55 protein-coding genes (1 of these 55 only partly in view) are annotated in these 55,617 nt (G+C 69.7%); 19 read left to right on the top strand and 36 right to left on the bottom strand.

Translation table 11 applies throughout. The features are described 5' to 3' along the window. Positions 1–818: potassium channel family protein (locus VIP82_RS09420; RefSeq protein ID WP_331907908.1), on the bottom strand; the 818-nt coding region annotated here is incomplete at its 3' end. A gap of 113 nt (positions 819–931) precedes the next feature. After that, positions 932–1,687: a DUF1684 domain-containing protein gene (locus VIP82_RS09425; protein ID WP_331907910.1), complete on the bottom strand. Its 756-nt coding sequence runs from the start codon at positions 1,685–1,687 to the stop codon at positions 932–934. A gap of 176 nt (positions 1,688–1,863) precedes the next feature. On the opposite strand from VIP82_RS09425, the gene VIP82_RS09430 reads away from it, so the two are divergent. Next, entirely contained in the window at positions 1,864–2,238 is a 375-nt protein-coding gene (locus VIP82_RS09430; RefSeq protein ID WP_331907912.1) for a PadR family transcriptional regulator, read from the top strand. Between the two features lies 1 nt (position 2,239). Continuing rightward, a complete protein-coding gene (locus VIP82_RS09435; protein ID WP_331907914.1) occupies positions 2,240–3,619 on the top strand; it encodes a permease prefix domain 1-containing protein in 1,380 nt (459 codons plus the stop codon). Positions 3,620–4,604: 985 nt separating this feature from the next. On the opposite strand, the gene VIP82_RS09445 is transcribed toward VIP82_RS09435, so the two are convergent. The 8 genes from VIP82_RS09445 to VIP82_RS09480 all read right to left on the bottom strand — a co-directional run bounded on the left by VIP82_RS09445 (position 4,605) and on the right by VIP82_RS09480 (position 12,684). Next, a complete protein-coding gene (locus tag VIP82_RS09445) occupies positions 4,605–4,955 on the bottom strand; it encodes a sugar ABC transporter ATPase (RefSeq protein ID WP_331907916.1) in 351 nt (116 codons plus the stop codon). Between the two features lie 26 nt (positions 4,956–4,981). After that, positions 4,982–5,455, bottom strand: a complete 474-nt coding sequence (locus VIP82_RS09450; protein ID WP_331907918.1) for an SRPBCC family protein — start codon at positions 5,453–5,455, stop codon at positions 4,982–4,984. A 122-nt stretch (positions 5,456–5,577) separates the two neighbouring features. Further along, complete coding sequence (locus tag VIP82_RS09455; protein ID WP_331907920.1) at positions 5,578–6,039, bottom strand: DUF3237 domain-containing protein; 462 nt, start codon at positions 6,037–6,039, stop codon at positions 5,578–5,580. Continuing rightward, complete coding sequence (locus tag VIP82_RS09460; protein WP_331907922.1) at positions 6,036–7,469, bottom strand: amidase; 1,434 nt, start codon at positions 7,467–7,469, stop codon at positions 6,036–6,038. Before VIP82_RS09460 ends, VIP82_RS09455 begins: the two co-directional genes overlap by 4 nt. After that, complete coding sequence (nikE, locus tag VIP82_RS09465; RefSeq protein ID WP_331907924.1) at positions 7,466–9,178, bottom strand: nickel ABC transporter ATP-binding protein NikE; 1,713 nt, start codon at positions 9,176–9,178, stop codon at positions 7,466–7,468. The genes VIP82_RS09460 and nikE overlap by 4 nt, the downstream gene beginning before the upstream one ends. After that, a complete protein-coding gene (locus VIP82_RS09470) occupies positions 9,175–10,038 on the bottom strand; it encodes an ABC transporter permease (protein ID WP_331907926.1) in 864 nt (287 codons plus the stop codon). Before VIP82_RS09470 ends, nikE begins: the two co-directional genes overlap by 4 nt. After that, complete coding sequence (locus VIP82_RS09475) at positions 10,035–10,994, bottom strand: ABC transporter permease (protein WP_331907928.1); 960 nt, start codon at positions 10,992–10,994, stop codon at positions 10,035–10,037. Before VIP82_RS09475 ends, VIP82_RS09470 begins: the two co-directional genes overlap by 4 nt. A gap of 34 nt (positions 10,995–11,028) precedes the next feature. Further along, the gene (locus VIP82_RS09480; protein ID WP_331907930.1) at positions 11,029–12,684 is read right to left on the bottom strand and encodes an ABC transporter substrate-binding protein; all 1,656 of its coding nucleotides are present in this window, start codon (positions 12,682–12,684) and stop codon (positions 11,029–11,031) included. A 132-nt stretch (positions 12,685–12,816) separates the two neighbouring features. Between VIP82_RS09480 and VIP82_RS09485 the strand changes: the two genes are divergently transcribed. Then, on the top strand, positions 12,817–13,410 hold the full coding sequence (locus VIP82_RS09485) for a TetR/AcrR family transcriptional regulator (protein WP_331907932.1): 594 nt from the start codon (positions 12,817–12,819) through the stop codon (positions 13,408–13,410). Here VIP82_RS09485 and VIP82_RS09490 read toward each other — a convergent pair. Continuing rightward, complete coding sequence (locus tag VIP82_RS09490; protein ID WP_331907934.1) at positions 13,395–13,850, bottom strand: DUF3237 domain-containing protein; 456 nt, start codon at positions 13,848–13,850, stop codon at positions 13,395–13,397. The two genes, VIP82_RS09485 and VIP82_RS09490, sit on opposite strands and share 16 nt — an antisense overlap. Beyond that, entirely contained in the window at positions 13,847–15,529 is a 1,683-nt protein-coding gene (locus tag VIP82_RS09495) for a CocE/NonD family hydrolase (RefSeq protein WP_331907936.1), read from the bottom strand. The genes VIP82_RS09490 and VIP82_RS09495 overlap by 4 nt, the downstream gene beginning before the upstream one ends. A gap of 116 nt (positions 15,530–15,645) precedes the next feature. Here VIP82_RS09495 and VIP82_RS09500 point away from each other — a divergent pair, with 116 nt between their 5' ends. The 3 genes from VIP82_RS09500 (at position 15,646) to VIP82_RS09510 (ending at position 18,387) form a co-directional block, all read left to right on the top strand. Next, the gene (locus VIP82_RS09500; protein WP_331907938.1) at positions 15,646–16,218 is read left to right on the top strand and encodes a TetR/AcrR family transcriptional regulator; all 573 of its coding nucleotides are present in this window, start codon (positions 15,646–15,648) and stop codon (positions 16,216–16,218) included. Positions 16,219–16,315: 97 nt separating this feature from the next. Then, the gene (locus VIP82_RS09505) at positions 16,316–17,413 is read left to right on the top strand and encodes a DNA polymerase IV (RefSeq protein ID WP_331907940.1); all 1,098 of its coding nucleotides are present in this window, start codon (positions 16,316–16,318) and stop codon (positions 17,411–17,413) included. A 62-nt stretch (positions 17,414–17,475) separates the two neighbouring features. Next, positions 17,476–18,387: a helix-turn-helix transcriptional regulator gene (locus VIP82_RS09510; RefSeq protein WP_331907942.1), complete on the top strand. Its 912-nt coding sequence runs from the start codon at positions 17,476–17,478 to the stop codon at positions 18,385–18,387. Positions 18,388–18,412: 25 nt separating this feature from the next. Here VIP82_RS09510 and VIP82_RS09515 read toward each other — a convergent pair whose 3' ends face one another. From VIP82_RS09515 to VIP82_RS09535, 5 genes are all read right to left on the bottom strand, one after another. After that, entirely contained in the window at positions 18,413–19,393 is a 981-nt protein-coding gene (locus VIP82_RS09515) for an aldo/keto reductase (protein ID WP_331907944.1), read from the bottom strand. A 157-nt stretch (positions 19,394–19,550) separates the two neighbouring features. Then, the gene (locus VIP82_RS09520) at positions 19,551–22,175 is read right to left on the bottom strand and encodes a S8 family peptidase (protein WP_331907946.1); all 2,625 of its coding nucleotides are present in this window, start codon (positions 22,173–22,175) and stop codon (positions 19,551–19,553) included. Positions 22,176–22,349: 174 nt separating this feature from the next. After that, a complete protein-coding gene (locus VIP82_RS09525) occupies positions 22,350–24,011 on the bottom strand; it encodes an FAD-dependent oxidoreductase (protein ID WP_331907948.1) in 1,662 nt (553 codons plus the stop codon). Further along, entirely contained in the window at positions 24,008–24,355 is a 348-nt protein-coding gene (locus VIP82_RS09530) for a UBP-type zinc finger domain-containing protein (protein WP_331907950.1), read from the bottom strand. Before VIP82_RS09530 ends, VIP82_RS09525 begins: the two co-directional genes overlap by 4 nt. Before the next feature lie 141 nt (positions 24,356–24,496). After that, positions 24,497–25,690, bottom strand: coding sequence for an MFS transporter (locus tag VIP82_RS09535; protein ID WP_331907952.1), 1,194 nt, complete (start codon positions 25,688–25,690; stop codon positions 24,497–24,499). A gap of 84 nt (positions 25,691–25,774) precedes the next feature. Here VIP82_RS09535 and VIP82_RS09540 point away from each other — a divergent pair, with 84 nt between their 5' ends. Then, positions 25,775–26,347, top strand: coding sequence for a TetR/AcrR family transcriptional regulator (locus VIP82_RS09540; RefSeq protein WP_331907954.1), 573 nt, complete (start codon positions 25,775–25,777; stop codon positions 26,345–26,347). A gap of 60 nt (positions 26,348–26,407) precedes the next feature. Here VIP82_RS09540 and VIP82_RS09545 read toward each other — a convergent pair whose 3' ends face one another. Then, the gene (locus VIP82_RS09545; RefSeq protein WP_331907956.1) at positions 26,408–26,956 is read right to left on the bottom strand and encodes a dihydrofolate reductase family protein; all 549 of its coding nucleotides are present in this window, start codon (positions 26,954–26,956) and stop codon (positions 26,408–26,410) included. A 113-nt stretch (positions 26,957–27,069) separates the two neighbouring features. On the opposite strand from VIP82_RS09545, the gene VIP82_RS09550 reads away from it, so the two are divergent. From VIP82_RS09550 to VIP82_RS09560, 3 genes are all read left to right on the top strand, one after another. Next, positions 27,070–27,408: a YciI family protein gene (locus VIP82_RS09550; protein ID WP_331907958.1), complete on the top strand. Its 339-nt coding sequence runs from the start codon at positions 27,070–27,072 to the stop codon at positions 27,406–27,408. Beyond that, the gene (locus VIP82_RS09555) at positions 27,405–28,694 is read left to right on the top strand and encodes an RNA polymerase sigma factor (RefSeq protein ID WP_331907960.1); all 1,290 of its coding nucleotides are present in this window, start codon (positions 27,405–27,407) and stop codon (positions 28,692–28,694) included. Before VIP82_RS09550 ends, VIP82_RS09555 begins: the two co-directional genes overlap by 4 nt. A gap of 90 nt (positions 28,695–28,784) precedes the next feature. Then, entirely contained in the window at positions 28,785–29,780 is a 996-nt protein-coding gene (locus VIP82_RS09560) for an NADP-dependent oxidoreductase (RefSeq protein ID WP_331907962.1), read from the top strand. Between the two features lie 182 nt (positions 29,781–29,962). Here VIP82_RS09560 and VIP82_RS09565 read toward each other — a convergent pair whose 3' ends face one another. Further along, a complete protein-coding gene (locus tag VIP82_RS09565; RefSeq protein ID WP_331907964.1) occupies positions 29,963–31,342 on the bottom strand; it encodes an MFS transporter in 1,380 nt (459 codons plus the stop codon). 207 nt (positions 31,343–31,549) lie between these two features. Then, positions 31,550–32,161 carry a TetR/AcrR family transcriptional regulator gene (locus VIP82_RS09570; RefSeq protein ID WP_331907966.1) on the bottom strand — a complete coding sequence of 204 codons (612 nt, stop codon included), beginning with the start codon at positions 32,159–32,161 and terminating at the stop codon, positions 31,550–31,552. A gap of 157 nt (positions 32,162–32,318) precedes the next feature. Between VIP82_RS09570 and VIP82_RS09575 the strand changes: the two genes are divergently transcribed. Beyond that, the gene (locus VIP82_RS09575) at positions 32,319–32,909 is read left to right on the top strand and encodes a hypothetical protein (protein WP_331907968.1); all 591 of its coding nucleotides are present in this window, start codon (positions 32,319–32,321) and stop codon (positions 32,907–32,909) included. Beyond that, the gene (locus VIP82_RS09580; protein WP_331907970.1) at positions 32,906–33,487 is read left to right on the top strand and encodes a GNAT family N-acetyltransferase; all 582 of its coding nucleotides are present in this window, start codon (positions 32,906–32,908) and stop codon (positions 33,485–33,487) included. The genes VIP82_RS09575 and VIP82_RS09580 overlap by 4 nt, the downstream gene beginning before the upstream one ends. A gap of 33 nt (positions 33,488–33,520) precedes the next feature. On the opposite strand, the gene VIP82_RS09585 is transcribed toward VIP82_RS09580, so the two are convergent. From VIP82_RS09585 to VIP82_RS09605, 5 genes are all read right to left on the bottom strand, one after another. Beyond that, the gene (locus tag VIP82_RS09585; RefSeq protein ID WP_331907972.1) at positions 33,521–34,009 is read right to left on the bottom strand and encodes a CinA family protein; all 489 of its coding nucleotides are present in this window, start codon (positions 34,007–34,009) and stop codon (positions 33,521–33,523) included. A 107-nt stretch (positions 34,010–34,116) separates the two neighbouring features. After that, positions 34,117–35,031: a carbohydrate ABC transporter permease gene (locus VIP82_RS09590; protein ID WP_331907974.1), complete on the bottom strand. Its 915-nt coding sequence runs from the start codon at positions 35,029–35,031 to the stop codon at positions 34,117–34,119. Further along, a complete protein-coding gene (locus VIP82_RS09595) occupies positions 35,028–35,960 on the bottom strand; it encodes a carbohydrate ABC transporter permease (protein WP_331907976.1) in 933 nt (310 codons plus the stop codon). Before VIP82_RS09595 ends, VIP82_RS09590 begins: the two co-directional genes overlap by 4 nt. Then, the gene (locus VIP82_RS09600) at positions 35,957–37,249 is read right to left on the bottom strand and encodes an ABC transporter substrate-binding protein (protein WP_331907978.1); all 1,293 of its coding nucleotides are present in this window, start codon (positions 37,247–37,249) and stop codon (positions 35,957–35,959) included. The genes VIP82_RS09595 and VIP82_RS09600 overlap by 4 nt, the downstream gene beginning before the upstream one ends. A gap of 171 nt (positions 37,250–37,420) precedes the next feature. Beyond that, positions 37,421–39,538: a hypothetical protein gene (locus VIP82_RS09605; protein WP_331907980.1), complete on the bottom strand. Its 2,118-nt coding sequence runs from the start codon at positions 39,536–39,538 to the stop codon at positions 37,421–37,423. 146 nt (positions 39,539–39,684) lie between these two features. Here VIP82_RS09605 and VIP82_RS09610 point away from each other — a divergent pair, with 146 nt between their 5' ends. Beyond that, positions 39,685–40,272 (top strand): TetR/AcrR family transcriptional regulator, encoded by a 588-nt coding sequence (locus VIP82_RS09610; RefSeq protein WP_331907982.1) that lies wholly within the window; start codon positions 39,685–39,687, stop codon positions 40,270–40,272. Positions 40,273–40,316: 44 nt separating this feature from the next. On the opposite strand, the gene VIP82_RS09615 is transcribed toward VIP82_RS09610, so the two are convergent. Next, the gene (locus VIP82_RS09615; RefSeq protein ID WP_331907984.1) at positions 40,317–42,113 is read right to left on the bottom strand and encodes a family 43 glycosylhydrolase; all 1,797 of its coding nucleotides are present in this window, start codon (positions 42,111–42,113) and stop codon (positions 40,317–40,319) included. 190 nt (positions 42,114–42,303) lie between these two features. Between VIP82_RS09615 and VIP82_RS09620 the strand changes: the two genes are divergently transcribed. Beyond that, positions 42,304–42,798: a hypothetical protein gene (locus VIP82_RS09620; RefSeq protein WP_331907986.1), complete on the top strand. Its 495-nt coding sequence runs from the start codon at positions 42,304–42,306 to the stop codon at positions 42,796–42,798. A 52-nt stretch (positions 42,799–42,850) separates the two neighbouring features. Here VIP82_RS09620 and VIP82_RS09625 read toward each other — a convergent pair whose 3' ends face one another. Next, positions 42,851–43,306, bottom strand: coding sequence for a cyclophilin-like fold protein (locus tag VIP82_RS09625; RefSeq protein WP_331907988.1), 456 nt, complete (start codon positions 43,304–43,306; stop codon positions 42,851–42,853). Positions 43,307–43,407: 101 nt separating this feature from the next. On the opposite strand from VIP82_RS09625, the gene VIP82_RS09630 reads away from it, so the two are divergent. Next, complete coding sequence (locus tag VIP82_RS09630) at positions 43,408–44,334, top strand: helix-turn-helix transcriptional regulator (protein ID WP_331907990.1); 927 nt, start codon at positions 43,408–43,410, stop codon at positions 44,332–44,334. A 126-nt stretch (positions 44,335–44,460) separates the two neighbouring features. Continuing rightward, positions 44,461–45,216 carry a class I SAM-dependent DNA methyltransferase gene (locus VIP82_RS09635; protein WP_331907992.1) on the top strand — a complete coding sequence of 252 codons (756 nt, stop codon included), beginning with the start codon at positions 44,461–44,463 and terminating at the stop codon, positions 45,214–45,216. Between the two features lie 11 nt (positions 45,217–45,227). Here the strand turns inward: VIP82_RS09635 and VIP82_RS09640 are convergent, their stop codons facing one another. Then, on the bottom strand, positions 45,228–45,587 hold the full coding sequence (locus VIP82_RS09640) for an MmcQ/YjbR family DNA-binding protein (RefSeq protein WP_331907994.1): 360 nt from the start codon (positions 45,585–45,587) through the stop codon (positions 45,228–45,230). A gap of 127 nt (positions 45,588–45,714) precedes the next feature. Further along, positions 45,715–46,080 carry a winged helix-turn-helix transcriptional regulator gene (locus tag VIP82_RS09645; RefSeq protein WP_331907996.1) on the bottom strand — a complete coding sequence of 122 codons (366 nt, stop codon included), beginning with the start codon at positions 46,078–46,080 and terminating at the stop codon, positions 45,715–45,717. Positions 46,081–46,173: 93 nt separating this feature from the next. Between VIP82_RS09645 and VIP82_RS09650 the strand changes: the two genes are divergently transcribed. Continuing rightward, positions 46,174–47,028, top strand: coding sequence for an SDR family oxidoreductase (locus tag VIP82_RS09650; RefSeq protein ID WP_331907998.1), 855 nt, complete (start codon positions 46,174–46,176; stop codon positions 47,026–47,028). Between the two features lie 78 nt (positions 47,029–47,106). Here the strand turns inward: VIP82_RS09650 and VIP82_RS09655 are convergent, their stop codons facing one another. Next, positions 47,107–48,003, bottom strand: a complete 897-nt coding sequence (locus tag VIP82_RS09655; protein ID WP_331908000.1) for a serine hydrolase — start codon at positions 48,001–48,003, stop codon at positions 47,107–47,109. Beyond that, the gene (locus VIP82_RS09660) at positions 48,000–48,818 is read right to left on the bottom strand and encodes a LysR family transcriptional regulator (RefSeq protein ID WP_331908002.1); all 819 of its coding nucleotides are present in this window, start codon (positions 48,816–48,818) and stop codon (positions 48,000–48,002) included. The genes VIP82_RS09655 and VIP82_RS09660 overlap by 4 nt, the downstream gene beginning before the upstream one ends. Positions 48,819–48,899: 81 nt before the next feature. Between VIP82_RS09660 and VIP82_RS09665 the strand changes: the two genes are divergently transcribed. Then, a complete protein-coding gene (locus tag VIP82_RS09665; protein ID WP_331908004.1) occupies positions 48,900–49,925 on the top strand; it encodes an MBL fold metallo-hydrolase in 1,026 nt (341 codons plus the stop codon). Between the two features lie 153 nt (positions 49,926–50,078). Here VIP82_RS09665 and VIP82_RS09670 read toward each other — a convergent pair whose 3' ends face one another. After that, on the bottom strand, positions 50,079–50,645 hold the full coding sequence (locus tag VIP82_RS09670; protein WP_331908006.1) for a TetR/AcrR family transcriptional regulator: 567 nt from the start codon (positions 50,643–50,645) through the stop codon (positions 50,079–50,081). A gap of 121 nt (positions 50,646–50,766) precedes the next feature. On the opposite strand from VIP82_RS09670, the gene VIP82_RS09675 reads away from it, so the two are divergent. After that, a complete protein-coding gene (locus VIP82_RS09675) occupies positions 50,767–52,038 on the top strand; it encodes an amidohydrolase family protein (protein WP_331908008.1) in 1,272 nt (423 codons plus the stop codon). 339 nt (positions 52,039–52,377) lie between these two features. Here the strand turns inward: VIP82_RS09675 and ppk2 are convergent, their stop codons facing one another. The 4 genes from ppk2 to VIP82_RS09695 all read right to left on the bottom strand — a co-directional run. Then, complete coding sequence (gene ppk2, locus VIP82_RS09680) at positions 52,378–53,208, bottom strand: polyphosphate kinase 2 (RefSeq protein ID WP_331908010.1); 831 nt, start codon at positions 53,206–53,208, stop codon at positions 52,378–52,380. 338 nt (positions 53,209–53,546) lie between these two features. Next, positions 53,547–53,921: a cyclophilin-like fold protein gene (locus VIP82_RS09685; protein WP_331908012.1), complete on the bottom strand. Its 375-nt coding sequence runs from the start codon at positions 53,919–53,921 to the stop codon at positions 53,547–53,549. Positions 53,922–54,094: 173 nt separating this feature from the next. Beyond that, a complete protein-coding gene (locus VIP82_RS09690; RefSeq protein WP_331908014.1) occupies positions 54,095–54,760 on the bottom strand; it encodes an SDR family NAD(P)-dependent oxidoreductase in 666 nt (221 codons plus the stop codon). A gap of 294 nt (positions 54,761–55,054) precedes the next feature. Beyond that, a protein-coding gene (locus tag VIP82_RS09695) for a Type 1 glutamine amidotransferase-like domain-containing protein (RefSeq protein ID WP_331908016.1) crosses the window boundary here: on the bottom strand, positions 55,055–55,617 show its 3' portion. It continues 163 nt past the right edge of the window; only the last 563 of its 726 coding nucleotides appear in the window; its start codon lies off the right edge, out of view; the stop codon is at positions 55,055–55,057.

Below are 55,617 nucleotides of genomic sequence, written 5' to 3' on the forward strand. Positions count from 1 at the left end.
GCGACCGACGGCTGCGCCGTCTCCGCCGCCGGCGCCCCGGCCGTGGCCGCGTCGGGCTGCTCGTCGCTCGGGTCGGCGAGCGCGGCATCCGTCTCCGTCGCCTCGGCGGTACCCTTGCCGGGCCCGAGGAACAGGTTCGCCAGGTAACCGGTGAAGGTGCCGAAGATGCCGACCCCGACCACGATGATGAGCGTGCCGATCAGCCGGCCGGCGTTGGTGACGGGGTACTGGTCGCCGTAGCCGACGGTCGAGATCGTGACGATCGTGTACCAGAGCGCGTCCGAGGCCGTCGTGATGTTCGCGCCGGCCGCGTCCTCCTCCACCGCCAGGATCGAGATGCTGCCGAACTGCAGCACGAGCACGCCCATCAGGAGCAGGGTCATCAACGCACTGTTGGCACGATCGTGGATGAGCGTGGTCCACACCGTCCGCGGGCCCAGTTCGCGCAGGAGGCGGAAGACACGCAGCAGCCGGAAGACGCGAAGTACCTTGAACTGCGGAAACGGCAGGCTGGCGAGCAGATCCGCCCAGCCGAAGCCGGCGAAGAAGTACCGCCCCGCCGACGGTGCCGTCGAGATCCGGTAGATGAAGTCGCCGAGGAAGATGGCGCTGAACAGCGCGTTCATGACCGACAGAACGAGCTCCACTGCGCTGTTGCCCGCGATGGCGTAGACGAGCACCAGGTTGACGATCGACAGGATCGACAGTGCGCCGATGAAGATCTCGTACGCGGTGTTCTTCAGCTCGGATCGCGCTGCGGCGCGCAGCCGGGCGCGCTCACGGGAGCGTTCGCGGATCTCGGAGAGGGAACGGGCCATGTCGGCTCCTCGGATCGGGCCATGCCGGACACCCTCCGGCTGAGGCCCCATTGTCCTCGTACCCATCACCGCGGCGCGACCGGCTCATCGCGGTCGGCCGAGCTCGACCGTGCTCAGTCGAGGACCGTCGCGCGCTCCCCCGCCTCGACCCTGGCGGCGAGACGGTTGCCCGCCGGCGGCAGCGGGCACACGTAGTGGTCGCTGAACGCGCACGGCGGCAGGTAGGCGTCGTTGAAGTCGACGGTGACCGACCCGTCCGCGGCCGGCGGCTCGATCTCGAGGAACCGGAAGCGGTAGGCGTCCACATTGCTCGTGGCATCCGCGATCACGGCGCTCAGCCCGGACGCGGGGTCGCCGGTCACGGTGAGCTCGACGGGCGCGCCGCCCACTTCGAGGGCGATCGTGCCGACCGCGGGCTCCTCCCGCTCGTACCCGTCGACGCTGCGGATGACGTTGATCTGTCCCTCGGGCGCGGGGCGGAACACACCGGCGAGCGCCCACGCGTCGTCGTGCGGGAACGACAGGATGCCGCGCAGCCGCGTCCGGCCGGGAATCTCGGGGTCGAACACACGAAGCGCCGGTGCGCCCTCGCGGCTGATCGCCTTCAGCCGCAGCCGTCCGACGTCCAGGTGCTCTCCGGGCGCCAGCACGACCTCGTCGAGCGGGGCGTCCGGCGTCTGTGCGCGCAGTCCCGTGCCGACCACCCGGTCGTCCACCGCGCGCCAGAGACCCGGAGCGCCGTCGTACGCGCGGGGTTCGGCATCCAGCCAGTGGGTGTTCCGCAGCGCGGCGACGCCGTGCTCGGACGACACAGCGTGCCAGCGAGCGTCGGTGACGGTGGTCTGGGGGGCGCTCGTGGGGAGGGTCATGCGGGTCCTTCGTCCGGGGTAGGGCGGCGATTCGCCCCTCCCATCCCAACACGCCGTGGGCGAACGCATTCCCGCGGCCGGCGAGTGTCGGTCACGCGGCGTCATCGACGCTTACCTTGCAGTTCTAGGTAACTTGTACTTCTATGTACGTAGGGCTTCTACGTATGGAGGACGATGTGAAGATCGGCAAAGACCTGGTCGCCGCGGCGGCGACGCCGATGGTGCTCGGCATCCTCGCCGACGGCGAGTCGTACGGCTACGCCATCCTGCAGCGCGTGGGCGAGTTGTCCGGCGGCGAGCTGGAGTGGAGCGACGGCATGCTCTATCCGCTGCTGCACCGGCTGGAGCGGCTCGGGCATGTGGAGTCCTCGTGGGGCGCCTCCCCCAGCGGTCGTCCGCGCAAGCACTACCGCCTCAGCGCTACGGGCCGCGCGGCGTTCGCCGAGCAGCGGCAGCAGTGGGCGGTGGTGAGCCGCGCACTGCAGCGGGTGTGGTCGGATCGTGACGGCGGCACCGACTTCGCCGGCGCCCCGGCGTTCGGGGGTGCGTGACATGGCGGACGACCTCGAACCCCGCATCGAAGACCAGATCTCGGCGTGGCGCGCCTACGTCTCGCGCCCCGAGGCGATCGACGGCCGCGACGTCGACGAGCTCGAAGACCACCTGCGCGGCCAGATCGACCGGCTCGAAGCCTCGGGTCTCGACGGCGATGAGGCGTTCCTCGTCGCCGTGAAACGCCTCGGCGGACTCGACGACCTGTCGCGGGAGTTCGCGCGCGAGCACTCCGACCGGCTCTGGAAGCAGCTGATGTTCCCCGGCGAGCCGCGCGCGCCGCGCAGCGGCGGCGGCCTTCCGCTCGCCGTCGGGCTCGCGATCGGCGCGGCCCTGGCGATCCAGATCCCGGCGCTGTTCGGCATCCGCTTCGGCGAAGACACGGACTTCTACGCGCGCTTCGCGGCGCTGCTCGTGCTGCCGTTCCTCGCGACGTACTTCCTGGTGCGTCGCCGGGCATCCGTCGCCACCGTCGCGGTGGTCGGCGTCCCGTTCCTGTTCGCGGCCGCCGTGATGGCGGTCTACCCCTTCGCACCGGGCGGCGCGACACTCGTGCTCGCGGCCACCCACGTCGCCGTGGCGCTGTGGATCGTGACCGGCATCGCGTACGTCGACGGGCGCGTGCGATCGAGCCGCGCGCGCATGGACTTCATCCGGTTCACCGGCGAATGGGTCGTCTACCTCGCCCTGATCGGCCTCGGCGGCGGTGTGCTCGTGGCGCTGACCATGGGCGTGTTCTCGGCCATCGGCCTGGATGCCGAGTGGTTCGTCGAGCAGTTCATGGTGCCGTGCGGCGTCGCCGGAGCCGTCGTCGTCGCCGCCTGGCTCGTCGAGGCGAAGCAGAGCGTCATCGAGAACATCGCACCGGTGCTGACCAAGCTGTTCACACCGCTTTTCACGCTGCTGCTGCTGGCCTTCATCGTCGCCGGGCTCCTGCAGGGGAACCTCGTCGACGGGGGCGAGACCGAGGCGTTCGGCCAGCGCGACCTGCTGATCCTCTTCGACATCGTGCTGGTCGTCGTCGTCGGCCTGCTGCTCTACGCCCTGTCGGCGCGCGAGCCGCTCGCGCCGCCGTCGTGGTTCGACCGGCTGCAGCTGCTCATGGTGGTGGCGGCGCTCGTCGTCGACATCATGGTGCTCGTCGCGATGATCGGACGGATCGCCGAGTGGGGGGCGAGCCCCAACAAGCTCGCCTCGCTCGGGCTCAACGTCATCCTGCTCGCGAATCTCGTCGGCGCCGCATGGCTGCAGCTGCGGTTCGCGATGCGCCGCACGCCGTTCGAGCGCCTGGAGCGCTGGCAGACGGGCTTCCTGCCGGTCTACCTCGCGTGGGCGGCGATCGTCGTGGTGGCGTTCCCGCCGCTGTTCGCGTTCGCGTAGACCACGCCGGGGCCCGGCCGGGCGGCGATCGCCTCCAGGAGCACCTGGTCCCATCGCTCGAGGAACGCCGGCAGGCCGTAGCGCGCCAGGGCGTGCTCACGCGCTCGGGCGCCCACCTCCGCGGCCCACTCCGGCTCCTCGAGGAAGGCCCGCGCGGCACGGCGCAGTTCGTCGACGTCGGTCGAGACGACTCCGGTGCCGCGGCGACCGCCCGCACCGCCTCGGTCGTCGCGAGCGCGACCACCGGCATCCCGAGATGCATCGCCTCGATCAGTGACAGCCCGAGCGAGGTCCATCGGAACGGATGCAGGTACACGCGGCGCCGGGCGAGCTCGGCGTGCAGGCGCCGGGGCGCCAGGCTCTCGATACCGGCGATCGCCGGGTCGTCGTCGAACGCCGCCGCCAGCAGGCCGGCGTCGATGCCGAAGACGTCCAGCGGCGCTTCCCGTGTGAACGCGGGCAGCAGGTCGGTGCCGACGGCGCGCCATCGCCGCACGGGTTCGTTGACGACGACGCCGATCCGGGCGAGCTCTCCGGAGTAGAGCGAGCCCGGGTCGGGGACGCCGTGCTCCACCACGGTCGTCGGTGCCGTCCCGTTGTCCCAGAACAGCCGGTTGAAGTGGGTGACGTGGACGATCAGGATGTCGTGGCGATGGGCGAGCGGATGCCGCGTGGTGAACGCGCCGGGGCCGGGCGTGTTGTGCTCGAGGTAGACCGCCGGCAGATCGCGGCCGGGCACGCGACCGGTCAGCGACTCGACGAGTCCGATCTCCTCCGGACGCTGCAGCACCACGACGTCGATGTCTTCGGAGCGCAGCGCGTCGAGGGCGACCGGCCGCGCTCGGTCCCATCCCCAGCCGCTGACGCCGTCATCCTCGCCGGGCAGCACGCCGCGTACCGGCAGCAGGTACTCGTGCTCGCCGCGGACGAAGGCGTCGGTGTAGCCGCCGTGGATCGGCCAGAGGAGGATCCGCACGTCGGCTGCCTAATAGTCCTCGGGTGCGAGATCGCCCTGGCCCGTGTCGCCGAGTTCGGCGATCTCGGGGCTGAACCCCTGGGTGTCGGGCTGCAGCGCCGCGGACGGCAGGTCCTCGCGCGGCACCTCCTCGTCATCGGAGGGCAGGTGCGCCGGGTCGTCGCCGGTGGCCGTCTCGATGTCCGGGTCCTCGCCCGCGTCGAGCGAAGTGGTGCGGTCCCACTCGGCCTGCGCCGGGTCACGAGTGGGGTCCGGTTCGATCGACGTGTCGCGATCGCGGAGCGGCTGCACCCCGGCCTGCTCAACCCCGACCTGGCCGTCGGGCGCCGGAGGGATGCCTGCGGGAAGGCTGTCGGACATGGGGTTCTCCTCTTCTCGAGCTCGGTTCAGACGTCGCGCGTCGGCGTGCCGTGGATCTCGCCGCGCCAGCCGCCGGTCTCGCGGCCACGCTCCTCGATGAACTCCTTGAAGCGTGCGAGGTCTTTCTCCGCGGCGCGCTCGTCGATGCCGAGCGCGGCGCCGGCCTTCTCGGTCAGCGACTCGGGCACCCAGGTCATCTCGAGCGAGACGCGAGTGCCGTCGCCGGCCGGGAGGAAGCTCACGCGGCCGGTGTGGACCTTCTCGCCGTGGCTCGCCCACGAGATGTGGTCGTCGGGCACCTGGTCGGTGATGGTGGCGTCGAACTCGCGCTCCACTCCCCCGATGTTCACGACCCAGTGGGTCCGCTGGTCGTCGAGCTGATCGATGCGCTCGACCGCCGACATGAAGCGCGGGAACTCCTCGAACTGCGTCCACTGGTCGTACACGGCCCGGATCGGGGCGTCCACGTCGATCTGTGCTGTCACAATGCTGGTTGCCATGACGGCTCCTCTCACTGGAACAGCCACCGTACGAAACCGGGCGGTGCCGGGGCACGGGGTTGACTCCGCCGAAGGCCGCAGGTAATGCCCGCGTGCGCGACCGCGACCGCGCGCGTCAGCGCTCAGCGCACGCGGAACACACGGATGCAGACCTGCCCCGCCTCAGGTCGCGCGTAGCCGACGAACTGCGCCTCCGTGAGCCAGCGGTGCGCCTCCGCGCCGGTCTGGAACACGAAGGCGGTGCGGTAGTAGAGATCCTCCTCGCCCACGTCCTCACCCGCGTAGAGGCGCCGCTCGACGTCTTCGCCGGCGTGCCAGTAGCCGCGGTTGACGACGTCGATCGCGGCGCCGTCGTCCGCCTCGATCAGGTATCGCGCGTCGAGCTGGGTGGTCGCACCCCGCGTCACCCACCAGTCGGCGCCGACCCCCAGCACGCGTCCGTTCAGCCGCGGTCCCGAGATCGTGCCGCCCACGATGGGCGTCACGTTGAGATCCTCGGATGCCGTGCGCCCGACCCGGATAGGCTCCGACACCGCCACCTTCAGCTCGAAGACGAACTCGAGCCCCGGCTCCCAGGCGGTCACGCGACCGCTCCCGCGATACGCGCCTCGACCGGCGTCAGCCCGCCCAGCGCGGCCTCGACATCCCGAGCCGCGGCGAGTGAGACGTGGTCGGCGTTGCGCGGCCCGATGAGCTGCACCCCCGTCGGCAGGCCGTCCTCGTCCAGCCCGGTCGGCACGGCGACCGAGGGCAGCCCGAGGAAGTTGACCGTCACCAGGAGCCGGTGGTCGCGCCAGAGCTCGGTGGTCGCCGCCGGGCCCGACAGGTCGTAGCCGATCTCGGGCATGCGCCGCGCCGAGACCGGGCCGAGCACGATCGGGTACTCGGCCTGGAACCTCTCCCACGCGGCCGCGATGACCGCACGCTGGGCCCAGGCGCCGCCGTAGGCCTCGCCCGACGCGAGCACCTCCGTCTCCTCGGCGTTGTCGAGGAAGTACCGGGTGGAGCCGTGCGACAGCGGCACGGGGAGCGCGCCGGGCAGGAAGGCGCCGACCATCTCGGTGGTCGAGATGCGGCGCCACAGCGTCGCCGCCTCCTCGATCAGGGGCGGCTCGATGTCGTCGACGGTCCATCCCGCCGCGGCGAGCGCCGCGGCGGCGCGGTCGACGGCGGCGGCCACCTGCGGATCCACGCCCCAGCCGAGGGGGTCGCGCACGACGGCGACCCTCCGGGGACCGTCGTACGACGCCGGATGCGCCAGCGTGAGGGCGGCCGGGTCGCTGCCGTCAGCGCCGTGCATGATCGTGAACGCGGCATCGAGGTCGTCGACGCGCCGGGCGATCGGCCCGTTCACGGCGAAGAACTGCAGCGACAGCGACACCGGCTCGGTGACGTCGGCCATCGGCGCGGGGATGCGGCCGGCCGACGGCCGCAGTGCGCAGACGCCGGCGGCGTACGCGGGCAGCCTGAGCGACCCGCCGTAGTCGTTGCCGAGACCGAGCGGTGTCATGCCGGTCGCCACGGCGACCGCGTCGCCACCGCTCGACCCGCCGGGAACCCGGAACGGGTCCCAGGGGTTGAGCGTGCGGCCGAACAGGTCGTTGTCGGTGTCCCAGCGCAGGCCCCAGTCGGGCATGTTGCCGCGGCCGATGGGGATCGCGCCCGCCTCGAGCAGGCGCCGGACCATCGTGGCGTCCTTGGCGGGGACCGCCTCCGCCATGAACGGCCAGCCACTGGTGCTCGCCGACCACGTCAGATCGATGTTCTCCTTGACCGTGAAGGGCACGCCGGCGAGCGGTCCGACGGTCTCGCCGGCGTCGAGCGCCGCGTCGACGGCATCGGCCAGGGCGCGTGCCCGCTCGTGGAACACGACGGTGAGCGCGTTCACCACGGGGTTCACCGCATCGATGCGGTCCAGGTGGGCGTCGATCACGGCGCGTGCGCTCGTCGAACGCGAACGCACAGCATCCGCGATCTCGCGCATGCTGAGTTGCCACAGGTCTCGGTCGGTCATCTCTCTCCTCGGGACGTAGGGATCTGGGTGGTCGCTGTTGCAACGGTCGGCAGCGCCGACGTGCGCGCGGGGAGCCGGCGCCGGGGCACCCACCCGGCCCGCGGGATCGAGTCGAGCAGCGTCCGCGTGTACTCGGCGTGCGGGCGGTCGAGGACGTCCGCGATCGGACCCTGCTCGACGGCCACGCCGGACTTCATGACGACGACGTGGTCGCAGAGTCGGCGGACGGTCGTCAGGTCGTGCGAGATCATCAGCAGCGCGACGCCCGTGGTGCGACGGATGCCGTCGAGCAGCGTCAGGATCTCGACCTGGGTCGTGACGTCCAGCGCCGAGACCGCCTCGTCGAGCACCAGGATCTCAGGCTCGGCGGCGAGCGCCCGCGCGATCGCGACGCGCTGCCGCTGGCCGCCCGAGAGCGAACGCGGTCGCTGTGCGGCGAGCGCGGGGGCGAGCATCACGGCGGCCAGGAGCTCGTCGACACGGGCGTCGAGCTGGGCGCGGCCGATGCGGCGCCGATGCACCGCGACCGCCTCCGACAGACACTGTCGCACGGTCTGGCGGGGGTCGAGGGATTGGTAGGGATCCTGGAAGACCATCTGAGCGATCCGCGCCCGGGCCCGCCGATCGGCCGCGCTCCGGGCTGGCCGCGTCCAGTCGGCGCCCTTCACCGTGACCGAGCCGGCATCCGCCGTTTCGAGTCCGCAGATGATCCGAGCGGTCGTCGACTTGCCCGACCCCGACTCGCCGACGATGCCCAGCGAGCCGCCGCGCGCCAGCGTGAAGCCGATGTCGTCGACCGCCACGAACTCCTCGCGGCCGCCGCGCGGCGAGCGCACCTGAAACGTCTTGCGCAGCCCTTCGACGGCGAGCACCGGCTCCTCGGCCTCGATGCGATCCGCGATCAGGTCGCCCGGCAGGGTGGCCGACAGCAGGCGCTGCGTGTACGGGTCCGCGGCATCCTGCCGCATCGTCGCCGCACGCAGCGTCTCGACCGTGCGCCCGTGCTGCATGACCGCGACGCGGTCGCAGACGGCGCCCGCCAGCGCCAGATCGTGTGTGATGAAGAGCAGCGCGAGGTCGCGGTGGCGGCGGAGGTCGGCGATCACGGCCATCACCTCCTCCTGCGTGGTCACGTCGAGTGCCGTCGTGATCTCGTCGGCGAGCAGGATCGGCGGGTCCATCGCGAGCGTCGCCGTGATCATCACGCGCTGCAGCAAGCCGCCCGACAGATCTCCGGGGCGCTGGCGCATGCGCCGCGCCGGATCCGGGATGCCGACCTCGGCGAGCAGATCCTGCGCGCGCCGGTCCGCGGCATCCGGCTTCGCACCCCCGACGGAGACGAGCGCCTCCGTCATGAAATCGCCGATCGTGCGGAGCGGGTTGAGGTGCGCCCGGGGCGTCTGGAACACCATGCCCAGGCGCCGCGCACGGATCTCGCGCAGGCGTCGGGGCGGGAGCGTCGAGATGTCCTCGCCGTCGATGCGGATGGTGCCGCCCACGGTGAAGCCCTCAGGAAGGAGTCCGGCGACGGCCCGCACCGACAGCGTCTTGCCCGAGCCCGACTCGCCGACGAGGCCCAGTGCCTCGCCGGCACGCACCTGCAGCGTGCAGTCGTGCACGAGTGTGCGCGGTTGCTGAGCCTGTCGCCGCAGGTCGGGCGCCGGCGCGGCGATCGACACCTGATCGAGTTCGAGGACGAGAGCGGTCATCGGTCGGCTCCTTCCGCCCACGTGGTCACACGCGCCCCGAGGATGTTGACCGCGAGCACGGTGACGACCACGAGCGCCGCCGGGAACATCGACTGCTCTGGCGCGCCGACGAGCAGCGACGGCTGCCCGGCGGCGATCATCACACCCCAATCGGATGCCGGCGGCTGGGCGCCGAGACCCAGGTACGAGATCGCGGCGAGGTCGAGCATCGCGTAGCCGAAGCCCACCGTGGACTGCGCGAGCACGGCCGGCAGCAGCGCGGGCACCAGGTGGCGGAAGCAGATCGCGAACGATCCGACACCCTGGATGCGCAGGGCGGCGACGTACGGCTTCGACAGCTCCTGCCGCGCGGAGGCGCGCACCAGGCGCGAGACGATAGGGATGTAGGCGATCGACAGCGCGACGATGGGCGCGATGAGCCCCTTGCCGAACATCGACACCGCGAGCACCGCGAGCACGAGGCCCGGGATGGCGAAGATGACCTCGATCAGCCGCGAGCTCGCGCCGTCCACCCATCCGCCGAACCACGCCGACACGATGGCGATGAGCGTGCCGAGCAGCGACGACGCGAGCACGACGAGGATCGGTCCGACCACGCTCGGGCGCGCGCCGACGAGCACTCGGGACAGGATGTCGCGGCCGAGGTCGTCGGTGCCCATCCAGTGAGCGGGCGAGGGCGGCGCCGCCACCGGCCCGACGTAGAGCTGGTTCGGGTCGTACGGGGCGAGCAGCGGGCCGAACAGCGCCATGGCCAGGATGCCGATCATCACGATGCCGGCCGCGATCAGCAGCGGATCGCGCACGGCCAGGCGACGGGCGAAGGTCGGGACGCGGCCGCCGGCGAGCTGGGCGACGCTCATGCGTTCCTCCTCGGCTTGACGGAATCCGGGTCGATCAGGGCGATCGCGATGTCGGCCGTCGCGTTGAAGACGACGAACAGGATCACGAACAGGAGCGAGATCACCTGCACGACCGGGAGGTCCTTGCGGGCGGCCGCCTCGGTCAGCAGCGAGCCGAGCCCGCCCAGTCCGAACGCCTGCTCGGCGATGGCGGACGCGGCGAAGAGGCCCGCGACGGTGGCGCCGGAGATCGCGAGGATCTGCGGCGACGCGTTGAGGAACACGTGATGCCGGAAGATCTGACCCCGAGGGATGCCGCGCACCCGGGCGGTGTCGACGTGCTCGGAGTGCAGCTGCCCCACCACGGCGCCGCGCGTGATCCTGCTGAGGTAGGCGATGTACAGCACCGACAGCGAGATCGCCGGCAGGGTCAGATGGTAGAGGTTGTCGAGGAGCCCTTCACCGGCGCCGTACACCGGGAACCAGCCGAGCACGCGGCCGAAGACCCAGATGAGCAGGATCGCCACGACGAAGGTCGGCAGGGCGACGCCGAACGCGGTGGCGACGAGCACGGCGCGGTCGGTTCCCCGCCCGCGCGTGGCGGCCAGGATGCCGGAGCCGATGCCGAACACCGCGATGAGCACCAGCGTGTACAGCACGAGGAGGAGGGTGATCCCGAAGCGTGGCGCGATGAGCTCGACGACCGGCGTCTTGTACACGAAGGACGTACCGAGGTCGCCGCCGAGCACCCCCGTGATCCAGAAGAAGTACTGCACCCACACCGGCTGATCCAGGTGGTACTCCGCCTTGATGGCCGCGACCATCTCCGGCGTCGGTCGCAGACCCCCGGCGAGCGCGACGACCGGGTCGCCGGGGGTGAGCAGGACGGCGGAGAAGATGACGATGCTCGCCAGGAACAGGGTGAGCAGCAGCCCTCCGAGCTTGCCCAGCAGCTGCCGGGCCACGCTGGCGTTCATCGTCGTCCCTCTCCGTTGCGCGGTGACGCGTCGATCACTTGCCGCCGAGGTGCTGTGCCCACGGGCTGGAGTATGCCGCCACCGACGTCACGACACCGCTGAGCTCGTCGCTCAGGAAGGTCGTGTGGTACGAGCCCGCGAGTGTCACCTGCAGCAGGTCGGGTGCGAAGATCTCCTGCGCGCCGACGTACGCCTGGGCCGCGCCGACCGCATCCGGCGTGGTGCGTGCGGCCTCGAGCCCGGCGGTGACATCGGGATTCGAGTAGCCGGTCCAGTTGAAGATGCCGCCCAGCTCGGCCGGCAGCAGGAACAGCTGCGGGTAGGCGAGCACGCCCGGTGTCTCGGTGTAGCCCGTGGTCGCGACGAAGTCGATGTTCTCGCGGGGGACCGGATCGGGCAGGAAGATCGCTGCGAAATCCGCCGGCTGCCGCTCATCGATCTCGATCGTCAGGCCGATCTGCCCGGCGGCGCTCTGCACGATCGCCGCGGTCTGCGACAGTTCCTTGCTGCCCGCGGGGATCGCGAGGCGCAGTGGCACCGAGGTGTCCTCGCCCGATTCCTCGACGAGCTTCTTCGCGGCGTCGAGGTCGACCTGCGGCGTCGCGAGGGCGTCGTAGCCCGCCTGGTACACGTCGGCCGCGGACGAGCCCGACCACGAGAACGGCGCGACGAATGTGCTCTGCGGCTGACCCAGCCCGTGCAGCACTGTGGAGATGTACTGCTGCCGGTCGATCGCGAGGCTCAGCGCCTGGCGGATCAGGGGATTCGCGCCCGCTCCGGTGTCACGTGTGGGGCCGAACGAGAACGACGCCGTGGAAGGGCCGATGACCAGCCGGCCCGTGTCGGACGACTCGAATGCGCTGCGGCTGCCCGGCGCCACGTTGAACGCCCCGTCGACCTCGCCCTCCAAGAGCGCGTTGGTGAGCGTGGTGCCGTCGGAGATGAACCGGTAGGTGAGCTTCTTCACCAGCGGCGCACCGTCCCAGTAGTCCTCGTTGGCGACCGTGACGATCTCGCTTCCGGGGGTCCAGCTCTCGAGCCCGTAGGGACCCGCACACATCAGCTCGCCGCCGGAGGTGCCCAGCGCCGCCCCCTGGGCCTCGCCCACGGCCTTGCTCAGCACCGCGCCGGCGCCTCCGGCGATGGCGTCGCGGAACGTGGAGTCGGGAGCGACGAAGTGCACGGTCACCTGGTTCTCGCCGGTGACCTCGATCCCGCCGTCCGGCGCGACGAGCACGAAGGCGCCGTAGAACGCCGAGGTCACGTCGGAGTGGTGGCGCTCGAGGCTGTACACGACGTCGTCCGGCGTGACCGGCGTGCCGTCCCAGAACGTCACGCCCGGGCGGATGTCGATGACGAACGTCACCGGATCGACCCAGTCGGCGGTCTCGGCGATCCCGGCGTCGACGGTGAAGTCGGGCTGCACGCGCAGCAGGCTGTCGCACAGGTTGGGCTGGACGAAGTTGTAGTCGGCGCCCGGGACCAGCGAGCGCGGCTCGCCCTCCACGAGGGCCCACGTCACCTCGTCGACCTCGGTCGTGCCCGCGGGCAGCGCGTCGACGAGCTCGATGGGTGCGGACGTCTCGTCGCCGGTCGGCGACGTCTCGGCGTCGCGGGGCGTGCACCCCGCGAGCAGCACCAGGGCTGCAGCGGCTGCGACGACCGTGGCGGCCTTGCCTCGGTTTCTCATCTCGTTTCCTTTCGGGTCGGTCGAGGGAGATCACAGATCGCGGCGCCATCGCCGCGGTAGCCCTCAGGGTAGTACAACACTGTTGTACATCAATGTTGCATTTGTGTTACAGGCGTCAATAGGGTGGGTGTCATGCCCCGAGAGGTAGACGCCGATCAGCGGCTCGCAGACATCGCCGCCGCGACGATCCGCGTCGCGCGATCCGCCGGCTCGCACGCCGTCACGATCCGCTCGGTCGCCAGGGAGCTCGGCGGCTCGACGACGCTCGTCACGAACTACCTGCCGTCGCGCGCCGGTCTCATCCTCAACGCACTCGATCACGGACGGGACCGCTGGCAGGCGGCGCTCGACGAGACGCTGGCGGCCGCGGCGCCCGGGGACCGGTTCACGGCCGTCATCGAATGGTCGCTGACCACCGGCCCCGACGAGCCGGTGCTGCGTGCGCTCATCCTCGAGATCGTCGCCAACGCCGACCGCGAGCCGGACCTCCGCACGGCGCTTCAGCGCGAGACCGGCGAGTTCCAGCGGCTGCTGCTGGAAGAGGCGCGCAGCGCCGGATTCGCCGACCCGGAGCACGTCGCCGGGCTCGCCTATCTGCTCGTGCGCGGGTCGTACGTGGCGAGCTCCGAAGATCCGGCGCGGTGGGACGAGCCCCAACTGCGCCACGTCATCCACGCGACCCTCTCGGCGCAGCCGCGCACGAGCGTGCATCAGCGCACCACGTAGACCCGGACGCACACCTGGCCGTCCTCGTCGCGCGCGAGCCCGATGAACTGATGCTCGGCGAGCCAGCGGTGGGGCGCGGCATCCGTCTGGAAAACCGGCGCGGTGCGGAAGTAGTACTCCGTCTCGGGGACGTTCTCCCCCGCCTCGACGCGCGCGATCACCTCGACCGAGGCCCGGTAGTAGCCGCGGTTGATGATGTCGATGACCGCGCCGTCGTCGGCGCGCAGCAGATAGCGCGCCTCCAACTGGGCGGTACCCGACCGCTCGACCGCCCAGTCGCCGCCTCCCGGCAGCACCTCGCCGTTCAGCAGCGGTCCGGCGACCGTGCCGCCCGTGATCGGCGTGAAACTCAACTCCTCGTCGGCACTCCGGCCGATGCGCAGGTACGGGGCGATGTCGACGCGGATCTCGAATGCGAACTCCAGCACGGGTTGGTTCATGGACGGGGCTCCTCGGCTCGGGTGTCGGGCAGAACTGTCAGGGTGACGCGCAGCGGCTCGTCGCCGCCGAGTACGACGCGCTGCCGGTTGGTCGTGGTCGCCACCGCGCCCCACGGCTCCTCGCCGGTGCCCGGCTGCGGCAGGAACTCAGGGAAGTCGCTCGAGTGCACGTGCAGGCGCAGTCGGTGCCCGGCGTGCACGCGGTAGCCCAGCTGTCCGAGGTCTATGTCGACGCTCGCGGGGTCGCCGGCGTCGGTGACGTGCACCTGGCCGCGCGCGATCCGCAGCGCCGTGCCGTCGGGCGCCAGGTCGAGCAGACGCGCGAACACGTCCATCACCGGACCGTCGGACGAGACGGATGCCGCGACCCGCACGGGTCCCGCCAGATCGGTGTCGCGGGCGAACGCGTCGGTGGTGAACGACAGCACATCCGCTCGCGCGCCCAGCGCGGCCTCTTCGGGCTGGAAGAGCAGGAAGGCGAACGCGTTCGGCACGCTCGAGGGCACGAGCTGTTCGGGGTCGTGCAGCCACTCGAGTTCGGTCGCGGCATCCGGAGCGTCGGGCGACAGCCCACCGCTCGCGTGCGCGTACAGCGTTCGCGTGGCGGCCTGCGACGGAGGCCACGTCTCCGAGGCGCGCATGCCCGGGGTGCCCGCCAGATTCCAGCTGACCCGCGGGATGTCGGACGCCCGGCCCCGACCCCGCACGAACACCTCGAAGAAGTCGACGGCGGGTTGCAGCATCCGTGGCAGTTCCGCACGGATCTGCTCGTCGCCGCGCTCCTCGACGCGCGCCGTGAGCGGGTCGTCGAGGTAGTACGACTCGTGGTCCATGGACTCGATGCGGAGGAAGTGGTTCAGCGCCCAGGCGGGCCGCGTCTCGATCTCGGCGACATCGGCCCACGACAGTGGCGCGCAGTTGTCCCACCAGCCGATCGTGTGCAGGGTCGGCACGGGACGCGCGTCGAACGGGCTCGCGAGCGGGAAGCGCGGCAGGTGCACGGCGTGCGGATACCACTGGTCGTACGAGAGGGACCGCGAGCCGAGCTCGGCGACGACGTCCTCGGCCTGGGCGCTGAACGGGCGCCGTGCCGGGTCGAGCTCCCAGAAGTAGGCATCCTGGGAGTGGAAGTAAGTGAGCGGGTAGAGGTACGTGATCGCCCACTCGACCGGCCGCGTCCGCTCCCCCGGCACCGTGCGCACGGGTTCTCCGAGCATCGTCCCCGTCACCCGCGGGGCGATCGCCTTCAGGGCGGGATGCTGCGATGCCGCCGCCGCCCACTGCGTGTAGCCGTAGTAGCTGTCGCCCCACATCGCGACGCGGCCGTTCGACCATGCCTGCCGCACGACCCAGTCGATCGTGTCGTAGCCGTCGTCGACCTCGTTGACGAACAGCAGCGCGTCGCCCTCGGAGCGGAACTTGCCCCGCACGTCCTGCGCGACGACGCGGTAGCCGCGGTCGGTGAAGTACTCGGCGATCAGCGGGATGAACGTGTACTCGCCGCTCTTGTCGTACGGCAGCCGGATCAGGATCGTGTCGCCGGGTGTCGTGTCGGGCTCCGCTGGGGCGCCTGGCAGGTACACGTCCGTCGCGAGGCGCACGCCGTCGCGCATGCGGACGCGCTCCTCGCGGGCGGCGGGGCTGACGGGCGCGGGTCCGACGTGGACGATCTGGGGCACTGACGACTCCTCTGCGAGCGGGTGAGAGCAACGGTAGGGACTTCGATGTTGTTAGTCAAGTCTGACTAGACAATAAACTGTGGTCGAACGCACTATGGTGCGAGGAGGAGGTTTCGATGGCTCGACCGTCCGTCGCCGAGGAGCGCACGCAGCAGATCGTCGACGCGACGATCCGCACGATCGCCGCGCACGGCATCACCGGAGCCAGCCTCGAGCGCATCGCCGAAGAGGCCGGCATGTCGCGCGGGCACGTGCGGCACTTCGTCGGCAATCGTGAGGAGCTGCTCCGCGAGAGCGCGCGCCGGTTCTACTACGAAGGCGCCGAGGGCGACTCGATGCTCCCCCGCGGCACCGGCGACGTCACCAGCGCCCTCGACTTCCTGTTCGGCGACGAGTTCGCCGCACCGGGCAACGAGAACGCCGTCGTGCTCGGGTTCGTCGAGGCCGCCCGCACCGATCCCGTGCTCGCCAGTCTGCTCGTGTCGGCGTATCAGGGCACGCACCACGCCCTGGGCGAGCTGCTGGCCGCCGAGCATCCCGCCTCCGATGTCGCCGCGTGCGCCTCCGTGGCGTACGGCGTCGTCGGCATCGCGCTGCACAACGTCTTCCTGAGCGACATCGCGTCGGCGGCGACCGGCACGGCGACCGCGCGCGCCGCGGCCGAGCGGCTCATCGCGACCCTCGACTGATCCGCCGGGTGCGGCACGTGCGCACTGTCGGCGATGCGGCCTAGTCTCGGGGCATGCGCCGGTCGCGAGAGGCGGGGTCGTGGGCGGAGCCGGGGTCATGAAAGTAGCCGGGCCGTCGGCTCCTCTGGTCAGGCCCTGGGTACTGCACGTCGACCTCGACCAGTTCATCGCGGCGGTCGAGGTGCTGCGCCGGCCCGAGCTCGCCGGCAAGCCGGTCATCGTCGGCGGCCGCGGGGACCCCATGGAGCGCGCCGTCGTCTCGACCGCGTCGTACGAGGCGCGCGAGTTCGGCGTCGGGTCGGGCATGCCGCTGCGCATCGCGGCGCGGAAGATACCGGATGCCGTCATCCTGCCGGTCGACGCACCGCTGTATCTGGCGGTATCCGAGCAGGTCATGGCGACTCTGCGCGCCCAGCCCGGCGCGGTGGTGCAGGTGCTCGGCTGGGACGAGGCGTTCGTCGGCGCCGAGACCGACGACCCCGAGGCGTATGCGCGCCGCCTGCAGCAGGACGTACTCGACCGCACGCGGCTGCACTGCTCCGTCGGCATCGGCGACACGCTCGTGCGCGCCAAGGTCGCGACCGGCTTCGGCAAGCCACGCGGCATCTTCCGGCTGACCGCCGACAACTGGCTCGAGGTGATGGGCGAGCGTCCGACGATCGAGCTCTGGGGCGTCGGGTCCAAGGTGTCGAAGCGGCTCGCGCTGCTGGGCATCCGCACCGTCGCCGAGCTCGCCGTCGCCGACGAGACGGCGCTGACCGGTGAGTTCGGGCCGCGGATGGGCCTCTGGTACCGGCAGCTCGGCCGCGGCGACGGCTCGGCCGTCGTCGACGACACGCCCTGGGTCGCCCGCGGGCACAGCAAGGAGACCACGTTCCAGGCCGACATCGTCGATCCGGCTGAGATCGAGGCGGCCGCGAGGCGCCTGCTCGATCAGGTGCTGGACGAGGTGGCCGCCGACGACCGTCCGGTCGTCGGCCTCGGACTCAAGGTGCGTTACGCGCCGTTCCTCACCAAGACCTTCACGAAGAAGATCCCCTCCACCGCCGACCGCGCCGTCGTGCTGGCGCGCACCCTCGAGCTCGTCGCCAAGATCGAGCCCGGCCGCCCGATCCGCCTGCTCGGCGTGCGCGCCGAGATGGCGATGCCCGACGACGCCCGCGAAGGGCACACGCCGACCCGCGGCGGGTGGTGATCACGCTCGACGGGCACTCGCAGAGCCTGTCACGGGCGCTCCCCGCGGCCTAGCGTGGAGTCATGGCTGACATTCGTGCCGAGGTGAAGGAGTTCCTGAGCTCGCGCCGCGCCCGGCTCACCCCCGAGCAGGCGGGGCTCCCCGCGTACGGCGGCAACCGCCGCGTCGCGGGACTGCGCCGCGAAGAGGTGGCGATGCTCGCCGGCGTCTCGGTGGACTACTACGTGCGCCTGGAGCGCGGCAACCTCGCGGGCGCCTCGGAGGGAGTGCTGGATGCGGTCGCCCGCACGCTCCAGCTCGACGAGGCGGAGCGCCAGTACCTGTTCGACCTCGCCCGCGCCGCCGGCCCGGCCCGCAGGCCCGCACGACGCGCCGCGTCGACCGTGCGCCCCGCAGTCATGCAGGTGCTCGACGCGATCACCGAGGCACCGGCGTGGGTCCGCAACGGCCGGCACGACATCATCGCGGCGAACCTGCTGGCCCGCGCGCTGTACTCCCCTGTGTTCGACGACCCGCGGCGGCCGGTGAACACCACGCGCTTCGCCTACCTCAACCCGGCGGCCCGCGAGTTCTGGCGCGACTACGACCAGATCACCCATGACTCCGCCGCGATGCTGCGGATGGAGGCGGGTCGCAACCCGCATGACCCCGACCTCATCCGTCTCGTCGGAGAGCTGTCGACGCAGAGCGAGCTGTTCCGCGAGCGATGGGCGTCGCGCGACGTGAAGTTCCATCGCAGCGGACTGAAGCGCCTGCACCATCCGGTCGTCGGCGACCTGGATCTCAACTACGAGTCCATGGACCTGCCGAGCGAGCCCGGGCTCGTGCTGAACGTCTACACCGCCCCCATGAACTCGTCGTCCGCCGATGCGCTCAAGCTGCTGGCGTCGTGGGCGGCCACGCAAGCGGCCGAGTTCGCGGCCCGTGACGCCACGGCGGCGGGGACGGATGCCGCAGCCGCGGCTGCGCGCTGAGATCCGGCATCCGTCCCCGCGGTCGTCACAGACCCACCATCGCCATGCCGCCGTCGTCGTAGCGGTTGCCGGCCACGACGGCGGCGAGCGCATCGAGCGTCGCGATGTCGTCCGCCGACAGCGGCACGGCAGCGGCCCCGGCGTTCTCGTCGACGCGTTCGCGGCGGCGGGTTCCCGGGATGGGGACGATGAACGGATGCCGTGACAGCAGCCACGCGAGGGCCACCTGGCCGGGCGTCGCGCCGCGTGCGGCGGCGACGTCGCGCACCCCGTCGACGATGGCCTGGTTGGCCCGTAGGTTGTCGGGCTGGAAGCGGGGCACGCGGCCGCGGATCTCATCGGTGCTGAAGGTGGAGTCGGCGGACACGGTGCCCGTCAGGAAGCCCTTGCCCAGCGGACTGAAGGGCACGAACCCGATGCCGAGCTCGACGCACGTGGGCAGCACCTCGGGCTCGGGGTCGCGGGTCCACAGCGAGTACTCGCTCTGCACGGCCGTCACCGGGAACACCGCGTGGGCGCGGCGGATCGTTCCGGCCCCCGCTTCGGAGAGCCCGAAGTGCTTCACCTTCCCTGCCGCGACGAGTTCGCCGACGGCGCCCGCGACGTCCTCGATCGGCACGTCCGGGTCGACCCGGTGCTGGTAGAACAGGTCGATCGCCTCGACGCCGAGCCGCTGCAGCGACGCGTCAGCGACGCGGCGGATCTGCTCGGGCCGTGAGTCCGTGCCCTGCATGCTGCCGTCGACGATGTTCCACCCGAACTTGGTCGCCACGACCACCTGGTCGCGGATCGGGGCGATCGCCTCGCCGACGAGCACTTCGTTGTCGTACGGCCCGTACACCTCGGCGGTGTCGATGAACGTGACGCCGTGCTCGACCGCGTAGCGGAGCACGCCGATCATGTCGTCGCGGTCGCCGGGGTTGGGACCGTAGCTCATCGACATCCCCATCGCGCCGATGCCGATCGCCGAGACCTCGAGGCCCTGACCGAGCTTTCTGGTGTGCATGGATCCTCCTCGTGCCCGGGGTGCGCTCGCTCCCCACGGCATCCTCCATCTCACTCCGGTGAGGGCGTCGACGGGAGACCCCCGCGTGACAGGTACTGCCAGACCCCCGCACACACGGGAGGGCCCGACCTTCCGGCCGGGCCCCCCGTGTGTCGGCTCACGCAGCCGCGTTGATCGCCTCGAACAGGTTCTTGAACGAGGTGAGCGCGCTCTGCGACGGGTTCGCCGCCGTGCGCGCCGCTTCGCCGGCCTGGATCACGGCTCCGACCGTGGAGTCGGCCGTGCCGTCGCCGTTGGTGTCGACCGGATCGCTCAGCGCGATCGATCCGTCGGCGACGTTGAGCCAGAGCGACAGCAGATGCGCGTCGAACTGGTTCTCGGCGTTCTTCGTCTGCTTCGGCCACAGTGCGGTCACCGCTTGCGAAATGGTCGCGAGCGGCACCTTCTCGTCGAACACCGCGCTCAGCACACGCACGACCGAGAGGAGGCACAGCTTCTCCTGCTCGGTGTGCAGCGCGCTGCGCTTGTCGCGGTAATCGGTCTGCCACACGCCCAGCGTGCCGGCATCGGTGCTGGTGCCGAGGATCACGACCTGGACATCGTCGGTTGCCGAGCCTCCGTCATCGTCCGACACCTCGACGCCGGTGGTCGCTGCGCACGCGATCGCGTAGGTGTGCGGCGCGGCATCCGTCACGTCCCGAGGCTGGATGCTCGGACTCGGGTCGCCATCGGCGGCCGGCGGATTGACCAGGCTCGTGTGACTGGCGGTCGCGCCGTCACCGAAGTCCCACGAGAACACCAGGTCGTCACTGCCCGGGTCGGTTCCCCGCGCCTCGAACGCCACCGGGTCGCCGGCGGTGCCGAACACGATGTCCTGCCCGTTCCACGACGTCGTCGGCGGTCCGGTGATCTCGGCCGTCGGGGCGACGTTGGCCACCGTTGCGGTGCCCGTGTCGGAGCCCGCTCCGCCGTCGTCATCGGTGACGGTGAGGGTGACCGGGAACGAGCCGTCGTCGCCGTAGACGTGCGTCGCCTCCACTGCGGTGCCGGTCACCGTGGCCGCGGTGACGGTGCCGTCGCCCCAGTCCACGCTGGCCGTGTGCGTGTCGTTCACACCCGCATCGGCGAAGTGCGCCGCGAGCGTGACGACGGCGTTCTCGTCGGCTGCGGTCACCGTGTCGACCGCGACCGCAGGCGCGACGTTGTCGACGTGCAGCGAGAACCACGTCTGGCCCGTCTCACCCTTGTCGTCCGTGGCGGTGATTGTCACCGTCTCGTCGGCGGGTCCCTCGGGCGGCGTATACGACCACGACCAGGACGAACCCGAGGGGGTCACCGTGCCGATGCTCGCGGTGAGGGCGGTGATGGTGCCGTCGGCATCCGTCGCCGTCCCGGTGTTCGTCGCCTGCGATCCTTCGTCGACCGTCACCGCAGCGTCGTCGGCGGCGACCACCGGGGCGGCATTCGGCGACTGCAGCGCCGCGAGCAGGTCGAGGCGCGGCGTGGTGTTCGTCGTCGTCCCCGCAGCGTTCGTCGTGTACGTGATCGGCACGCCGGTCGAGGTGATGTCAGCCAGCAGGTTCGCGATCGGTCGCGAGGGATAGGCCGACCGCAGCACGGCGAGCGCTCCCGTCACGAACGGCGTCGACATGGAGGTGCCGCTCTTGCTGCCGTACACGTCGTCGTCGATCGCCGAGTCGATCGACGATCCCGGCGCCATCACGTCCAGCAGCCCACCGCGGTTGCCCGAGTTCGTCGTCGTGTCGTCGTCGTTCGTGCGACCGACGGTGAACGCCGTCGAGATGCATCCCGGCGCGCCCACCGCGTTGAGGAACGAGTTGTTCCCCGAGGCGATGACGGTCGCGATGCCGGCAGCCAGGTTGCTGTCGATCGCCGCCTTGCGCGTGTCACCGTCGCAGGCCGACGAGTTGTTGCCGCCGCCGAGGCTCATGTTGCTCGCCACGACGTTCCAACCCGGGTTCGCCGCCGCCTGGCCGCGCACCCAGTCGAGTCCCTGGATCTGGTCCGAGACGAACGACAGCACGCAGGGTGCCGGGTTGGGTGCGCAATCGCTCGCGACGTTGACACGCGTGAACACCTGCACCGCGATGATCTGAGCGCCCGGTGCGACACCGTTGCCCGGAGGCGAACCCGCGGCGTCGTCGGCCGAGCTGCCGGCTGCGATGCCCGCGACGTGCGTGCCGTGGTCGCAGATGTTGCCGCCGCCGTTCACACAGGTCGCGTTGTTGTCGCTGTCGATGTCGGCGGAGGTGTCCTCGGTCGTGCCGTCCGGGCAGAGGCTCGCCTCATCGCCGTCGCCGTCGTCGTCCCCGGGGTCGGAGAAGCAGTGCTGGGCGACGATCCGCGATCCGAAGAACGGATGATCGGCATCGATGCCGGAGTCGAGGATCGCCACGGTGGCACCTGCGCCGGTGTAGCCGAGCGCCTGCACGTCGTCGCCGTTGACGACCGGCAGCGTGCTGGCGAGCGCAGGCGGATCGGCGAAGTCCTTCACCACGCCGACGACGTGCGGATTGTTCTTCAGGCCGCGTAGCGCCGGCTCCGGCACCTCCATGATCACGTAGGGCATCGTCGCCGTCTTCTTCACATCGGTCGCACCCCCGGCGACTCCTCGCACGACCTCGTCGGCCGACGCCTTGCGGTCGAGCTGGACGATGACGCGCACTCGGTCCGGCGGAGCGGCGTTCGCGGGCGGACTGACGGCCACCACCCCGAGCGTCACCGCACACGCGGCGAGTATGGAGACGATTCTGGACCTCATGATGGTTCCCTCCATCCATCGGCGCGTGCCTTCCCGGCGCACGCCCGGTGGTACCTCCACCACCGCCAAGGAGGGGTCGCCGACGACGGTGATACCCGCCGGCCGGGTCGACGGCACGCCGATGCCGCCGCGGCGGGTGGGGCGAAGGGGCAGCCGGCCGACGCCGGCCCGAGCTCAGCGGAAGTCGGCGAGCGCGCGGTGCACCGACGCGACGGCGCTGGAGCCCTCGCCGACCGCGGCGGCGACGCGCTTCATCGACCCGCGGCGCACGTCGCCGGCAGCGAAGATCCGCGGCACGGAGGTCTCGAACGGCAGCGGCTCCCTCCCGAGCCCCTGCCAGCGCTGAAGCGACTGCACCGACACGTCCGTGCCGGTGCGGAGGAACCCGTCGGCGTCGCGATCGAGATCGGCGAGCCAGGACGTCGCGGGCTCGGCGCCGATGAAGCAGAACAGGCCGCGCGCCGCGACATCCCCCACCGAATCGATGCTCACGCGCTCGAGGGCGGACCCGCCGTCCAGCCCCACGACGCGCGAGCCGGTGTGGACGTCGATGCGCGGGTCCTCGAGCAGGCGATCCACGAGGTACGACGACATCCGGGTGCCGAGGTCGGAGCCGCGCACGACCAGGTGCACGGGGCAGCCGTTCGCCGCCAGATACAGCGAGGCCTGGCCGGCGGAGTTGGCGCCGCCCACGACGACGACCGGCGACTCGAACACCTGGCGCAGCTCGAGCGGGGTCGCCGCGTAGTAGATGCCGGCGCCCTCGAACTCGTTCCACCGCTCCAGGTCGAGGGTGCGGTAGGCGGCGCCGGAGGTGACGATCACGGTCCGCGTGCGGATGAGGCGCCCGTCGGTGAGCGCGATGTCGATGTCATCGCCGACGGGTCTGAGGTCGACGGCCTCGCAGGGCGCGTAGACGCGGACCCCGAACTTCAATGCCTGGAGCGAGGCCTGGCCGATCAGATCGCCGCCGCTGACTCCGAAAGGGAATCCGAGGAAGTTCTCGATCCTCGACGTCGCCGCGGCCTGCCCACCCGGGGCGACGGCATCCAGCAGCACCGTGTCGAGACCTTCGGACGCCCCGTAGATCGCCGCGGCCAGACCGGCCGGCCCGCCGCCGACGACGACGAGATCGACCACCTCGTCGGCGCGCGCCTGATAGCTCAGCCCGAGGCGCTCCGCGACCATGCCCGGGGTCGCCCGTGGCATCGGCTCGCCCTGGATGAAGGCGACGGGGAGGTCGTCGAGCGTGATTCCGTGTTCGCCGAGCGCGCCGAGTTCGCCGGGGACCAGCTCGACCGCCGTGTGCACGAGGTCGAGCCGCTCCGCGAATCTGCGCAGCGTCAGGAAGTCGCGCGATGAGCGGGGGCCGACCAGCTTGAGGGTGAGCGCCGCCGGTCCACGCCGGAGCATCTCTCGCCGGGCCCACAGCGCGTGCAGGACGATGTCGCAGAGCTCGTCGTCCTCGGCCATCAGCAGACGCAAGCGCGCCCGGCCGACGCGCAGCATCCGGCCGGCGCGCGACGCGCGAGCCGACAGGAACGCGCCCTGCCCGTTCAGCAGGCCCAGCTCGCCGACGAAGCTGCGCGGACCCATCGTTCCGACCACCGTCTCGTCGACCCAGCCGAACGCGACACGGACGATCTCGACCTCGCCCGTGTCGACCAGGATCAGGTCGTAGTCGAGATCGCCGGCCCGGAAGAGGTACTCGCCCTCTGCGACCTCCTGCGGCTCGCCGAAGGCGACCAGCCGCTGCCACTGCGCGTCCGACAGCGACGGCTTCATCATGCGTTCGATCTCGCGCTGCTTCGCCGGCGAGATCTCGTGAGTCGTCATCGGTGGATCAGCTCCCGCCAGTCGGCGGGCAGCCTGCCCGCGGGGCCGGGCGATGGCTGCGTGGCCGGTCGCGACACGGGCGGCGCGAGGTCGGGCCCGTCCACGTAGTCCCCGGCGACGTAGTCCCAGAACCAGTCCTCGCCCGGCTCGAAGCTGCGCACATAGCGGTGCTCGCTCGCGCGGAAGTGCGCGGTCGCATGCTGCGCCGGAGACGTGTCGCAGCACGCGACGTGCCCGCACACGGCGCACCGCCGCAGGTGCACCCACCAGCCGCCGACCGCATCGCAGTCGGCGCAGCCCTCGCCCGAGGGCGGCACCGTGGGGTCGATCTCATCCAGGCTCATCTGGCCTGCCTCTCATCCGACGCGTTCCATCGGAGTGATGCTAACGCGCCCGGCAGCGCGCACGGCCGAGATGCGCGACGGGATGCAGTCACATCTCACGCGGCCGCTCGACCGCCCGGCGCCTGACCTGCCCTGCGTGGCTCAGGCCTGATCGACCAGCACCGGGGTGCGCCGCCGACCGCCGATGAGGGGTGCGATCAGTGCAGCCACGACGACGAACACCAGCGGGATGATCAGGGCCGAACGCAGGCCGAACTCGTCGCCGGCGAAGCCGAGCGCCGGCGGACCGACGAGGAACGCGACGTAGCCCGCCGTCGCCACGAGCGACACGCGCGCCGCGGAATCGGGGCCGGAGTCGCCCGCCGCGCTGATCGCCACGGGGAATCCGAGGGACGCACCCAGTCCCCACAGCAGCACGGCGGCCGCCGCCACGAGCTGATTGTCGACGAAGATCACCAGGGCGAGGCCGACCGCGGCGAACACACCGCTCGCCGAGAGCACCGCGGGGCGGCCGAACCGCTCGATGAACCATCCGCCGGAGAATCGGCCGATCGTCATCGCGGCGGCGAACACCGCGTAGATCGTGGAGCCGAGCGCGGGATCGAAGCCATGACCGTCGACCATCACCAGCGGGAGCCAGTCGTTCGCGGTCCCCTCGGCGAGCGCCATGGCGAGGATGATCACGCCGATCAGCAGCAGACGGGAGTCCTTCCACAGGGCGCGGCGGCTCTCGGTGACGGCGGTGGTGTCGACGCCGTGTGCGCGGCCGGTGTGCGCAGGCAGCGCCGGCACCGAGAGCACGACGGCGGCGAGCGCGATCACGCCGACGAGGCCCAGGTGCCAGGCCACGGGGAAGCCGGCGGCGGTCGCCCAGATCCCGATGACGGCTCCGACGACGGTGCCCAGGCTGAAGCATCCGTGCAGGGTCGGCAGGAACGATCGCTCGCTGACCCGCTCGATGTCGGCTCCCTCGACGTTCATCGCCACCTCGCCACCGCCCATCCCGGCGCCGAAGAGGAAGAGTCCGGAGGCCACGACGAACGGGCTGCCCACTGCGGCCCCGATGCCGATGACGGGCATGCTCACCACGATCGCCGTCGCGCCGGCCGCGATGACCGGCCGTGCTCCGAACCGCGCGACGAGGGCGCCTGATGACAGGATGCCGACCATCGAGCCGAGCGACAGCCCGAACAGCACGAGCCCCATCTCCGCGGTCGAGGCGCCGAGGAGGTCGCGGATGTCGGGCGTCCGGGTGACCCACGACGCGATTCCGACGCCGGGGACGAAGAAGAGCGTCGCCAGTGCGAGGCGACGCGCGGACAGGGACGAGAGCATCGGCATCCTTCACCATATGTACGTTCGTACACAACAAATCTGTACTATCGTACACAGGCGTTCGCCGACGAGACGAGGTACCCCATGGCCGCACGCGGCGCGAACGATCCGGATCGCCGCGACCGGATCATCGCGGCGACGCTCGCGGTCATCGGCGAGCGGGGGGTGCACCAGACCAGCCACCGCGTCATCGCCGCCCGGGCGGGCGTCCCGCTCGGATCGCTGACCTACTACTTCGACGGGCTCTCCGACATCCTCGAGCAGGCCTTCGCCGCACTCGCGGAGCGGATGTCGGAGCAGTACCGTGCGACCCTCGCGGTGGCGCGGAGCCGCGAGGAGGCATGTGCGGCGGTCGTCGACCTGATCTGCGGCTCGTACGCATCGCCCGACGACGTGCGGGCGCTCTTCGAGATGTACTCGTTCGGCAACTACGACGCGAAGGTGCACGATCTCTGCCGCGACTGGCTGCTCCTCAGCCGCGCCAGCCTCGGCCTGCATTTCGCCGAGCCGACTGCCCGCGCGCTCGACGCGCTCGTGGAGGCCTGGCCGATGCACCAGGCATGGGAGGGCACCCCGCTGGATCGCGACTACGTGGCCGCCGTCGTGCAAGCGCTCGTCGACCGCTTCGAGCCCGCAGCGGAATCCGCAACGGTCTGACTGCGCCCCCACCGTCCCCGCCGGGACGGTGGCGACGCGCCCCACCGCCCCGCGCGGCGCTCAGCCTTCCGTGACGTGGCGGTACACCGCGTGGATCACGCCGTTGGGCAGCACCGTCGCCTCGTCGAGGGAGAACGTCAGCGGCGCCTCCTGGTCGAACAGCCGGCGTCCGTGGCCGACGGTGACGGGGTGGATCAGCAGGTGCAGCTCATCGACGAGCCCCGCCCGCAGCAGCGCCTGCACCAGGCTGGTGCTGCCGGTCGTGAGGATGTCGCGACCCTCGGCCGCCTTCAGCGCGGCGACGCCCTCTTCGAGGTCGCCCTCGAGGACCGTCGAGTTCGCCCACTCCAGCGATTCAAGGGTGCGACTGACGACGACGCGCGCGTTCTTGTTCATCTTCGCTGCGATCGGGTCATCGGCGGGCGCATCGGCGAACGCCGCCGCGAAGCCCTCGTAGGTGACGCGACCCAGCAGCGTCGTGTCGCACGTGTCACTCAGCGCCCACATGATGCTGAACATCTCCGGGCTCACGTACTGCATGTGCCACTGCTCCGGGGCCTCGACGACTCCATCGAGCGAGATGAACTCGCCCACGATGATCTTGCGCATTTCTCGTGTCCTGTTCTCGTACGGGGGATCCGTCCGATCCCCCTCCTACACATGCACCGAACGGCGCGCACCGAATCCGACACGGGTCTGGAAGGAATTTCAGGAGGAGTGGGATGCTGATGCCCATGCGCTATCTGATGACGACCAACGGCGGGGGCCCGGCGCCCGACGAGGCGCTGTTCGCAGCGATGGGAGCACTCATCCATGAGATGGCGAGTGCCGGCATCCTGCTGGCGACGGGCGGGCTCGGGCAGGGCATGCACGTGTCATCCCGCGACGGCGAGCTCTCGATCACCGACGGCCCCTACGCCGAGGCGAAGGAGACGATCGTGAGCTTCGCGCTCATCGAGGTGCGCTCCGAGGAAGAGGCGCTCCAGATGGCGCGCCGGTTCTGGGCGGTCGTCGGTGACGGCGAAGGCGACGTCCGACCAGTGTTCGGGCCGCCGGAGTGACCTCGGGCCGCGATGCGCGCGGCACCGTCGATGCGGTCTACCGTCTCGAGGGTGCACGCATCATCGCGGGGTTGGCACGCACCGTGCACGACATCGGCCTCGCCGAGGACAGCCTGCAGGACGCCATGGTCGCGGCGATCGAGAAATGGCCGGAGGCCGGGGTGCCGGCGAATCCCGCCGCCTGGCTGACGCTCGAGGCCAAGCACAGGGCGATCGACCGCATCCGCCGGTCGGTGAACCTCGGCGACAAGCTCGGCGGCATCGCCGACGACGCGCGACAGCGCATCCGGGTGGACATCGACGAGGGCGGCCACGACTTCGACCTCATCGTGGCGCACGAGGGCATCGCCGACGATGTGCTGCGCCTGCTGTTCGCCACCTGCCACCCGAGCCTGGCCCGCGACACGCAGGTCGCGCTGACCCTCAAGCTGCTCGGAGGTCTGAGTCCACGCGAGATCGCACGCGCCTCCCTCGTTCCCGAGCAGACGATCTCGCAGCGGATCCTCCGGGGGCGACGGCGGCTGGCGGCGGAGGGATTCGACGCGGCGGTGCCCAGTTCTGCCGAACGACAGTCGCGGCTGGGGGCGGTGCGCGAGGTCGTCTACCTGGTCTTCACCGAGGGGCACGCCGCCACCGTCGGCGACGACTGGGTGCGTCCCGACCTCTGCCTCGAGGCGCTCCGCCTCGCGCGCATGCTGGCCGAGCTCGTGCCGGATGATGCGGAGGCGCATGCACTCGCTGCCCTGCTCGAGCTGCAGGCGTCTCGGCTTCCGGCACGCACCGGGGACGGCGGCGCCCCCGTGCGCCTGGACGAGCAAGACCGCGGCCTGTGGGACCAGCTGCTCATCGCCCGAGGCTTCCGGTCCCTGCTACGGGCGCGCGAACTGAGCGACACCCCGGGTCCGTATGCGATCCAGGCGGCGATCGCAGCCGCCCACGCTCGAGCGCGCACGGCATCCGAGACCGACTGGACGAGCATCGCCGAGCTGTACCGGCTTCTCGCACATGTTGCGCCCTCACCGATCGTCACGCTGAACCGGGCGGTCGCGGTGTCTCGTGCGGAGAGCCCGCAGGCCGGGCTGCGCATGCTGGAGGTCCTGGCCGACTCCCCCGAGCTCTCCGATCATCACCTGCTCGCGGCCGTGCGCGCACAGCTCCTCCTCGAACTCGGCGATGCCTGGGCGGCAGCCGTCGAACTGCGACGGGCAGCAGAGCTGGCTCCGAATCCCCGGGAACAGGAGCTCCTCCGCGCCCGCGCGAACGAGTGGAGCCCTCATCTCGAGTGAGCATTACCGAGCGTCCTCATTATTGAGTATACTCGGTGATGCCGAGGCGAACCGTGTCGCCTCGCTCACGAAGAGGAGCACGACAGAGACATGAAGGCGTTCGCCGTTTCCGCATTCCAGGGCCCGCTCGAGCGGATCGACGTGCCCGAGCCGCGCGTCGGGCGCTCCGACGTCCTCGTCCGCGTGCGCGCCGCCGGGGTCAACGTCCTCGATGAGAAGATCCGGCTCGGCGAATTCCGGCAGGTTCTGCCGCACGCCTTTCCGCTCATCCTCGGCCACGATGTCGCGGGAACGGTGATCCGGGTCGGCGCCGACGTGCGGGGCCTCAAGCCCGGCGACACGGTCTACGGCCGCCCGGATGACGGTCGCATCGGAACGTTCGCCGAGCGCATCGCGGTGAACGAAGCCGACCTCGCGATCGCGCCGGTCTCGGTCGACATCGAGGCCGCGGCGTCGCTGCCGCTGGTGGCGCTGACGGCGTGGCAGGCGCTCGTGGAGCGCGGTCGGCTGCAACCGGGGCAAAAGGTACTCATCCACGGCGGCGCCGGCGGGGTCGGGTCCATCGCGATCCAGCTCGCCAAGCACCTGGGCGCGGCGGTCGCCACCACCGCCGGCAGTGCGAACGCCCAGTTCGTGCGCGATCTCGGCGCCGACATCGTCATCGACTATCGGTCCGACGACTTCGCGCAGCAGCTCAGCGGCTTCGACCTCGTGCTCGACAGTCTCGGCGGCGAGAACCTGGAGAGGTCGCTGCGCATCCTGAAGCCCGGCGGGCGAGCCATCGGCATCGCGGGTCCTCCCGACCCGCAGTTCGCCCGGGATGCCGGACTCAACCCCGTGGTGCGGCTCGCGGTCCGCGGCCTCAGCGGCAAGGTGCGCAGGCACGCGCGAAAGCTCGGCGTCAGCTACGAGTTCCTGTTCATGCACGCCAGCGGCGAGCAGCTGCGCCAGATCACCCGACTGGTCGACGACGGCGTGCTGCGGCCTGTGGTCAGCCGAGTGCTCCCCTTCGACCAGACCGCCGAGGCGCTCCGGCTCGTCGCCGCGGGCGGCTCGCGCGGGAAGACGGTCGTGAGCGTGCCGTAGCCGCCGGATCGGTCAGCCGGCGAGCTGCGCCCCGAGCCAGGTCCTCGCGCGTGACACGATGTCGCGGGCGAGGACGCTGTCGGCGGGGGCTCCGGGTTCAGCCCCTGACGTCGTGCGCGCGCTCCTCCCCCGGCCGGTGATCGAGGCGTCCTGATCCCGTCTCCACAGGCCAACGGCATCCGTCAGCCTGCCCGCCGTGGCCACAGCAGCGACGCCACGCCGGCCAGGAGCGCCACGGCCGCGGCGAACCAGTAGCCCGAGGCGAACGCGGCGAACCCGGGAGCCACGAGGGCCGCGGCCGCGACGCTCGACACGGCGGACACCCCCGCGGCGGCACCGAACTCGTGGAAGGTGCTCAGCGCGCCGGACGCGACACCGGCTTCGGGCGGCTCCACCGCGGAGAACATGCTGGCCGCGGCCGCGACGAACACCGCTCCGACACCGAAGCCCGCCACGCTCGTGCCGACGATCAGCACCGTCATGGAGAAGATCCCCGCCGTTGCCGCGAGTCCGGCAGCGGTGATGAGCAGCCCCGTCACCGAGACGGTCCGCACGCCCCACCGCGGGATGATGCGGCCGCCGAACGTGGCGCCGAGGATGGTGCCGGCGGCGACGGGCAGGAACGACAGCCCGGTCTCCAGCGCGGTGAATCCATGGAGGTGCTGGAGCGAGAACGAGCCGAGGAAGAAGACGGAGATCATCAGGGCGGCCGCGACGAAGATCAGCCCCAGCCCGCGGAGCACCGGTCCTCGCCTGAGCATCGCCGGTTCGATGAGCGGGGCGGCGGCGGTGCGGATCCGCCACGCGAAGAGCGCGTATCCCACGAGCGCCGCGCAGATCGCGATGAGGATGGAGGCGCCCACCCAGCCGTCGTCTCCTGCCGCAGCGAGTCCGTACACCGCGGCGCCCGTCGCCGCCGTCACCAGCGCCGCGCCGACGACGTCGAGGCGGCCGCCCGATCCCGGCAGCGGTCGGACGGACCTCACCAGACCGATCAGCAGCAGGATGCCGACGGGCACGTTGACGAAGAACACCCACGCCCATCCCGGCCCGGCGGTCAGCAGGCCACCGAGCAGCACGCCGACCGCGGCGCCTGCGCCGCCGAGGGCAGACCACACACCCAGGGCGCGGGTCAGCTCCGCACCCGCGAACGTGCGCACGATCACCGACAGTGCCGCGGGCGACATCGCAGCCGCTCCCACGCCCTGCAGAGCGCGGGCGAGCAGCAGCATCTCACCGCTGCCCGCCAGTCCGGCGAGCAGCGAGGCGGCGACGAACACCGCCAGGCCCGCCACCACCACGCGTCGCGGACCCAGGATGTCGGCGGCCTTGCCGCCGAGCAGCATCAAGCCGCCGAAGACCAGTGCGTAGATGCTCGCGACCCACGCGACCGTCGTCCTGTCCAGCCCGAGATCGGCCTGCATGTCGGGCAGCGCGATCGCGACGACCGTGACGTCGACGATCAGCATCAGCTGCGCCACGCCGAGCAGGGCGAGGATGCGCCAGCGGGACGGATCGGCGACGGGAAGGGCCTTCGCAGCCGCGGAATCTGAAGTGTGCACGACGACGACCTTTCACAAGTTGAACAGTGATGTACGAGAACAATAAACCGTACACACGTGTTCGACAAGAGGCGCTGTCGTGGCCGCGACGAACGCAGGAGCGCTCGGCGTAGCGGCGCGCGCGGAGCGTATGAGACCGCGCACCGCGGCGTCCTCATCCGAAGCGGAGGGGGCGGAAGCCGGCGATCTCGAGCCGACGAGCCGGTCTCAGGCGGCGAGCGCGGCGAGGATCGTGTCGCGCACCAGGGCGGGCGCCTCGTCGGCGGTGATCTCGCCACGATGAACCGCCGCCGAGGCCCCGTGCAGAATCGCCTGGATGACACTGATCTGCCAGTCGATGGGCATGTCGCGGCTGAACTCGCCGGCGTCGCGTCCTCGCTCGAGCAGTGCGCGGACCCGGGCCGCGGGTTCGTCGTGGGCACGGCGGATCTGCTCGGGCGGCAGCGCTTGAGAGGCCGCGACGACGACCGCGCCGAAGCGGTGGGTCAGATGCCAGGTGGCCTCGAGCAGGCGACCGAGAGCCTCACGGGGGTCACCGTCGAGGTCGAGGTTCGCCAGCGCCTCCTCGGTCTGGGCGATCGCGCGGTCCACGACCTCGCGGATGAGTGTCGCGCGCGAGTCGAAGTGACCGTAGAGCGTCACCCGTCCGACGTGCGCGGCCTTGGCGATGTCGTTGATGCTCGCGTCGGGGTCCACCGCGAGGAGTCGGGTGGCGGCGGCGATGATCGCCTCGATGTTGCGCACGGCATCGGCCCGCTTCGTCCGATCCTGGGAGGACGCACCCGCCGCTTCAGCGACCTTCGTTCCCGCTGCAGCCACGGTGCCCTCCTAAACCAGACAGTCATGTGCACTTTAGCCTGCCGCCGCGCCGCCATACGCTCGTACGCTGCGGCGGCTGATCGCTGGCTTCCGTTAACTCGGACACGGGCGTACAGTTTAAGAACTCGCACACCGGTGTTCAAGAAAAGAGGTGGAGATGGATGCCGTCCTCACGCAGGAATCGCCCGGCCGCGCACTGCCGCGCCGACGCGCCGGCGCCTGGTGGCAGATCGCATGGCCCGTCGCGCTCGCAGGACTGGTCGCGGCCGCCACCGCATACGGACTGACAGACGGACGCGACGTCGCCCCGGTGATCGCGGCATCCGGTCTCGTCTATCTCGCGGCGGCCGCAACCCAGCGGCGGTGGGCGGCGTGGGTCGTCTTCGGCATCGCGTTCGCTCTCATCACGCTGGACAAGTTCGCAGATCTGGATGCCATGCCGTGGCTGCTGGTGCTGGCCGGAGTGCTGGTCATCGTCGGGCCGGCCTCACTCCGTAACCATCCCTGGTGGGCGCTGCCGCTGCAGAGCGCGGCGATGCTCGTGCTCGGCGCGACCGCCGTGCTGGCACTGCAGCTCGATCCGACCGTCGGCGGTCTGCTGGTCGCGGCCGCCCTGCTCGGCCACGCCGCGTGGGACGTTCACCATCATCGGACCGGACGCGTCGTCGACCAAGCGCTCGCCCGCTTCTGCGCGGTGCTCGATGTCCTCGTCGCGATCCTCGTCGGCGTCGTCACCCTCACCGCATGACGACCGCAGAGGCGGCGCGCCGACACGCGCTGCGGATCACCACCGACGCCCGAGTGCTGCTGCGCCGGCCGTGCGAAGCCGACGCCGCGGGCGTGTTCGCCACCCACGGCGACCCTTCCGTCTACCGCTACGACCCGCAGGAGACGCACCCCGACGTCGAGCACTCCGCGCGCTTCCTGGAGCCGATTCTCGAGCACTGGGCTGAACACGGGTTCGGTTACTGGGCGGTGCTCATCCCGGCCTCGGACTGGCCGGAGGGCGTGCCCGGAGCCGACGTCGACGACGGCGCGCGGGTGTTCGCCGGTCTCGGCGGCATCCGGAATCACACGATGGCGGGCCAGCCGGTGCTCAACGTCTACTACCGCTTCGCCCCGGGCGCACAGGGGCGAGGACTGGCGCGCATCGTCGTGGAGCAGTCGCTGGCACTGGCACCCCTCGTCGCGCCGGGCACCGATGTCGTGGTGCGCACCCGTCCGGCGAACGCGGTCGCGCGCCATGTCGCCGAACGCGCCGGCTTCGTCGACGAGGGGCTGGAGCCCGGCACCACCGACATGCAGCTGCTGCGCTACCGCCTCTGACGACCAGATCGCCGAGACGGGCAGCGTCGGCCATCAGGATGCACGGCGCTCGGCGGCATCCATAGCTCGGAGGAGGTCGGCGAGCGCGGCAGCGACCGTCGCTTCGAGGACCTCTTCCGGCGAGCCGTCGAAGGTGTACAGCTCGCTGCCCGCTTGCCCGTGGACCCACCACCCGATGTAGACCGTTCCCGGCTCACGGCCTTCCTCGCTGTCGGGTCCGCCCACACCGGTCGTCGCGACGGCGGCATCCGCGTCCAGGTGCGCTGCCACACCGGCGGCCATCTCCTCCGCGCACCGAGCGCTCACCACTGGGCCTGGCGACACCGCGAGGACCTTCTGCTTCACCGGGGTGGCATATGCGACCACCCCGCCACGCAGCCACTCCGATGCGTCTTCGGCTGCGCCCAGTGTGCTCACGAGCAGCCCGCTCGTCAGAGACTCTGCCACCGCGACCGTGAGATCACGCTCGCGCGCACACCGAGCCACCTTCTCCGCTAGATTCGCGCTCTTCTCCGCAGTCACGGGCAACAACCTAGCGGGACCGCGCGTTCGGAATGGCCGGGTTGACAGCGCACGACAACGCCCGCTCAGACGTCCACGGCGAACCGTGCACGGTGGCCGGGGTACCGCTACTTCAAGGCTCCGGCGCCGATGCCCTTCACGATGTGCCGCTGCGCCATCAGATAGAAGACGATGACGGGCACGATCGAGATCGTGGTGGCGGCCAGCAGCACCTGCTGCTGGGGCGTCTCGGCAGATGTGAACGCGGTGAGGCCGCGCTGGATGGGCATGAGCTCGTTGTCGTCGAACAGCACGAGCGCCATCAGGTACTCGTTCCAGGCGCCGAGTCCCTGGATGACCGCCACCGCCGCGAGCCCCGGGCGCGCGAGAGGCAGGATGACGCTCCAGAAGACGCGAAGCGGTCCCGCGCCGTCGAGCGCGGCGGCCTCCTCGAGGTCGCGCGGCTGGCTCACGAAGAAGCTCCGCATGATGAGCGTCGACATCGGGATGCCCGACGTGATGAGGATCAGCACGTAGCCCACCGGGTTATTGGTGAGCCCCAGCGAGATGAGCAGCTTGTACTGCGCGAGGAACATCGCCGGCGCCGGGATGATCATCACCGCGAGGATCACGAAGGTGAACACGCCCTTGCCGGCGAACTCGAGTCGCGCGAGCGCGTAACCGGCGAGGCTCGACACCAGAAGGATGCCGAGTACCGCGGCCCCGGTGTAGATCACGCTGTTGCGCAGATACGTGCCGAGGTCGCCCTCCACCCAGGCCGTGACGTAATTGCCCCACTGCGGATCGCTCGGCACGAAGCTCTGGTTCGTCAGCAGCTCCGTGAGCGTCTGAAGGGATCCCGACACCATCCACAGGAGGGGGAACAGGGCAGTCAGAGCCGCGATGCCGAGCAGCCCGTAGAGGCCGATCTTGTGGACGGGCACGCGGCGGCGACGGGCCGCGGGCTCCGAGGTGCTTTCATCGTCGGGGCGCGATGCCGGCGTCGGCGTGCCCGCGTCGGCCTTGTCGTTGGTGAGGGTCATGCGCGGGACCTCCGTCCCGTGATCGCCAGCTGGATCAGCGAGAGCAGCACGAGCGCGCCGCCGAAGATCACGGACATCGCTGCGGCGCTGCCATAGCGCCAGTTGACGAAGGCTTCGTTGTAGATCGCGAGGGTCGGCACCATCGTGTGGTAGCCCGGACCGCCGTTGGTGAGCACCTGCACCGTTCCGAAGATCTGCAGGGCGGCGAGCAGGGTGAGCAGACTCACGATGGACGTCACCGGCGCCAACTGCGGCCAGGTGACGTACCGGAAGGTGGTCCATCGATTGGCTCCGTCGAGCTCCGCCGCCTCGTACAGCTCTTTGGGGACGTCCTGGAGGCCGGCGAGGAACAGCAGGAACGCGAAGCCCCAGTGGTACCAGACGAAGACGGCGGAGACGGAGATCAGGGCGAATGTCGGGTCGCCCAGCCAGTTCTGCGTCCACGCGCCGAGCCCGACGAGTTCGAGGAGCCGGTTCAGCACTCCGGAGTCGGGCGCGAGGATGAAGCCGAACAGCAGACCGACGACCACCACCGAGAGCACGCCGGGCAGATAGAAGACCGTGCGGAAGAAGGTCGTGCCGCGCGTGATGCTGTTGACGGCGAGCGCGAGGCCCAGAGCCAGTCCGTTGCCGACGACGAAGCCGATGATGCCGAAGAAGAGGACATTCCGCATCGAGGCCCAGAAGACCGGGTCGCTCATCACGAACTCGTAGTTCGCCAGGCCCACCCACGGAGTATCGGGGCTGACGCCGTCCCACGATTGGAAGCTCAGCAGGATCGCCTGGGCGAAGGGCGTGATGGTGAACACGCCGATGAGGACGATGGCCGGTGCGAGGAACAGCCAGCCGATGACGTTGCGCCGGACGCCCCGCCGCCCGTGCGGCGCCCGTAGGGGGCGCCGCACGGGGATCAGGAGCTCTGAAGTCACGACGACCGATCCTGAGCGGCCTGGATCGCGGCCAGCGCGTCATCCACCGTCGTCTCGCCCAGCACGAGGCGCTGCGCCTCGGCGACGATCGCCGTCTTTACGTCGGTCGTGAACGTGGTGGACATCACCTGCAGCGATTCGACGCCCGCCGCGAAACCGACGAGCTGCTCGGGCACATCGCCGCTTGCGAGCAGCTCCGGGTTGGTTGGAAGGATGAGGCCCACCTCCGCGAACACCTGCTGCTGCTCCGGCTCGGTGAGCCACTTGACGAAGTCGAGCGCGGCCTCGGGGTGCTCGCCCTTCGGGTTGATGACGGCGCCCTTTCCGGGGATGCCGGGCGAGCGCGGCTCCAGCGGCGCGTCCTCGGCGCCCAGGATGCCGATCGAGAAGTAGTCGGTGAACTCCGGGTTGGTGCGGAAGCCGACCGATACGCCGGGCGACGCATCGAAGATCGAACCGAGCGTCTGCGTGAAGAACGCCGTCTCGACGCTCGGGTTGTCGTCCTGACCGCCCGGGAGGGTGCCGTTCGCGATGACGCCGGCATCCTTCAGGTCGACCAGGAACTGGAAGGCGTTGTGCCAGCCTTCGCTGTCCCAGCTCTCCTCGCCGTTGAAGGTGGCGGCGATCTCCTCGTCGGTCAGCCAGTTGGAGGCGAGTCCCTGCATCAGCTGCGGGGTCAGCGACGCGGCGATGGAGAAGTTGCCGTCGCCCTCGTTGGCGTCGATGAAGTCCTCCATCGTCGCCGGGGCGTCGTCGGCCGTCATCTCCGCCAGAGCCGGGTTGACCATCATGCCGTAGGTCTGCGTCTCCCAGTGCACGCTGTAGATGCCCGCCGGCACGTCGAGGTTGTTGCCATCTTCGAACGTCGACATCTCGATGACCTCCGGACTGAAATCCTCGCTCCAGCCGCTCTCGAGCTCGTCGGTCAGGTCCATCGCCCAGCCGGCCTTGTAGAACGGCGCCATGTCGGTGGCGGCGAACGACGAGTAGATGTCGGGCATGTCGCCCGACTGAGCGCGCGCCTGCAGCTTGGGGAGGTAGTCGGCGGGTCCGGGAGAGTCGATGGTGACCTTCACCCCCGTCTCCTCGGTGTACTGCTCGGCGAGCTGGGTGAGCGCTGCCTCTTGACCGCGGGACTGGTTCAGGAACGTCAGCTCGATGTCCTCCGCCGCGGTCGGATCGGCCTCCGGCGTCGGCTGCGAGCAGCCGGTGAGAGTGAGCGCCGTCGCGATGGACAGCGAGCCGGCGAGGATCGCGCCGCGACGCCGCCGGGTCATGGGTGTGTTCATGGGGATTGGTCCTCGTCTTTGAAAGCCGTGGAGAACGCGGTCCGCGTCGCCGCCGTCGGGAGAGGGCGGGCCGCCGTGGGGCGCCTCCGCTGTGTGGTTGTGTGATCGGCTTGCCTGAGCCGATCTGTCAATCGGTTGCCAGACCTATTGTCCACGATGGCGGTTCCAAAATCAATAGACGACTCTCGAATTCGCGAAGCGTGCCCAGGTGTCCAGCCCCTCGACCTGGATGTCCCAGCCCAGGGGCTTGTCAGCGCCACCGCTCAGGGTCGCGGCCACATGCGCCGCCGCCGCGAGGACGCCGCCGTTCGCCGGCAGGTAGATCGTCAGGAACCCGGGCATCTGCGGGTTGTGGCCGTTGACCAGGAAGACGTTCTTCGGTGATGGATGCAGCAGCGCGTCCAGCGCGCGCGGGATGTCGCCGAGGCGCGTCGCGGTCATCGCCATCACCGCGTAGTCCCAGCCCCAGCTGGACTGCAGCTCCCAATCCCGCCAGACCGCGTCGAGGGTCGCGCTCATGACGCCGAGGTCGATGAGGTCGGAATCGGGCAGCCACCCGGCCGCCATGAGCATCGACGGGTGATCCTTGCGGATGAGGTGGGGCCGCGTGGCGACGGCGGCGTAGGTGCCGTCGGCGAGCACGTGCGGCGGGCGCATGTTCGCCGCCACTCGCTGCCAGTCCGCACGCGGGGGCAGCCTGAGGCGCTCCCGCCACTCGCTCGCCCGCCCGAGAGCCCACGACCAGTACGCGAGCTCGAACGTCGGGTTCTCCGTCGTGGCGCGGTCCGCCAGGTAGCTCTCCTGTGCAGGTATGAGCGGGGCAGGCAGCACGAAGGTCCCGTCTCGTTCCTCCGCGAAGTCGGCCATGAAGTCGGCCGTCGCCTCGACGAGCGGATAGTGCCGGAGCAGGAATCGTTCGTCGCGCCCCTCGGCGAGCAGCAGCTCCAGGAGGTAGATCAGGTGCGGCTGCTGCCAGATCAGGAAGACGCCGATATTGCTGGGCGACTCTTCGGCCGAGGGGTCCGTCTGCTTGGGCCACCGCGCCCCGCGGTAGCCCTGACGAGCAGCCGTCTCGCGGGCGCGTTCGAGGGCGCCGTGGTACCAGCCGAGACTTCGCTCGAGGAGGTGCCCGCGGCCCCAGAGCGGGAACTGGGCCGCATGCCACCAGTGCATCTCGAGATGGAACTTGCCCGTCCACGTGTTGTAGGTGAGGCCCGATTCCGCCGGGGGCGTGGACCCCGCGCAGTTGACCGCGAGCAGGTACTGCGACAGGACGATGCGACGCTCGAGTTCGTGCGCCCGGTGATCGGAGCTGCCACTGAAGCTGATGGCGCCGCCGTCGCACCAGTAGCGCTCCCACCAGTTCTCCGCGCGTGCTCTGATCTGCTCGAAGGACGACAACTCCGCGGATGGTGCGGATGGTGCGGATGCCGCAGGGGCGAGCGCGACGACCACTTCCAGGAAGGGCGTGTCGTCCGCGCTCGCGACGATGCGGTCCACGCGGTGGGCGAGAGAGCCTGAGGTCTTCATCCTGACGACGTATGTCGTGGATTCGACGCAACGCTCCGCACTCCCATGCCCGCGGCCCTCGGCCGTCCAGGACGTCGACTCTTCCAGCGGCACCTCGAAGGAGGCCAGCTCGTCCGCCTGCGCGTCGAACACCCATGCCACGCCCCACCCGCGGGCGAGCAGCTCGGACTCGACACGCACCGCGAAGGAGCCCTCGGTCGGATCGACGACAGACACGACCGACACTCGTGCTCCGTCGAGCGTGTAGTCGGCGTGCACGCTCGCCGACCACAGATCCAGCTCCGTCCGCACATCGGTGAGAAGGGACGGATGCCGTACCTCGCCACCTCGGGGATCCACCAGCGCGAGACGCCCCAGGTGCGCGCGCCGGGGGTTGTAATGGAACCAGGCGCCCGCCTCGTATTCCGGGGCGATCGGGTCGCTCGCCCGCTGGAGACCCATGCGGTCGGGGTAGGACACCGGTCCGCGGCTCGTCCGGTACACCGACTCGGTGTCTTCGAAGCGAAACCGCCGCTTCGTGCGCGTCCGGTACCAGCCCCAGCTGGACTGCGTCCGCAGCGGGATCTGGAAGTCGTCGGCGTCGAACGCCCGCACCTCCTGCTCGGGGAGCCCGTCCACACCGTCGGTCATGCGACGCCGGGGGTCGGGCACGATCTCGTGGAAGCCCGGGAACGTCTGCAGGCCGGAGACGTCGACCGACATCGCGATGTCGCCATTGCCGACGGTGAGCACCGCGGTCGGATGAGCAGCGGTGTACACGGGGTTGTGCGTTCGCACTAGGCGGCGTCGATCGATGGTCACAGGAGCCTCGCGTTCTGTGTTCAATTCTGAGTCGTCTATTATTTTGAGTTCGAGCATAACATTGCAGGCGCACTCCCCTTCGGGAGCGCGGGAACGGAGCCGGGATGACCAGCAAGCGCGGCCCCTACGCGAAATCCGACGTGCGTCGCCGGTCACTGAGCGCTGCCGCGCTCGAACTGGTGCGGCAGAAGGGTCACCGCAACGTCGCCATCACGGAGATCGCGGAGCTGGCGAACACCAGTGAGCCGACCGTCTACTACCACTTCCCCACCAAGGAGAGCCTCCTCATCGCGGCGCTGCAGCAGCACGACGAGGAGAACGCCCGTGCGCGCGGGCATGAGGCCGGAGCCATCGCCGAGATGGGAAGTCGGGCAGAGGCGGGCGTCCAGCGCACCAACTACGCCCGGCTCTACAACGAGCTGGCCGGCGCGGCCGCCGACCCGGCGCATCCGGCCAACGAGTTCTTCCGGCAGCGGTGGGCGCGGTCGGTGGACGTCGTGGCGACCGACATCCGCCGCCTGCAGCAGTCAGGCCGCGTACCCGCCGACGTGAAGGCGGACGACGCGGCGCATCTGCTGCTCGCTGCGTGGGAAGGGCTTCAGCTGCAGTGGATGCAGGGCCCGCCCTTCGATATCCGCGCCCTCATCGAGTCCCACATTCGAGCACTCCTCGGCCCGGATGCGCTGGAGTGAGCTCGGGACCTGGAATCCCGGCGCCGGGGTGCGCCGGGGTGGCGTCACAGACGATCCGCTCCAGGCCTGGCGGGCTCCGCGCGCACGGCGTTGCCGAGGGTGACGCCGGTGCCGTTGAAGGCGTCGACGGCGAACCAGGTGTCCTCATCTGCGTTCAATGACGGAACATCGAGCTCGGTCCGGTCGTAGACGAGCCAGCTGCGATACAACGCTTCGGGGCCGGCCCCGTAGCGGACGTTATAGCCGATGGCACCGTCGACGGCGGGCCAGCTGACGCGGGCGGTGCGGGGCTCGGCTCGAACCGCCGTCGGCGTCGTAGCCGAAGGAACGTCCCCGGCCGCCCGACCGAAGACCCGCAGACCGCTGACCGCGAATGCCCCGTCGAAGGGCAGGCGCGCCGCGACGACGCGGATGTAACGGAGTTCGCGCGGTACGTCGAGCGTGATCAGGGCATGCGGGCGGTCCGCTTCGTCGACGCGGCCGTCGTGAATCGTCTCCCAGCTCTGACCATCGACCGAGCCATCCACGATGACGACGGCCGGACTGTGGTCGCGGTAGATCCCGCGCCACGTGTGGCCGCCGTCGGCGCCCTCCTCGACGGGAGCGGCGACCGCCGCCAGCTCATGGTCTGCGAGATTCACCTGGACGACAGCGACAGTGCTGACGGCACCCAGGTCGAGCGAGATCCACTCCCCCTTGCCGACGCCGGACGACGCCCACCACGTCCGGATGTTCTCATCGGCAGCGAGGGCGGCGTCGTGCCCAGGCGCCGCCGAGGAGGCCGTCACCGTCGACCGGTACGAGAGCAGCATCCATTCAGGCGTGATCCTCGCCCACGGGTCGAAAGCGCCGTCGGGAACGGCGAGCGGATAGTCGGCGAAGTTCTGGTTGCAGGCCAGAACGCCGTCGGCATCGAACCCGGCGGGGAAGATGCCCAGGCGCCGCTCGAACGCGCCGTTGACGCTGATGCGCATGGTCGCGAGGTGCCACCAGTTGCCATGCTCGTCCTGGATCGTGCTGCCGTGACCTGCACCTCTGGCGAAGCCGCCCGGCTTGGACGAGAACGGGCTGGCCGTCGCATAGGAGAAGGGACCGAGCGGGGAGTCACCTACGAAGTAACCGTCCGCGTAGGTGTTGTTCTGGGTGGCCGGAGCGGCGTACTGCAGGTAGTAGCGGTCGTTGTAGCGCGTCATCCAGGCACCCTCGATGTACGGGTTCTCCCCGGAGAACGAGGCGATCATCCGTTCGCGCTCGGTCGTCGGCTCGGGCACGACGTAGTCCTCTCCCAGTCGCTCCCACCCGCGAGTGGTGGTGTCGGCGCCGATGAGCTCGACCGGCTCTCCGATCGGCGTCAGATCCTGATCGAGTTCGACGCCGCTGATCGGCTCCACGTTGTCGCACCCCCAGTACAGGTACACGCGCCCGTCGTCGTCTTGGAAGACGCTCGGATCCCAGAACGAGAACGTGCCCGGAGCGACCTCTTCGAAGTCGTCGGCCAGCGGATCGGTGCTGCGGAAGAACGGCGAGTTCGAGCCCTTGCGCGACGCACTGATCAAGAGCGCGCCGTCGACCTCGCGGACGTCGGGAGCGTAATCGAACGGGGGGAGCTTGTCGGTCGCCTGATAGACCCAGTGGAGGAGGTCGTCGGAGTGCCAGAAACCGCGCGACATCGAGACGAACAGGTAGTACTTCCCTCGATAGAGCACGAGCGACGGGTCAGCCCCTTCGCGGTGCACATTGCGGTCCGGCTCGCCCAGGAGGAGGCCGCCGACCCTCCCGGAGAAGCGGACGTCCTGGTAGCGGTAGGCGAGATCCATCGGGTTGCACAGGATGCGCGACATGGTCATCTTTCTGGCGAGGGCATGCGGGCACCACTGTCTGCTGCCCGGGTGGTGGCGATGGCATTCAAGCACGGCTCAGCGCTTCATGACAACCGATTGCCAGACGGACGTCGAAACACACGGCCGGTATGGTCGCGACCCGACGGGCACCGTGACGTGCAGCCGCGACCGGCCTTGGTAGAGTTCGCGCGTGTCAGACAGCCGGCGAGAGGTGTTGCGGCGCAGGTACCTCAGCCTCGGCCTCGGCGAGCTGGTCGCGGCGGCCGTTTTCGCCGGGATCGCCTTCGGCGTCGTGATGCCGAAGCTCGACACGTACCAGGACTCGGCTGCGTTGTGGGCCGCGCTCGTTCCGCTCCTGGTCATCCTCGTCCAGGCGGGCACCTACTGGCTCCTGGCTCGCGGATGGGTCGAGAGGGCCCCGATGCCGGTCCCGCTGGCGGCTCTCTACCGCGGGTTCCGTTACCTCGACGCCGGCCTGCTCCTGGTCGGCCTGCTCGGCGTGCTCGTGTGGCTGCCGGATCACGTCGTCGCGGCAATTGCTGTCGTGGCGGTCTGGCTCTTCGGCGTCGTGGAGTATGTGAACTACTTCGTGGTCCGTCTCGCCTATCCGATCCGCAGCTGGGCGCACACGATCGGCCAGTGGCGCACGCCTCGACTGGTGCACGACATCAACACGGCGCGGTGATCCGTAGGAGTCGTCACAGCTGCTGCGGTGTCGGCCATCACTGCCGGACCGCTTATGCGCCGATCTGTCCCACGACGAGTTCGACAGCACAGTTCTGTACGCACCCGTCGAGGTCCTGCAGTCCGCTCGTCAGGTGGCCGAGGACGACGAGTCCGTGATCGGGGACGGCCGTCCCGTCAGTGAGAAACACGACGATGCTCTGTTCGGACGAGACGTAGGCGATGTCGCCTCTGCGATACCCGTCGACAGCGGCCGTGGAGTCGAGTGCCAACGGGACTGGCAGCGGCGCGAACACCGCGGCGCCCATGCGGTCGCTGAAGGTCAGGGTGCTCGGGAGATGCGAGACGAGCTGAGCCGCGGTAGCGGAATCTTCGAACGCGGCGACAACGCACGTCGGAGGTGCCTCGTCTCCGTGGGCGAGGACGGGGACGGTCAGCAGGAGGAGCGCTGTGACGACGCTGTTGAGGACCCGCTGCGGAGCTCGGCGGAGCAGGGATCGCTGTGGCATGTCCTCAGCCAATCGATTGCGCTCTGCCGATGGGAGCCCCTGACCTGCCGTGCCCTGGCAGGGCATCCCAATGCGGATGAGTGTCGACCTAGCCTGAGTCCATGGACAACCGTTCCGAGGTGCGCGACTTCCTGATGTCGCGGCGGGCGAGGGTCGAGCCCGAAGACGTGGGCTTCGCCCGTGGCGCTGATCGACGCGTGCCGGGCCTGCGTCGCGGTGAGGCGGCGGCGTTGGCGGGCGTGAGCGTCGAGTACTACGCCCGTCTGGAGCGTGGTTCGATCGCCGGCGCGTCGGAGGCGGTGTTGGACGGCGTCGCGAAAGCGCTGCAGATGGATGACGCCGAGCGGGAGTATCTGTACCGACTCGCGCACCAGGCCGGCGGCATCACCCCGAAGAACCGCGGTGCCGAGAAGCCGACGCCCGCGTGGCGGCCGTCGCCGAGCATCCAATGGTTCCTCGACTCGATGGGCTCCGCGGTCGCGATGATCGGCAACGGCCGAACCGACCTTCTGGCATGGAACCCGCTCGGCAGCGCCCTGATGGACGAGATGCTCGCAACCGCCACGACCACACCACCGAACTTCGCGCGGTTCATCTTCCTCGAACCCGTCGCACGCCGGTTCTATCCCGACTGGGAGACCGTCGCGGGCATCAACGTCGCCCAGTTGCGGACCGAGGCCGGGCGAGACCCACACAGCAAACCGCTCCACGACCTCGTCGGCGAATTGTCGACGCGCAGCGACCACTTCCGGACGCTGTGGGGCCGCCATGACGTCTGGGAGCACCAGTCCGGAGTCAAGCGATTCCACCACCACACGGTCGGCGACCTCACCCTGCATTTCAACGGGTTGGACGTGGTTGGCCACGCCGCCGTGCAGCTCACGGTGCTCACCGCCGAGCCCGGCTCACCCGACCATCAAGCGCTGCAGCTTCTGGGCAACTGGGCGTCATCCCGAGCACCGTCCGAGGAACACCGGCCCGCCCACGCCGCAACACCCGTGAGGCGCACGGCAGTTGGCGAACTGTGATCAGTCGGCCTGCGCTGCTCGATCTCGTCACGCCGTGGACGCACGGCGTCGGCTGTCCGCGGTCGACGAGGGCGATCACGGCTCCGGCACTGACGCCGACGCAGAGGTTCGGCTAACGTCTGGCGAATGGTGAGCAGTGACTACTGGGATGCTGAGACCGCGCGGGGCTATGACTCCTCTTCTGCGGCCATGTTCGAGCCGGAGGTGCTCGAGCCCACGGTCGCCTTCCTCGCGGAACTCGCCGGCGACGGGCCGGCTCTGGAGTTCGCGATCGGGACCGGCCGGGTGGCGATCCCCCTGGCGGCGCGCGGCATCCGCGTGGCGGGCATCGAGTTGTCGCAGCCGATGGCCGACCAGCTGCGGACGAAGGCGTCCGCCGACGAGATCGCGGTCACGGTCGGCGACATGGCGACCACCAAAGTCCCTGGGATGTTCTCGCTCGTCTACCTCGTGTGGAACAGCATCGGCAATCTCCGCACCCAGGGCGAGCAGGTGGCGTGCTTCCAGAACGCCGCCGACCATCTCGCGCCGGGGGGACGGTTCGTCATCGAGCTGTGGGTGCCGCCGCTGCGGCGATTCCCACCCGGACAGACCGCGGTCCCGTTCGACGTCAGCGATGCTCACCTCGGCTTCGACACGATGGATCTCGTCACCCAGCAGGGCACCTCGCACCACTACACGCGGGACGGCGACGGCTCGGTCCGGTACGGCGCGAGCAACTTCCGCTTCATCTGGCCCGCCGAGTGCGACCTCATGGCGCGACTGGCGGGTCTCGTGTTCGAGGAACGTTACGAGGATTGGACGCGGACGCCATTCACGTCCGACAGCACGAGCCACGTGTCGGTGTGGCGCAAACCGTCAGCTGCCGGCACGCCGCGGTAGCACCTGCGACCTCAGCCCGGGCCGTCGGGATGCGCGAGATCGTAGGCGCGAGAGAGCTTCTGGGGGACGACCATGCGCCACGCGTCCACGACGAGCTCACGGGCCTCTGTGGGCTCCAGTGATGCAAGATCCGCGTGCACCCAGTTGAAGCGCAGGTCCGTCGCGGATGGCATCTGGAACTTGCGTGGATCACCCCCGACGAGCGCCGCACGCTCCTCCTTCGGAAAGGCGAACCCCATCACGCTCTCGTCGAGCGAGAACGCCACATACACGATCTGACCGACACGGAACTTCAACCTCCCGTGCACGTACACGGGGTATGAGCGCTCCAACTCGACACCCAGCGCTCGAACGTCCCCGATCACCGCCATGCTCGGATCCCATCGACGAGATCCGCCGCGATCCGCGCTGCCCCGGCTTCGAGACCTTCGAATCTGCTCACCAGCCGAGCATGACGAACTGGCCTGCGCAGATCAATGGATCTGCCGTCCCGGGGTGCTACGGCCTCCCGACCATCGCATCGGCGTGGTCGGCGACCCACGCGACGAGCGGAAGCATCCGCTCCATGAGGTCGCGGCCGAGCGGCGTGAGACTGTACTCCACGTGGGGAGGAACGGTTGGCAACGACTCCCGATGCACGAGCCCGTCGGAGGCGAGGGTGCGCAGGGTCGACGCGAGCATCTTCTCACTGATGCCGTCGACCTGTCTCCGCAGCTCGCCCCACCGCAGCGTCCCGTCGGAGAGCGCCGAGAGCACAAGCACGCCCCACTTGCTCATGATGTGATCGAGGACGACGCGCGTGCCGCAGCCCTCGTCGAAGATGCGATCCTGCGACGCGCGGATCTGCGCGAAACTAACCACCATGTGGGTACCTTACCTGAAAGTGGGTACCCGCCGGCGGGAAGGTGGACAGAAGCTGACGCGTTGTTGTGGGCGATCCCTGAGAAAGGACTCCTCATGACCATCCTCGTAACCGGTGCCACGGGCCAGCTCGGCCGCCTCGTCGTCGACAACCTCCTCGCTCGCGGCGTCGAGCCCTCGGCCATTCGCGCGGGCGCTCGCGACCTCGCCAAGGCCGCCGACCTCGCCGACCTCGGCGTGCAGGTCGTGGCCCTCGATTACGACGCTCCCGAGACTGTTGCCGCCGCCGTCGACGGCGTCGACGCCCTGTTGCTCGTCTCGAGCAGTGAGGTCGGCAAGCGCGCGGCGCAGCACCAGGCCGTCATCGATGCGGCTCGAGCCGCAGGCGTCAAGAAACTCGTCTACACGAGCGCGTCCAAGGCCACGACGAGCGACCTCGTGCTCGCACCCGAGCACAAGGCGACCGAAGAGGCCATCGTGGCGTCCGGCATCCCCGCTGTGATCCTTCGCAACAACTGGTACACGGAGAACTACGTCGCCGACGTGGCGCGCGCCAAGGAGACCGGCGCCATCGCCGCGAGCGTTGGCGAGGGCCGCGTCGCCTCTGCGAGCCGCATCGACTACGCCGAGGCCGCCGCGGTCGCGCTCACCGAGGACGGACACATCGGCGAGGTCTACGAACTCGGTGGCGACGTCGCGTGGAGCTTCGATGAGCTTGCCGCGGCGGCCTCGGAGCTGACGGGCCGAGAGGTGCGCTATACGCCACTCACGACCGCCGAGCACGCCGCCGCACTCGAGGCCGCCGGCCTCGACGCCGGCACCGTCGGCTTCGTGACCGCGCTTGACGCGAATATCCGCGACGGTGCACTCGCCGAAACCGACGGCACGCTCTCGCGCCTGCTCGGTCGCCCGACGACGCCCTTGGACGAAGGCTTGCGCGCGGCGCTCTGAGCACCCGCGGTCGTCCAGCCCGCTCGAGGAGCCTCGAGTGGGCTGGACGCGCCGTGGCTCACGTCCTGGTCATGCGGGTCAGGACGCCGCCAGCCGCAGAGGTGATACGGCGCGCCGGGCAAGTGCTCCGATAGCCGCGTCGACGCGGGGTTGATGACGCTCCGATCTCACGGCGCGGGTGAGGACCGTCACGGCGACGGGGTGCTCATCGGGGAACCGAACGACGGCAGCCTCATGGCGAAGGCTGCCGAGCGAGCCCGTCTTGCCGTGCACCGACACATCGTCATGCGGGAAGCCGGATCCGATGCGGTGCCGCCAGGCCTGATGAGCCATCGCATCCCGGACGAGTGCGTACGGATCGCCCGTTCGCCGCCACAGGATGCGCAACGCGGCGGTGAGGTCGGCGGCCGACCCCCCGCTCGCGTACGCAGGATCGTACTGAGAGGTGCCGATCATTCGATCGGGGTCAGCGAGGGCGACCTGCGCGGCAGCCCAGCTGTCTGCGCCCGTATCGCGCATGATCGACGAGGTCTCTTCGGCCGAGCCGTGACGGACGAGGGTGGTCGGCAAGCCGAGATCCTGCAGACGTCGGTGCACGCGGCCCGGACCGATCAGCGACAGGACCGCATCGCCTGCGGCGTTGTCCGACACTGCCAGCATGAGCCGCACCACGTCGCGCTGGCTCATCTCCACGTCGTCGAGCAGCATCGCGATTCCGGTCGGGCCCGCGACGCGGTCTTCTCCCCGCACGCAGATCCTCTGGCGTGGATCGAGCTGTCCATCGTCGACGAGGCATGCCCACACGAGCGCGAGCGGAAGCTTGTACACCGACGCGATCGCCACCGGCTCCGTCGGAGAGAGCCCGACCTCGCCCGGTGGGCCATCCAGCCTGCTCGCATGAACCCACGCGGACACCCCCGCGTCCCGGGCGATCTCGGCGAGATCGGCCTCGTGCGTCGCGTGGTGCGCGCTCATCGGCCGAGTGCTGCAGTCAACGCCGTCACGGCGAGCAGGTGATCGACATCCGGCCGCCGATGCTTGGGGAGCGGAGTCGCGATCCGCAGGCGCAGCGGGGGCGAGTCGGCGCCGGCAGTCGTCCCGGCTGCCGCTGGCGCCAGCCGCACGGTGTTGCGTGCTGCGGTCATGGCTCGGCGCTGAGCATTGTCGGCGGCTTCGACCACGCTGCCGCTATGACCGGCGCGGCGCAGCGCATCGACCAGCTGGTCGTGCGCGGGCGGCTGGTGGTGACGCGGTGGGACCGCGACAGGAAGCGAGCTCGTGGCATCCGCCCCCGCAGGCTCCCACCGGGTGGGCATCACCAGGACCGGTCCGGCCTCGAGGCCGTCGACGATGCCGGGATGGCGCAACACCGCGATGTCGAGTGCTCCATCGCGGAGCAGATCGACCAGTTCCACGCTCCCGGCCACAGTCGGGGCGATCTCCTGCCCCGTCGATGCGAGAGCGCCGACGACATCGTCGATCAGCTCGTCGATGTCGCCCGCCAGCCCGAGCCTGATCTGCGTCGGCGCCGCGATGCCGGTAGCAAGGTCGTCGAATTCGCCTTCGAGTCGGAGGAGTTCGCGCGCATACGGGAGGAGGGCTTGCCCCGCGGGAGTGATGCGGACCCCGCGCGCGTCCCGATCGAAGAGGCGGATGCCGAGACGCACTTCCAGCCGCTGGATGCCCTGCGAGAGGGGCGGTTGGGTCATGCCGAGGTCACGAGCGGCGTCGCCGAAGTGCCGGGTATCGGCCACCGCGGCGAAGAAGTGCAGATGGCGAAGCAGATCCATGGAATGACGATATCGAAAACGTATTGACCGAGGTGCATGAGAGTCTTTGACTCTCGCCGCACGGCACTGAAAACTGCGGTCATGGATTCCTCACACGCGACGAAGAAGAAGGCCATCAATCCACAGATCGGCCGCCGCGCCGTGCTGACCGGCGCTGGGGCGGCGGCACTCGCGGGTGTCGTCATGCATGCCGGCTCGCCCGAGACGGCATCCGCACAGGGTGTCGACAGGCAGCCGGCCGGCGGCGGCGGATTCGCCGCATTCGAATGGCTCGGCAACGCGGGGTGGAGGATCTCCACTCCGACGACGACGCTCCTGCTCGATCCGTATCTCAGCCGATTCGACACGGGCCTGGCCGCGGGCGCGTTCAAGGAGACCACTCCCCTGACGCTCGACGGCACGGCGATCACCTCGGTCCTCGGGACGCCGGGGGACGGGCGGCCCGCAGTGTCAGCCATCCTGGTCACACACACGCATTGGGATCATTTCGCGGACGTTCCGCACATCGCCGCAACGTGGAAATCGACGGTGTACACAACGCTGACGGGCTACCAGCTCGGAATCGCCATGGGACTCCCCTCCGCCCAGCTCGCGGTCGTCAAAGGTGGCGAGGAGCTCAACATCGGAGATGCGGTCGTGCGGGTGGTCCGATCGTTGCACAGCCGCAACGGTGGCGGAGGCCTGACGTTCCCAGGTGTGCGCACGCACGTTCCCCCGCCGCCCTCTACGATCGCCGATCTGCTCGAAGGCGACACGATCGGGTTCGTCATCCGACCGGCCGTTGGTCGGCCGGGCGTACTCCTGCTCGGCGGAAGTGACTACGACGATCGCGAGCTGCAGGGACTCGATGTCGACACCGTGGCGCTGCCGGTGCCGAGCAACGGTTTCACGGCGGACTACGCCGGCCGACTGCTGCGTGCTCTGGACAAGCCCCGGACGATCGTGCTCGTGCACTGGGACGACTTCGAATCCCCGCTCCGCACACCACCGAAGACCGACGACAAGACGCGCGGCCGGATGGCGGCCCTCACGGCCGACATCAAGCGGATCTCGCCGAGCACCAGAGTGGTGGAGCCGACCTACCTCACCCCGATGCAGCTGCTCTGAGTCCGGCCAACGCCCGCGATATCTCCAGGACGAACAGGAGCCACAACCCGATGGTTCGGGTTTACCGGGCGCGAATGCTCAGGGGGAGCCAGCCGCCAACTCAACGACCGTTCAGTGGCGCGAGATCGAGTTCGATCGCACCTCGGAGATGTTCTAGAGACCCCAACCGCGACGGAGATTGGCGAAGATCATCTGAAGCGCTGCGCCAGGTGAGGATTCCCGCGCCGCGATGTCCGGGCTTTCGAGGATGAATCGGGCCAACGCCCGAGCACCCGAGGCGTTCAGAGCTTCGTGTTTGCTCAGCTCGGCCGCCAATACATCCTCGCAGTCAGTCCATTTCTGACGAACGTGCGCGCGGAGTTGCGGGGTCGAAAAGATGAGCTCCAACAGTTCGTCCCGTTTTCCACCCTCGGCATTGAACGGCAACCGGCTGATCATGAATGCTTCGACGGAGCTCAATGGATCAGTGCCTGCGGGGCGTCGCTCGATTGCTCGGACGAGTTCCGCGCCCCTGTCCTCTTCGCGATCGAAGACGAGGGCGACCTTCCCGTCTGGAAAGTACTTGAACAGCGTCGTCAGCGCGACATTCGCTTCGTCAGCGATCTCAGCAACCGTGACCTGATCGAACCCGCGCTCGAGGAATAGTTCGGTCGCTGCACTCGTCAGCGCACGCCTGGTCTGTGCTCGTTTGCGCTCCCGCAGCCCACCGGTATCTGCCATGGCGCAATCCTAGATGAAATGTGTATCAACTCCGAATCCGAATCGACTGCGTTTGCGTAGTGACTGCGCATTTGCATAGACTGGCGAGATCATCCCACTCCGAATCGATCAAGGACTCACCGTGACGAAGACCGCCATCATCAATGCCCGAATCTTCGACGGCGAGAGAGTTCTCGAAGCGACCACCCTGGTGATCGAGGGAACAGACATCGTCACCATCGGCGGGCACGCGCCAAGCGACGCACGCATCATCGATGCACGCGCTGGCACCATACTTCCCGGGCTCATCGACTCACACGTTCACACGTCGCTCGAAGCGCTCGAACTCGCGCTGACGTTCGGCGTGACCACCGAGCTGGAGATGCAGGGCATGTTCACGCGCAACAAGCGCGATCAAGTCACAGACAATGACCGTCTCGCCGACGTCCGCTCGGCGGGATTTGGCATCACTCCGCCCGGCGGCCACCCCAGTGAACTCATGGGCGGCGACCACGAAGACGACAACGAGGAGGCACCCTGGGACGATGCCGACGGCGGCGAGGACGCAAGCTTCTGGCAAGACATTGTTATGCCCTTCTCCACCACTCCCGAAGAAGCGGTCGCGTTCATTCCCAAACTCGCCGAGACCGGGTCGGACTACATCAAGTTCATGATCGATGACGGGACCGTCGAGGGGGCGCCGGGACTTCCCCTACTCGGAGATGACGTCGTCACAGCCGGCGTTGCTGAGGCGCACCGACTCCAGCTCCTCACGGTCGCACACACCCTCACCATCGGTGCCACACTGACAGCCGTGAACGCCGGTATCGACGGGTTGGTGCACGTGTTCATGGACCAGCCCCACACCCAGGCGATCATCGACCAAGTCGCAGCCTCCCGCGCGTTCGTGATCCCGTGCATCGTGTTGAACGCCTCGATGATGGGCATCACCGCAACCGAATTCGCCGCAGACCTCCGCGTAAGCTCCAAGCTCGACGAGTCCTGGATCTCGACCCTGAACAGCAGCTACAACCGCTACCCCGAAGGCAACCTTGACGACGTGTTCGCGTCGGTCAAAGCACTCCATGCTGCCGGTGTCGACATCCTCGTCGGCACCGATGTCTCGTTCCCACTACCAATACTCGGCGGCATGGCGCACGGCGCGAGCGTCCATCACGAATTGCAGATGCTCGTCCGAGCCGGCCTCAGCCCACTGGAAGCACTCCGCGCAGCCACCGCAACACCCGCCCGCCGCTTCGGTCTCACCGATCGCGGACGAATTCAAGAAGGCATGCGCGCCGACCTGCTCCTCGTCGACGGCGACCCCACCACGAACATCTCGGACACACTCAACATCCGCCAGATCTGGCGCCGCGGCACCGCACTCGGGCAGAGCGGAAAGACCGACGGCTGAATCACCGCAGACCCACACGGGCATCGGACAATCCCCGCAGCCCGCGTTCACAACGTCACGGGGAAGTACAACCGGCGCACCCCTTGTCGAGAGACGTCGGACCGATCCGCCCTTGTCGGCTCATCTGGCATCGACTGCCGGAAGGCCCGCGTCTGCTGCATGCCTGCTCTAGCGGACTCAGCTCTCACTTGGCGTTAGATCGGCTCACTGCGGACCTTCTGATCCGGAGGTGAGCGGGACACTCTCGGATGGTGCGCGATTCCCCGGCTTGCAGTCGCTCCCGCACACATACACCCCGGGCAAGCCACGGCTCAGCGCCCGCGTTGCTCACACAGCACGTCAGGACTTGGTCTTGAGGAGTTGGGCGGCGCGGTCGGGAACGTAATGGAACTGCTCGACGGGTGGTCGTTGATAGTCGTTCGCGTCCGGTCGATCGGGAATCGAGACGTCGTCCAGCTCGAGACGCTGATACGGGATGCTGCTGAGCAGATGTGCGATCACGTTCAGCCGCGCGCTGCGCTTGTCATCGCTTTCGATCGTCCACCACGGCGACTCGGAAGTATCTGTCGCCGCGAACATCGCATCCTTCGCTCGCGAGTAGTCCTCCCACCGCAGGATCGACTCGAGATCGGTCGGAGACAGCTTCCAGCGACGCATCGGGTCGCCCAGCCGCGACTCGAAGCGCGACTGCTGCTCGGCGTCCGAGACCGAGAACCAGTACTTGATCAGGATGATCCCGTCCTCGATCAGCATGCGTTCCACGATCGGGCACTGGCGGAGGAATGCCTGGTACTCCTCCTCGGAGCAGTAATCCATGACGCGCTCCACTCCCGCGCGGTTGTACCAGGACCGGTCCATCAGGACGATCTCGCCCTTGGTGGGCAGCCGTTCGATGTAGCGCTGAAAGTACCACTGGCCGCGCTCCTTCTTCGAAGGCTTCGGCAGTGCGACGACGCGCGCATGTCGTGGGTTCAGGTACTGCACCACCCGTTTGATCGCGCCGCCCTTGCCCGCGGCGTCGCGACCCTCGAAGATCACCAGAACGCGCGCGCCGGTTGCTGCGACCCAGTGCTGCATCTCGACGAGCTCAACCTGCAGACGCTCGAGCTCAGCCTCGTACAGTCGCTTGGGGAGACGTTTGCCCGACTTGGTCGCCTTCTTCCTGGACATTCAGTTCGTCCTCGATCGCGGCGTGCGCGCCCTGGTCATGTCTCCGCGGTCGTGCATGATCACCATCGATTCCCGGCGTATTGTTCGCCGCGCCGCCAACACTATGCAGCCTGCAACGTGATCAGCCGGGTCTTGACAACCCGCTCGACGCGTAGGCGAAGAGCGTACGTCGGGACGACGGAGTGAGTCCGCCACCGATGACGATCTCCGCGAGATGCTCGCCCGGCAGCGCGCAGGTGATTCCGTGGCCGAGGAGGAGGGCGTTCGAGCGGCAAAACTCCCCGCAGGGGCCGCGAGTCGATGTCGCTGGGGACGCGCATCCGAGTTCTGCTCGTTGGTCAGTCGACGACGGCGACCGTGACATCGCCGCCTTCGAGGACCTGGAGCTCGTCCAAGGTGGCGTCGAAGACGCCGAGGTGGACGATGTCGGCGGAGAGCGCGCCGCGTTCGCCCGCGTAGAAGAAGGCGATGTCGCCCCAGGGGACGTAAATGGCGAGCTCGCCTGCACCGGCGCTCGACGGCGGCGAGCCCGCCGTCTGGATGGGACGCGGAGGGTAGGCGATCTTCTCCACGCCGTTGAAGTCCTCGAACTCGAGCGTCATCGGCAGCATCGTGAGCAGGTCGCGCACTGCGGGGTTGTCCTCGTCGAGCGTGACGTCAATCGCCCCTGTGGGCGCGGTGAAGCGAATCGTCGTGCCCATGACGGTGTCCACGGCTGGCTCCTCGGTGGGATTGGCGGGAAGGGCGGGGACCGCGCTCGGTGACGCGGATGCCGCGGGAGACGCGCTCGTCGCGGGCTGTTCCCCGGATGTGCTGCTGCACGCGGGGAGGAGCAGCGCAAGAGCGACTGCTGCCCCCGTACCGAGAGCTCGCCCCGGTACGCGTGTCACGCCGTCCCTTCCCCGACGAAGGTGCGGAAGGCACCGCGGTCGCGGTGCAAGGACCAGATCCGTTCGGCGAGGGCGCCGGGCTCGTGGTCGAGGTCGCCGCCGCCGATGCCCCGCGGGATGATCAGCTGCGCGACGTGGATGCTCTCGGGGGCGAGGGCGTCATGCAGCATCTGTCCGTAGGCGGACTCTCCGGCGAACGCGACGGAGGTGCCGGCCACTGCGCCGTTCGGGCGGACGGCGCTGCCGCCGTTGATGAGCAGGATCGTGCCTCGTCCGAGCACCCGCATGCCCGGCAAGACGTGCTGGACAGCGGTGACCGGGCCGTACACCGACTGTTCGACGGGGCCGACGAGGTCCTCCGCCGCCGTCTCGAGCACGGGCTTCATGAACTCGTGCGCGGGGACCGGGCTGTACTGGAGGACCTCGATCGGGCCCAGATCGGATGCCGCCGCGTCGAGGGCCTCGCGCAGCGCGTCGGGCTCGCGGACGTTCGCCGCGTACCCGCGGGCGGTCACGCCCGCTTCGGCCAGCCCGGCGGCGAGTTGATCGACGTTCTCCTGGGTGCGTGAGAGGAGCGCCACGGCGAAGCCCTCGCGGCCGAAGCGGCGAGCGGTGGCCTGGCCGAGTCCTGGGCCTGCTCCGATGATGGCGATGGTGGTCATGGTGGTCCTTTCCATGCGGGAACTCCCCGCCGTCGCACGAGGGGACTCAAAAGGTGCAGACGAGCGCTTCCGCGCTACCAGGACCGCCGTGCCAACTGGCGCCCAGTGTCGGTCCAGTTCGCGCGGCGGTGGGGTGCACCTCTTCAACGGTAGGGAGGCAGGCGAGTGCGAGGGAGTCCCTCTGAGTACACCCATCGGTCGGGACTCACGCCCGCAGGGGATCGTGCTGACGTGTCAAACGCCCCAGTGTGGATGGTGGGGGATCCTACAGATGCGCGGGACTTCGGGGCGTCCTCAGGTGCCGATCGTAGAGACCAGCACGCCACCCTCGGCCGGCAGCACCCGCCAGACGCTGCCCTTGCCCTCGACCCGGAGCCCACCATCGCCCACGATCAGAGCCGTGCGCTCGTCGACGCCGAGCCCGCCCCCGACCAGCCCCGACTCGACGGCGGCGACCAGTCGGGACAGCATGCCGCGCTCGGCCACGTGCACCTCAATGGCCACGTCGACGAGGCCGATGCCGGCCTCGATCTCCAGCTCGTCACCTGCTTCGCCAGGGTCCTCAGGTGAGACGACGACGCCGCCGATGCGCGAGCCGCTTCCGAGCGAGCCCTCCGCCGCGATCATCGCTCCGGCCGAGACGCCGAGGTAGGGCACACCGCCGGCGACCAGCCGGCGCAACTCGCCGAACACCGGCTCGAGCCCTGCGCGCACGTCCTCGACGACGCCGCCCCCCACCGCGATGCCGTCGACGTCGGCGATCGCGCCGAGCCCGATCGGCTCGCCGGGCCGCCCCGCGGTCAGGTGCACCTCGATCGCGGTTCCCGTTGCGGCCTCGGCCAGAAGCTCGCCAAGCG

The sequence above is a fragment of the Microbacterium sp. genome, from assembly GCF_036566905.1.
GTDB lineage: Bacteria > Actinomycetota > Actinomycetes > Actinomycetales > Microbacteriaceae > Microbacterium.

Excerpts from the sequence above, each read along its gene's own strand:
- VIP82_RS09425 (WP_331907910.1), bottom strand. The coding sequence starts at position 1,687 with ATGACCCTCCCCACGAGCGCCCCCCAGACCACCGTCACCGACGCTCGC.
- VIP82_RS09435 (WP_331907914.1), top strand. The coding sequence starts at position 2,240 with ATGGCGGACGACCTCGAACCCCGCATCGAAGACCAGATCTCGGCGTGG.
- VIP82_RS09445 (WP_331907916.1), bottom strand. The coding sequence starts at position 4,955 with ATGTCCGACAGCCTTCCCGCAGGCATCCCTCCGGCGCCCGACGGCCAG.
- VIP82_RS09450 (WP_331907918.1), bottom strand. The coding sequence starts at position 5,455 with ATGGCAACCAGCATTGTGACAGCACAGATCGACGTGGACGCCCCGATC.
- VIP82_RS09460 (WP_331907922.1), bottom strand. The coding sequence starts at position 7,469 with ATGACCGACCGAGACCTGTGGCAACTCAGCATGCGCGAGATCGCGGAT.
- nikE (WP_331907924.1), bottom strand. The coding sequence starts at position 9,178 with ATGACCGCTCTCGTCCTCGAACTCGATCAGGTGTCGATCGCCGCGCCG.
- VIP82_RS09470 (WP_331907926.1), bottom strand. The coding sequence starts at position 10,038 with ATGAGCGTCGCCCAGCTCGCCGGCGGCCGCGTCCCGACCTTCGCCCGT.
- VIP82_RS09475 (WP_331907928.1), bottom strand. The coding sequence starts at position 10,994 with ATGAACGCCAGCGTGGCCCGGCAGCTGCTGGGCAAGCTCGGAGGGCTG.
- VIP82_RS09480 (WP_331907930.1), bottom strand. The coding sequence starts at position 12,684 with ATGAGAAACCGAGGCAAGGCCGCCACGGTCGTCGCAGCCGCTGCAGCC.
- VIP82_RS09485 (WP_331907932.1), top strand. The coding sequence starts at position 12,817 with ATGCCCCGAGAGGTAGACGCCGATCAGCGGCTCGCAGACATCGCCGCC.
- VIP82_RS09490 (WP_331907934.1), bottom strand. The coding sequence starts at position 13,850 with ATGAACCAACCCGTGCTGGAGTTCGCATTCGAGATCCGCGTCGACATC.
- VIP82_RS09500 (WP_331907938.1), top strand. The coding sequence starts at position 15,646 with ATGGCTCGACCGTCCGTCGCCGAGGAGCGCACGCAGCAGATCGTCGAC.
- VIP82_RS09505 (WP_331907940.1), top strand. The coding sequence starts at position 16,316 with ATGAAAGTAGCCGGGCCGTCGGCTCCTCTGGTCAGGCCCTGGGTACTG.
- VIP82_RS09510 (WP_331907942.1), top strand. The coding sequence starts at position 17,476 with ATGGCTGACATTCGTGCCGAGGTGAAGGAGTTCCTGAGCTCGCGCCGC.
- VIP82_RS09515 (WP_331907944.1), bottom strand. The coding sequence starts at position 19,393 with ATGCACACCAGAAAGCTCGGTCAGGGCCTCGAGGTCTCGGCGATCGGC.
- VIP82_RS09520 (WP_331907946.1), bottom strand. The coding sequence starts at position 22,175 with ATGAGGTCCAGAATCGTCTCCATACTCGCCGCGTGTGCGGTGACGCTC.
- VIP82_RS09525 (WP_331907948.1), bottom strand. The coding sequence starts at position 24,011 with ATGACGACTCACGAGATCTCGCCGGCGAAGCAGCGCGAGATCGAACGC.
- VIP82_RS09530 (WP_331907950.1), bottom strand. The coding sequence starts at position 24,355 with ATGAGCCTGGATGAGATCGACCCCACGGTGCCGCCCTCGGGCGAGGGC.
- VIP82_RS09535 (WP_331907952.1), bottom strand. The coding sequence starts at position 25,690 with ATGCTCTCGTCCCTGTCCGCGCGTCGCCTCGCACTGGCGACGCTCTTC.
- VIP82_RS09540 (WP_331907954.1), top strand. The coding sequence starts at position 25,775 with ATGGCCGCACGCGGCGCGAACGATCCGGATCGCCGCGACCGGATCATC.
- VIP82_RS09545 (WP_331907956.1), bottom strand. The coding sequence starts at position 26,956 with ATGCGCAAGATCATCGTGGGCGAGTTCATCTCGCTCGATGGAGTCGTC.
- VIP82_RS09550 (WP_331907958.1), top strand. The coding sequence starts at position 27,070 with ATGCTGATGCCCATGCGCTATCTGATGACGACCAACGGCGGGGGCCCG.
- VIP82_RS09560 (WP_331907962.1), top strand. The coding sequence starts at position 28,785 with ATGAAGGCGTTCGCCGTTTCCGCATTCCAGGGCCCGCTCGAGCGGATC.
- VIP82_RS09575 (WP_331907968.1), top strand. The coding sequence starts at position 32,319 with ATGGATGCCGTCCTCACGCAGGAATCGCCCGGCCGCGCACTGCCGCGC.
- VIP82_RS09580 (WP_331907970.1), top strand. The coding sequence starts at position 32,906 with ATGACGACCGCAGAGGCGGCGCGCCGACACGCGCTGCGGATCACCACC.
- VIP82_RS09590 (WP_331907974.1), bottom strand. The coding sequence starts at position 35,031 with ATGACCCTCACCAACGACAAGGCCGACGCGGGCACGCCGACGCCGGCA.
- VIP82_RS09600 (WP_331907978.1), bottom strand. The coding sequence starts at position 37,249 with ATGAACACACCCATGACCCGGCGGCGTCGCGGCGCGATCCTCGCCGGC.
- VIP82_RS09610 (WP_331907982.1), top strand. The coding sequence starts at position 39,685 with ATGACCAGCAAGCGCGGCCCCTACGCGAAATCCGACGTGCGTCGCCGG.
- VIP82_RS09615 (WP_331907984.1), bottom strand. The coding sequence starts at position 42,113 with ATGTCGCGCATCCTGTGCAACCCGATGGATCTCGCCTACCGCTACCAG.
- VIP82_RS09625 (WP_331907988.1), bottom strand. The coding sequence starts at position 43,306 with ATGCCACAGCGATCCCTGCTCCGCCGAGCTCCGCAGCGGGTCCTCAAC.
- VIP82_RS09630 (WP_331907990.1), top strand. The coding sequence starts at position 43,408 with ATGGACAACCGTTCCGAGGTGCGCGACTTCCTGATGTCGCGGCGGGCG.
- VIP82_RS09635 (WP_331907992.1), top strand. The coding sequence starts at position 44,461 with ATGGTGAGCAGTGACTACTGGGATGCTGAGACCGCGCGGGGCTATGAC.
- VIP82_RS09640 (WP_331907994.1), bottom strand. The coding sequence starts at position 45,587 with ATGGCGGTGATCGGGGACGTTCGAGCGCTGGGTGTCGAGTTGGAGCGC.
- VIP82_RS09645 (WP_331907996.1), bottom strand. The coding sequence starts at position 46,080 with ATGGTGGTTAGTTTCGCGCAGATCCGCGCGTCGCAGGATCGCATCTTC.
- VIP82_RS09650 (WP_331907998.1), top strand. The coding sequence starts at position 46,174 with ATGACCATCCTCGTAACCGGTGCCACGGGCCAGCTCGGCCGCCTCGTC.
- VIP82_RS09655 (WP_331908000.1), bottom strand. The coding sequence starts at position 48,003 with ATGAGCGCGCACCACGCGACGCACGAGGCCGATCTCGCCGAGATCGCC.
- VIP82_RS09660 (WP_331908002.1), bottom strand. The coding sequence starts at position 48,818 with ATGGATCTGCTTCGCCATCTGCACTTCTTCGCCGCGGTGGCCGATACC.
- VIP82_RS09665 (WP_331908004.1), top strand. The coding sequence starts at position 48,900 with ATGGATTCCTCACACGCGACGAAGAAGAAGGCCATCAATCCACAGATC.
- VIP82_RS09670 (WP_331908006.1), bottom strand. The coding sequence starts at position 50,645 with ATGGCAGATACCGGTGGGCTGCGGGAGCGCAAACGAGCACAGACCAGG.
- ppk2 (WP_331908010.1), bottom strand. The coding sequence starts at position 53,208 with ATGTCCAGGAAGAAGGCGACCAAGTCGGGCAAACGTCTCCCCAAGCGA.
- VIP82_RS09690 (WP_331908014.1), bottom strand. The coding sequence starts at position 54,760 with ATGACCACCATCGCCATCATCGGAGCAGGCCCAGGACTCGGCCAGGCC.